This window comes from Nocardioides luteus (assembly GCF_000960475.2).
GTDB lineage: Bacteria > Actinomycetota > Actinomycetes > Propionibacteriales > Nocardioidaceae > Nocardioides > Nocardioides luteus_A.
In genome coordinates this window covers 55,293-111,967 of record NZ_JZDQ02000006.1, presented here as the reverse complement: position 1 = coordinate 111,967, position 56,675 = coordinate 55,293, and the positions used below count along the sequence as shown (strand labels likewise).

Annotated in this window: 52 protein-coding genes and 4 tRNA genes (2 of these 56 cut by a window edge); 18 read left to right on the top strand and 38 right to left on the bottom strand. The window is 69.3% G+C overall.

The features are described from left to right. The 3 genes from UG56_RS05620 to UG56_RS05610 form a co-directional block, all read left to right on the top strand. Positions 1 to 688: the 3' portion of an RNA degradosome polyphosphate kinase gene (locus UG56_RS05620; protein WP_045548879.1), read on the top strand. The gene continues 1,508 nt to the left of window position 1, outside the view; only the last 688 of its 2,196 coding nucleotides appear in the window; its start codon lies off the left edge, out of view; its stop codon occupies positions 686 to 688. An 81-nt stretch (positions 689 to 769) separates the two neighbouring features. Continuing rightward, a complete protein-coding gene (locus UG56_RS05615) occupies positions 770 to 1,387 on the top strand; it encodes a DUF47 domain-containing protein (protein ID WP_045548878.1) in 618 nt (205 codons plus the stop codon). A 9-nt stretch (positions 1,388 to 1,396) separates the two neighbouring features. Further along, positions 1,397 to 2,398 carry an inorganic phosphate transporter gene (locus tag UG56_RS05610; RefSeq protein WP_045548877.1) on the top strand — a complete coding sequence of 334 codons (1,002 nt, stop codon included), beginning with the start codon at positions 1,397 to 1,399 and terminating at the stop codon, positions 2,396 to 2,398. Between the two features lie 92 nt (positions 2,399 to 2,490). Here UG56_RS05610 and pstB read toward each other — a convergent pair whose 3' ends face one another. The 5 genes from pstB to UG56_RS05585 form a co-directional block, all read right to left on the bottom strand. Continuing rightward, a complete protein-coding gene (gene pstB / locus UG56_RS05605) occupies positions 2,491 to 3,264 on the bottom strand; it encodes a phosphate ABC transporter ATP-binding protein PstB (RefSeq protein WP_045548876.1) in 774 nt (257 codons plus the stop codon). A gap of 9 nt (positions 3,265 to 3,273) precedes the next feature. Next, on the bottom strand, positions 3,274 to 4,329 hold the full coding sequence (pstA, locus tag UG56_RS05600; RefSeq protein WP_045548875.1) for a phosphate ABC transporter permease PstA: 1,056 nt from the start codon (positions 4,327 to 4,329) through the stop codon (positions 3,274 to 3,276). Further along, a complete protein-coding gene (pstC, locus tag UG56_RS05595; RefSeq protein WP_218145142.1) occupies positions 4,326 to 5,282 on the bottom strand; it encodes a phosphate ABC transporter permease subunit PstC in 957 nt (318 codons plus the stop codon). The genes pstA and pstC overlap by 4 nt, the downstream gene beginning before the upstream one ends. A 100-nt stretch (positions 5,283 to 5,382) precedes the next feature. Further along, positions 5,383 to 6,480, bottom strand: coding sequence for a phosphate ABC transporter substrate-binding protein PstS (locus tag UG56_RS05590; RefSeq protein WP_045548874.1), 1,098 nt, complete (start codon positions 6,478 to 6,480; stop codon positions 5,383 to 5,385). 176 nt (positions 6,481 to 6,656) lie between these two features. Then, positions 6,657 to 7,523 carry an NUDIX hydrolase gene (locus UG56_RS05585; RefSeq protein ID WP_045548873.1) on the bottom strand — a complete coding sequence of 289 codons (867 nt, stop codon included), beginning with the start codon at positions 7,521 to 7,523 and terminating at the stop codon, positions 6,657 to 6,659. A gap of 50 nt (positions 7,524 to 7,573) precedes the next feature. Between UG56_RS05585 and UG56_RS05580 the strand changes: the two genes are divergently transcribed. Further along, positions 7,574 to 8,707 carry a hypothetical protein gene (locus tag UG56_RS05580; protein WP_045548872.1) on the top strand — a complete coding sequence of 378 codons (1,134 nt, stop codon included), beginning with the start codon at positions 7,574 to 7,576 and terminating at the stop codon, positions 8,705 to 8,707. Between the two features lie 7 nt (positions 8,708 to 8,714). Here UG56_RS05580 and UG56_RS28245 read toward each other — a convergent pair whose 3' ends face one another. The 4 genes from UG56_RS28245 to UG56_RS05565 form a co-directional block, all read right to left on the bottom strand. Further along, on the bottom strand, positions 8,715 to 8,861 hold the full coding sequence (locus tag UG56_RS28245) for a hypothetical protein (protein WP_165111317.1): 147 nt from the start codon (positions 8,859 to 8,861) through the stop codon (positions 8,715 to 8,717). Between the two features lie 224 nt (positions 8,862 to 9,085). After that, on the bottom strand, positions 9,086 to 9,289 hold the full coding sequence (locus UG56_RS05575; RefSeq protein ID WP_045548871.1) for a cold-shock protein: 204 nt from the start codon (positions 9,287 to 9,289) through the stop codon (positions 9,086 to 9,088). Positions 9,290 to 9,668: 379 nt separating this feature from the next. Further along, positions 9,669 to 9,744: transfer RNA gene (locus UG56_RS05570), tRNA-Lys, on the bottom strand. A 31-nt stretch (positions 9,745 to 9,775) separates the two neighbouring features. Next, positions 9,776 to 10,645: a helix-turn-helix domain-containing protein gene (locus tag UG56_RS05565; RefSeq protein WP_177191426.1), complete on the bottom strand. Its 870-nt coding sequence runs from the start codon at positions 10,643 to 10,645 to the stop codon at positions 9,776 to 9,778. Positions 10,646 to 10,790: 145 nt separating this feature from the next. Here UG56_RS05565 and UG56_RS05560 point away from each other — a divergent pair, with 145 nt between their 5' ends. Beyond that, positions 10,791 to 11,489 carry a TetR/AcrR family transcriptional regulator gene (locus tag UG56_RS05560; protein WP_045548869.1) on the top strand — a complete coding sequence of 233 codons (699 nt, stop codon included), beginning with the start codon at positions 10,791 to 10,793 and terminating at the stop codon, positions 11,487 to 11,489. 67 nt (positions 11,490 to 11,556) lie between these two features. On the opposite strand, the gene UG56_RS05555 is transcribed toward UG56_RS05560, so the two are convergent. The 4 genes from UG56_RS05555 to UG56_RS05540 form a co-directional block, all read right to left on the bottom strand. Further along, entirely contained in the window at positions 11,557 to 13,389 is a 1,833-nt protein-coding gene (locus UG56_RS05555) for a bifunctional metallophosphatase/5'-nucleotidase (protein WP_045548868.1), read from the bottom strand. Positions 13,390 to 13,496: 107 nt separating this feature from the next. Next, entirely contained in the window at positions 13,497 to 14,816 is a 1,320-nt protein-coding gene (locus UG56_RS05550; protein WP_045548867.1) for a M20 family metallopeptidase, read from the bottom strand. Between the two features lie 93 nt (positions 14,817 to 14,909). Beyond that, positions 14,910 to 16,385 carry an amidase gene (locus UG56_RS05545; protein ID WP_045548866.1) on the bottom strand — a complete coding sequence of 492 codons (1,476 nt, stop codon included), beginning with the start codon at positions 16,383 to 16,385 and terminating at the stop codon, positions 14,910 to 14,912. A gap of 19 nt (positions 16,386 to 16,404) precedes the next feature. Continuing rightward, the gene (locus tag UG56_RS05540; RefSeq protein ID WP_045548865.1) at positions 16,405 to 18,015 is read right to left on the bottom strand and encodes an AbgT family transporter; all 1,611 of its coding nucleotides are present in this window, start codon (positions 18,013 to 18,015) and stop codon (positions 16,405 to 16,407) included. Positions 18,016 to 18,192: 177 nt separating this feature from the next. On the opposite strand from UG56_RS05540, the gene UG56_RS05535 reads away from it, so the two are divergent. Continuing rightward, complete coding sequence (locus UG56_RS05535; protein WP_045548864.1) at positions 18,193 to 18,627, top strand: hypothetical protein; 435 nt, start codon at positions 18,193 to 18,195, stop codon at positions 18,625 to 18,627. Here the strand turns inward: UG56_RS05535 and mgrA are convergent. The 7 genes from mgrA to UG56_RS05500 all read right to left on the bottom strand — a co-directional run bounded on the left by mgrA (position 18,624) and on the right by UG56_RS05500 (position 24,531). After that, a complete protein-coding gene (mgrA, locus tag UG56_RS05530; RefSeq protein ID WP_045548863.1) occupies positions 18,624 to 19,685 on the bottom strand; it encodes an L-glyceraldehyde 3-phosphate reductase in 1,062 nt (353 codons plus the stop codon). The genes UG56_RS05535 and mgrA overlap by 4 nt on opposite strands. Continuing rightward, entirely contained in the window at positions 19,682 to 20,092 is a 411-nt protein-coding gene (locus tag UG56_RS05525) for a DoxX family protein (protein ID WP_045548862.1), read from the bottom strand. The genes mgrA and UG56_RS05525 overlap by 4 nt, the downstream gene beginning before the upstream one ends. A 43-nt stretch (positions 20,093 to 20,135) precedes the next feature. Continuing rightward, positions 20,136 to 21,398: a type II toxin-antitoxin system HipA family toxin gene (locus tag UG56_RS05520; protein ID WP_045548861.1), complete on the bottom strand. Its 1,263-nt coding sequence runs from the start codon at positions 21,396 to 21,398 to the stop codon at positions 20,136 to 20,138. Further along, positions 21,391 to 21,630, bottom strand: a complete 240-nt coding sequence (locus UG56_RS05515) for a helix-turn-helix domain-containing protein (protein ID WP_045548860.1) — start codon at positions 21,628 to 21,630, stop codon at positions 21,391 to 21,393. The genes UG56_RS05520 and UG56_RS05515 overlap by 8 nt, the downstream gene beginning before the upstream one ends. 95 nt (positions 21,631 to 21,725) lie before the next feature. After that, a complete protein-coding gene (gene dmpG, locus UG56_RS05510) occupies positions 21,726 to 22,754 on the bottom strand; it encodes a 4-hydroxy-2-oxovalerate aldolase (RefSeq protein WP_045548859.1) in 1,029 nt (342 codons plus the stop codon). After that, entirely contained in the window at positions 22,751 to 23,710 is a 960-nt protein-coding gene (locus tag UG56_RS05505) for an acetaldehyde dehydrogenase (acetylating) (RefSeq protein WP_045548858.1), read from the bottom strand. Before UG56_RS05505 ends, dmpG begins: the two co-directional genes overlap by 4 nt. Before the next feature lie 5 nt (positions 23,711 to 23,715). Beyond that, positions 23,716 to 24,531 carry a 2-keto-4-pentenoate hydratase gene (locus UG56_RS05500; protein WP_045548857.1) on the bottom strand — a complete coding sequence of 272 codons (816 nt, stop codon included), beginning with the start codon at positions 24,529 to 24,531 and terminating at the stop codon, positions 23,716 to 23,718. A 69-nt stretch (positions 24,532 to 24,600) separates the two neighbouring features. On the opposite strand from UG56_RS05500, the gene UG56_RS05495 reads away from it, so the two are divergent. Beyond that, positions 24,601 to 25,371: an IclR family transcriptional regulator gene (locus UG56_RS05495; protein WP_071326888.1), complete on the top strand. Its 771-nt coding sequence runs from the start codon at positions 24,601 to 24,603 to the stop codon at positions 25,369 to 25,371. Between the two features lie 4 nt (positions 25,372 to 25,375). Here UG56_RS05495 and UG56_RS05490 read toward each other — a convergent pair whose 3' ends face one another. The 6 genes from UG56_RS05490 to UG56_RS05465 all read right to left on the bottom strand — a co-directional run bounded on the left by UG56_RS05490 (position 25,376) and on the right by UG56_RS05465 (position 30,751). After that, entirely contained in the window at positions 25,376 to 25,654 is a 279-nt protein-coding gene (locus UG56_RS05490; protein ID WP_045550531.1) for a hypothetical protein, read from the bottom strand. 79 nt (positions 25,655 to 25,733) lie between these two features. Continuing rightward, the gene (locus tag UG56_RS05485) at positions 25,734 to 26,267 is read right to left on the bottom strand and encodes a GNAT family N-acetyltransferase (protein WP_045550532.1); all 534 of its coding nucleotides are present in this window, start codon (positions 26,265 to 26,267) and stop codon (positions 25,734 to 25,736) included. Positions 26,268 to 26,326: 59 nt separating this feature from the next. Further along, positions 26,327 to 27,412, bottom strand: a complete 1,086-nt coding sequence (locus tag UG56_RS05480) for a PDR/VanB family oxidoreductase (RefSeq protein WP_052693933.1) — start codon at positions 27,410 to 27,412, stop codon at positions 26,327 to 26,329. After that, entirely contained in the window at positions 27,409 to 28,329 is a 921-nt protein-coding gene (locus UG56_RS05475; protein ID WP_045550533.1) for a metal-dependent hydrolase, read from the bottom strand. The genes UG56_RS05480 and UG56_RS05475 overlap by 4 nt, the downstream gene beginning before the upstream one ends. Then, a complete protein-coding gene (locus tag UG56_RS05470) occupies positions 28,326 to 29,162 on the bottom strand; it encodes an alpha/beta fold hydrolase (RefSeq protein WP_045550534.1) in 837 nt (278 codons plus the stop codon). Before UG56_RS05470 ends, UG56_RS05475 begins: the two co-directional genes overlap by 4 nt. A 146-nt stretch (positions 29,163 to 29,308) precedes the next feature. Beyond that, positions 29,309 to 30,751: an NAD(P)/FAD-dependent oxidoreductase gene (locus tag UG56_RS05465; RefSeq protein WP_045550535.1), complete on the bottom strand. Its 1,443-nt coding sequence runs from the start codon at positions 30,749 to 30,751 to the stop codon at positions 29,309 to 29,311. A gap of 315 nt (positions 30,752 to 31,066) precedes the next feature. On the opposite strand from UG56_RS05465, the gene UG56_RS05460 reads away from it, so the two are divergent. From UG56_RS05460 to crcB, 3 genes are read left to right on the top strand one after another with little or no spacing between them, the layout of a single operon-like run. Then, the gene (locus UG56_RS05460) at positions 31,067 to 32,011 is read left to right on the top strand and encodes an ATP-binding protein (protein ID WP_045550536.1); all 945 of its coding nucleotides are present in this window, start codon (positions 31,067 to 31,069) and stop codon (positions 32,009 to 32,011) included. Between the two features lie 18 nt (positions 32,012 to 32,029). Beyond that, positions 32,030 to 32,494: a fluoride efflux transporter FluC gene (locus UG56_RS05455; RefSeq protein WP_045550537.1), complete on the top strand. Its 465-nt coding sequence runs from the start codon at positions 32,030 to 32,032 to the stop codon at positions 32,492 to 32,494. Next, a complete protein-coding gene (gene crcB, locus UG56_RS05450) occupies positions 32,491 to 32,859 on the top strand; it encodes a fluoride efflux transporter CrcB (protein WP_045550538.1) in 369 nt (122 codons plus the stop codon). The genes UG56_RS05455 and crcB overlap by 4 nt, the downstream gene beginning before the upstream one ends. Here crcB and UG56_RS05445 read toward each other — a convergent pair. Together UG56_RS05445 and UG56_RS05440 are read right to left on the bottom strand one after the other, a co-directional pair. Beyond that, complete coding sequence (locus tag UG56_RS05445; RefSeq protein ID WP_045550539.1) at positions 32,856 to 33,212, bottom strand: metallopeptidase family protein; 357 nt, start codon at positions 33,210 to 33,212, stop codon at positions 32,856 to 32,858. The genes crcB and UG56_RS05445 overlap by 4 nt on opposite strands. 30 nt (positions 33,213 to 33,242) lie before the next feature. Beyond that, positions 33,243 to 33,590 carry a WhiB family transcriptional regulator gene (locus UG56_RS05440; protein WP_084100592.1) on the bottom strand — a complete coding sequence of 116 codons (348 nt, stop codon included), beginning with the start codon at positions 33,588 to 33,590 and terminating at the stop codon, positions 33,243 to 33,245. A gap of 282 nt (positions 33,591 to 33,872) precedes the next feature. Here UG56_RS05440 and UG56_RS05435 point away from each other — a divergent pair, with 282 nt between their 5' ends. Next, positions 33,873 to 34,919, top strand: a complete 1,047-nt coding sequence (locus UG56_RS05435) for a hypothetical protein (RefSeq protein WP_045550540.1) — start codon at positions 33,873 to 33,875, stop codon at positions 34,917 to 34,919. Between the two features lie 75 nt (positions 34,920 to 34,994). On the opposite strand, the gene UG56_RS05430 is transcribed toward UG56_RS05435, so the two are convergent. From UG56_RS05430 to UG56_RS05405, 6 genes are all read right to left on the bottom strand, one after another. After that, positions 34,995 to 35,666, bottom strand: coding sequence for a hypothetical protein (locus tag UG56_RS05430; RefSeq protein WP_045550541.1), 672 nt, complete (start codon positions 35,664 to 35,666; stop codon positions 34,995 to 34,997). 619 nt (positions 35,667 to 36,285) lie between these two features. Beyond that, positions 36,286 to 36,359: transfer RNA gene (locus UG56_RS05425), tRNA-Asp, on the bottom strand. Positions 36,360 to 36,435: 76 nt separating this feature from the next. Further along, a complete protein-coding gene (locus UG56_RS05420) occupies positions 36,436 to 38,229 on the bottom strand; it encodes a PGAP1-like alpha/beta domain-containing protein (RefSeq protein ID WP_052693934.1) in 1,794 nt (597 codons plus the stop codon). Between the two features lie 35 nt (positions 38,230 to 38,264). Continuing rightward, positions 38,265 to 38,906: a response regulator gene (locus UG56_RS05415; protein WP_045550543.1), complete on the bottom strand. Its 642-nt coding sequence runs from the start codon at positions 38,904 to 38,906 to the stop codon at positions 38,265 to 38,267. A 76-nt stretch (positions 38,907 to 38,982) separates the two neighbouring features. Continuing rightward, positions 38,983 to 40,128 carry a MacS family sensor histidine kinase gene (gene macS / locus UG56_RS05410; protein WP_256206450.1) on the bottom strand — a complete coding sequence of 382 codons (1,146 nt, stop codon included), beginning with the start codon at positions 40,126 to 40,128 and terminating at the stop codon, positions 38,983 to 38,985. A gap of 108 nt (positions 40,129 to 40,236) precedes the next feature. Further along, positions 40,237 to 40,309: transfer RNA gene (locus UG56_RS05405), tRNA-Glu, on the bottom strand. A 115-nt stretch (positions 40,310 to 40,424) separates the two neighbouring features. Here UG56_RS05405 and UG56_RS05400 point away from each other — a divergent pair. The 3 genes from UG56_RS05400 to UG56_RS05390 all read left to right on the top strand — a co-directional run bounded on the left by UG56_RS05400 (position 40,425) and on the right by UG56_RS05390 (position 45,414). After that, positions 40,425 to 40,498: transfer RNA gene (locus UG56_RS05400), tRNA-Phe, on the top strand. Between the two features lie 122 nt (positions 40,499 to 40,620). Then, the gene (locus UG56_RS28240) at positions 40,621 to 44,073 is read left to right on the top strand and encodes an SCO7613 C-terminal domain-containing membrane protein (protein ID WP_071326886.1); all 3,453 of its coding nucleotides are present in this window, start codon (positions 40,621 to 40,623) and stop codon (positions 44,071 to 44,073) included. 33 nt (positions 44,074 to 44,106) lie between these two features. Further along, the gene (locus tag UG56_RS05390; protein ID WP_045551787.1) at positions 44,107 to 45,414 is read left to right on the top strand and encodes a hypothetical protein; all 1,308 of its coding nucleotides are present in this window, start codon (positions 44,107 to 44,109) and stop codon (positions 45,412 to 45,414) included. Positions 45,415 to 45,463: 49 nt separating this feature from the next. Here the strand turns inward: UG56_RS05390 and UG56_RS05385 are convergent, their stop codons facing one another. Further along, positions 45,464 to 45,655 (bottom strand): DUF3073 domain-containing protein, encoded by a 192-nt coding sequence (locus UG56_RS05385; protein WP_045551786.1) that lies wholly within the window; start codon positions 45,653 to 45,655, stop codon positions 45,464 to 45,466. Between the two features lie 380 nt (positions 45,656 to 46,035). On the opposite strand from UG56_RS05385, the gene UG56_RS05380 reads away from it, so the two are divergent. Continuing rightward, positions 46,036 to 48,060: a PhoX family protein gene (locus tag UG56_RS05380; RefSeq protein ID WP_071326894.1), complete on the top strand. Its 2,025-nt coding sequence runs from the start codon at positions 46,036 to 46,038 to the stop codon at positions 48,058 to 48,060. Positions 48,061 to 48,165: 105 nt separating this feature from the next. On the opposite strand, the gene purM is transcribed toward UG56_RS05380, so the two are convergent. Next, positions 48,166 to 49,233, bottom strand: coding sequence for a phosphoribosylformylglycinamidine cyclo-ligase (gene purM / locus UG56_RS05375; RefSeq protein ID WP_256206449.1), 1,068 nt, complete (start codon positions 49,231 to 49,233; stop codon positions 48,166 to 48,168). A 14-nt stretch (positions 49,234 to 49,247) separates the two neighbouring features. Beyond that, complete coding sequence (gene purF, locus UG56_RS05370; RefSeq protein ID WP_045549892.1) at positions 49,248 to 50,765, bottom strand: amidophosphoribosyltransferase; 1,518 nt, start codon at positions 50,763 to 50,765, stop codon at positions 49,248 to 49,250. 293 nt (positions 50,766 to 51,058) lie between these two features. Here purF and UG56_RS05365 point away from each other — a divergent pair, with 293 nt between their 5' ends. From UG56_RS05365 to UG56_RS05355, 3 genes are all read left to right on the top strand, one after another. Then, positions 51,059 to 52,837 carry a sensor histidine kinase gene (locus UG56_RS05365; protein ID WP_045549893.1) on the top strand — a complete coding sequence of 593 codons (1,779 nt, stop codon included), beginning with the start codon at positions 51,059 to 51,061 and terminating at the stop codon, positions 52,835 to 52,837. A gap of 77 nt (positions 52,838 to 52,914) precedes the next feature. Next, the gene (locus UG56_RS05360; RefSeq protein ID WP_045549894.1) at positions 52,915 to 54,729 is read left to right on the top strand and encodes a sensor histidine kinase; all 1,815 of its coding nucleotides are present in this window, start codon (positions 52,915 to 52,917) and stop codon (positions 54,727 to 54,729) included. A 209-nt stretch (positions 54,730 to 54,938) separates the two neighbouring features. Beyond that, positions 54,939 to 56,672, top strand: a complete 1,734-nt coding sequence (locus tag UG56_RS05355; protein WP_045549895.1) for a sensor histidine kinase — start codon at positions 54,939 to 54,941, stop codon at positions 56,670 to 56,672. On the opposite strand, the gene UG56_RS05350 is transcribed toward UG56_RS05355, so the two are convergent. Further along, positions 56,669 to 56,675 carry the 3' portion of a dipeptidase gene (locus UG56_RS05350; RefSeq protein ID WP_045549896.1) on the bottom strand. It continues 1,340 nt past the right edge of the window, so 7 of the gene's 1,347 nt are visible here — the last part of the coding sequence; its start codon lies off the right edge, out of view; its stop codon occupies positions 56,669 to 56,671. The genes UG56_RS05355 and UG56_RS05350 overlap by 4 nt on opposite strands.

Genomic DNA, 56,675 nt, shown 5'->3' with positions numbered 1-56,675 from the left:
GACCTCCAGGCTCTACGAGGACATGGGGCTGATCACCACCAACGAGGCGATCGGCGAGGATGTCGCCCACCTGTTCAACAACCTCTCCGGCTGGAGCCGGGAGGCGACGTACGAACAGCTCCTGGTCGCCCCCGGCAACGTACGCAGCGGCCTGATCGAGCAGATCCACGCCGAGATCGCCCACCATCTGGCGGGGCGGCCGGCCAGGATCCGGCTCAAGGCCAACTCGGTGGTCGACGAGGCGATCATCGACGCGCTCTACCTGGCCTCCCAGGCCGGCGTGCCCGTCCAGCTGCTCGTCCGCGGCATCTGCGCCCTCCGTCCGGGCGTGGAGGGGCTCAGCGAGACGATCGAGGTGCGCTCGATCCTGGGCCGGTTCCTCGAGCACTCCCGGATCTTCTGGTTCGAGAACGGCGCCGCCGACGACGGGGAGGGACCGAACGCCTGGATCGGCTCGGCCGACATGATGCACCGCAACCTCGACCGGCGGGTCGAGGCCCTCGTACGTCTCCCCACCCCGGAGCTCGTGGCCGAGGTCGGCGCACTGTTCGACCTGGCATTCGAACCGACCACGGACGCCTGGATCCTCGGCCCCGACGGGACCTGGACCCGGAACCACGCTCCCGACCACCTCCAGGCGATGTTGATCACACGGCAGCGCCAGCGAAGGCGCGCCGCGACAGGCTGAACACGCCCTGGCATTCGGCGTGTCAAGCGGACTCGCCTAACATGAGCCCGCAGGTCTGCCTCATGAAGCCAGGAGCCCCCCGTGCGTTTCCGAATCCGACCGGTCGACACGTCGTTCTACGACCTGTTCGCCGAGTCTGCCAACCACCTCGTAGGCGGTGTGTCGCTGCTCGCCGAGATGCTCAGCGACAGCGCCGACCGTGAGGACGTCGCGCGCCGCATGCGCGACGCGGAGCATGCCGCCGACGAGACCACCCACGAGCTGGTCAAGAAGGTGAACTCGACCTTCGTCACGCCGTTCGACCGCGAGGACATCTACGCCCTCGGCTCCGGTCTCGACGACGTGATGGACTCGATGGACGAGGTCGTCGACCAGATCTTCGTCTACGGCGTCAACATCCTGCCGCCCGAGCTCTCCGACCAGGTCACCGTGCTCCAGCGCTGCGCCGAGCTGACCGCGTCCGCGATGCCGAACCTGCGCTCGATGACCGAGCTCTCGGAGTACTGGATCGAGATCAACCGTCTCGAGAACCAGGGCGACAAGAACCACCGCCGCATCCTCGCCAAGCTCTTCTCCGGAGAGTACGAGGCGCTCGAGGTCCTGAAGCTCAAGGACATCGTCGAGTCTCTCGAGGACGCGATCGACGGCTTCGAGAAGGTCGCGAACACCGTCGAGCAGATCGCCGTCAAGGAATCCTGAGCCTGCTCAATGGAACTCGCCATTGTCATCGCGGTGGTCGTCGTCGCCCTGGTCTTCGACTACACCAACGGCTTCCACGACGCCGCCAACGCCATCGCGACCTCCGTGTCCACGCGAGCGCTCACCCCGCGCATCGCCCTCCTGCTCGCGGCGGTGATGAACTTCGTCGGCGCCTTCCTGGGCCAGAAGGTCGCCCACACCGTCTCCGACACCATCACCCCACCATCAGGGGCACATGGTCTGACCGTCGTGATGGCCGGCCTGCTCGGCGCCATCGCATGGAACCTGATCACCTGGTACTTCGGTCTGCCCTCGTCCTCCTCGCACGCCCTCATCGGCGGTCTGGCCGGCTCGGCGATCGCCGCCGGTGCGTTCGTCAACTGGATGACGGTCCTGGAGAAGGTCGTCATCCCGATGTTCGTGTCGCCGGTGGTCGCCTTCGGCCTCGGGTTCGGCGTGATGCTCGCGATCATGTGGATCTTCCGCCGCCTCAACCAGCACAAGGCCCAGAAGGGCTTCCGGATCGCCCAGACCATCTCCGCCGCCGCGATGGCACTCGGTCACGGCCTCCAGGACGCCCAGAAGACGATGGGCGTCATCTTCCTCGCCCTCGTCACCGGCGGCTTCCTCTCCGAGGGTGACGACCTGCCGTTCTGGGTCATCGCCGCGGCCGCCACGGCCATCTCGCTCGGCACCATGTCCGGCGGCTGGCGCATCATGCGCACCCTCGGCCGTCGCATCATCCACCTGGACCCGTCCCGCGGCTTCGCCGCCGAGTCGGTCGCCGCCTCGGTGCTCTACACCACGGCGTACGTCTGGGAGGCCCCGATCTCGACCACCCACACGATCACCTCGGCGATCATGGGGGTCGGCGCGACCAAGCGGTTCTCCGCGGTCCGCTGGGGTGTCGCGAAGTCGATCGTCGCCGCCTGGGTCTTCACCTTCCCGGCGGCCGGTGGTGTCGCAGCTGTGACCTACCTGATCTGCCACTTCATCTTCCAACTCCCGTAAAACCCAGCCGAGTCGGCGCATCCTGACCCGTGTCTCGCGAAGCGAAGCGAGCGAGAGGGTCAGGATGCGCCGACTCGGCGTTTGGTCCGGGTCTACCCGAAGCGACCGGAGATGTAGGCCTCGGTGTCCGGGTTGTCCGGCTTGGTGAACATCTGCTTGGTCGGGTTGAACTCCACCAGGTGACCCGGCTGACCGGCGGCCTTCAGGTTGAAGAAGCCGGTGTCGTCGGAGACACGAGCGGCCTGCTGCATGTTGTGGGTGACGATCACGATCGTGTAGTCGGACTTCAGCTCGTGGATGAGGTCCTCGATCGCGGCGGTCGAGATCGGGTCGAGCGCGGAGCACGGCTCGTCCATGAGCAGCACCTCGGGCTGGACCGCGATCGCGCGGGCGATGCAGAGCCGCTGCTGCTGACCACCGGAGAGCCCCATGCCGGGCTTGCCGAGACGGTCCTTGACCTCGTTCCACAGGTTGGCGCCGCGCAGCGCCTTCTCCACGATCGAGTCCGCCTCGGACTTCTTGATCCGCTTGGAGTTGAGCTTGTTGCCGGCGAGCACGTTGTCGTAGATCGACATCGTCGGGAACGGGTTGGGCCGCTGGAAGACCATGCCGACCTTGCGGCGGACGGCCACCGGGTCGACGTTCGGGCCGTAGATGTCCTGGCCGGCGATCTGGATCTTCCCCTCGACGTACGCACCAGGGATGACCTCGTGCATCCGGTTGAGCGTGCGCAGGAAGGTCGACTTGCCGCAGCCGGACGGCCCGATGAAGGCTGTCACCGACTTCGGCTTGATGGACATGGAGACGTCCTCGACGGCCTTGAAGTCGCCGTAGAAGATGCTGGCGTCCTTGACTTGAATGGACATGTGTTTCTCCTAGCGCCCGGTCTTGGGGGCGAAGATCGTGCCGACGATACGGGCGATGAGGTTGAGGACCATGACGAGGACGAAGAGCACCAGTGCTCCACCCCAGGCGTACGAGACGCCCTTCGCCGTGGCCTCCGACAGCTGGGTGAAGATGAAGACCGGCACGGTCATCATCGGGCTGTCATCGAAGGCGTTGCTGTTCATGTTGGGGTTGAACCCGGAGGCGACCAGCAGCGGCGCGGTCTCGCCGATCACGCGCGAGATCGCGAGCACGACGCCGGTGACGATGCCGCCGATGGCGGTCGGGAGCACCATCCGGGTGATGGTGCGCCACTTCGGCACCCCGAGGGCGTACGCAGCCTCCCGCAGGTCGTCGGGGACCAGCTTGAGCATCTCCTCGGTCGAGCGGACGACGGTCGGGATCATCAGCAGCGAGAGCGCGACACCGCCGCCGAAGCCGAAGCGCGTGCCCGGCCCGACGAGCAGGGTGAAGAGCGCGAACGCGAACAGACCCGCGACGATCGAGGGGATGCCGGTCATGACGTCGACCAGGAAGGTGATCGCCTTGGCGAGGCGGTTGCCCTTGCCGTACTCGATCAGGTAGATCGCGGTCATGATGCCGATCGGGATCGAGATCAGCGCGGCGATGCCCGTGACGATCAGGGTGCCCATCAGCGCGTGGTAGAGACCGCCCTGCTCGTCGCCGGTGACCGAGCGCATCGAGTAGGTGAGGAACTCCGGGCTGATGACCGAGGCGCCGCGGGCGACGACCATGTAGACCAGCCAGATCAGCGGGATGACCGCGATGCCGAAGGCCGTCCACACGAGCCCGGTGATCAGCTTGTCGGTGGCCGAGCGCCGGTTCTCCACCAGCAGCGCCCAGAGCGGGTAGCCGATCAGGAACGCGAGCACGCCGATGACGACGGCGCCGACGATGCCCATGCCGAGCACGAGGGCCAGACCACCGAGGGCGATCGCGGCGACGCCGACCAGCCACTGGGCGCCTCGCGGGAGCGTGGCGTGGGAGAGCGTCGTCTCCTCGTTGGAGAGATCGATGTTGCTCACTTGGCCCTCCCTCGGGCGACGATCCAGCGGGCGAAGGCATTGACCAGGAAGGTGAAGGCGAACAGCACGAGACCGGTCGCGATCAGCACGGAGAGCCGGTCGGGCGTGCTCTCCTTGTAGCCCTGGGCGATGTGCGCCGCGATGGTCTGCGGGTTCTGGGTGCCGACGATGAACAGCGAGATGACGACCTTCGGCGAGGCGATCATCGCGATCGCCATCGTCTCGCCGAGCGCACGGCCGAGGCCGAGCATGACCGCGGAGACCATGCCGGAGCGGGCGTAGGGGAAGACCGCGTAGCGGACCATCTCCCAGCGGGTGGCACCGAGCGCCAGCGCCGCCTCCTCGTGCAGTCGCGGCGTCTGTGCGAAGACCTCGCGGCAGATCGAGGTGATGATCGGCAGGATCATCACGGCAAGCACGATCGAGGCCGTGAACAGCGTGCGACCGTTGCCCGAGGGCTGACCGTCGAAGAACGGCAGCCAGCCGAGGTGCTCGGCGAGCCAGGCGTGGGCCGGCACCAGGTAGGGGCCGAGCGCTACCGCGCCCCACAGGCCGAAGACGACCGACGGCACCGCGGCCAGCAGGTCGATGACGTACGCCACCGGGACCGCGACCCGGCGCGGCGCGTAGTGGCTGATGAACAGGGCGATCGCCACGGAGAACGGCACCGCGATGATCAGGGCCAGGACGGCGGCGTACATGGTGGCGAACAGCAGCGGGACCACCAGGCCCAGGAACGAGCCCTGGCCGGCGTAGTGCTGTGCGTCCACGTTGAAGCCCGGGATGCCCTCGATCCCCAGGAAGATGAAGACGGCTGCCAGCGCGACCAGGATCAGGGAGGCAGCGGCCACGGCGAGGCCTCGGAAGACGACATCACCCACCGAGCCACGGCCGGACAGGTCCGACTTCGGGTCAACGCCAGGGTCGGCGCCGGGGTCAGCGGCGACAGTCACAAGGCTTTCCTCGACTTTCTAGTTTCGGTTCTCAAGACAGCCGTACGGGCGGCGGCCGCAGCCACCGCCCGAACGGCGATCACGTCAAACGTATCGGCAACTACTTGATCGCACCGACGAGGTCGAGCGCCTTGTCGGCGGTCTCGCGGTCGAGCGGCGCGGAGCCGGCCTCCTCGGCGGAGACCTTCTGGCCCTCCTCGGAGAGGATGTACTCGAGGTAGCCCTTCACGTTGGCGGCGTCCTCGGCGTTCTCGTAGGTCGGGCAGGCCAGCAGGTAGGAGACCAGCACGACCGGGTAGACGCCGGCCTCGGTGGTCGTCCGGGCGACCTCGACGGCCATGTCGTTGTCGCTCAGGCCCGCCGGCTTCGAGGCGGCCAGGATCTTGGCGGCGGCCTCGGGGGTCGGCTCGACGAAGTCCTCGCCGACCTTGATGCTGGCCACGGTGAGGTCGTTCTCACGCGCGGCGGACTCGTCCATGAAGCCGATGTAGCCGGCACCCTGCATCGCGGTCACGACACCGGAGGTGCCGTCGGCACCCTCGCCGACCTTGATGCTGGCGGGCCACTCACCGTCGGGCTCCTCGGCCCAGCCACCGGCCTTGGAGAGGTAGTCGGTGAAGTTCTCCTGGGTGCCGGAGTCGTCGGAGCGGTGGACCGGGGTGATCGCGGCGTCCGGGAGCTTGGCGTCCGGGTTGAGCGCGGTGATCGCCTTGTCGTTCCACTTGGTGATCTTGCCCGAGAAGATCCCGGTGAGGGTCGCGGCGTCGAGGTCCAGCTTGTCGACGCCCTCGACGTTGAACGCCACAGCGATCGGGGAGACGTACGCCGGGACCTGGATCGGGTCCGCGCCGCACTTCTCCTTGGCCTTGGTCAGCTCGCCCTCGTCGTCGTTGAGAGCGGAGTCGGTGCCGGCGAAGAGGTAGCCGCCGGAGATGAAACCCTCACGACCCGAGCCCGAGCCGACCGGCTCGTAGACCACGCTGAGGTCGGGGTTCGCGTCCTGGATGCCGGCGACCCACGCCGCCTGGCCCTTCTCCTGCGAGGAGGCGCCGCCACCCTTGATGGTGCCCGAGAGGGTGCCTTCGCCTTCGCTGCCGCTGTCCTTCTCGTTGGCAGCGCCGCAGGCGCTGATCGTGAGAGCGAGGGCCGCAGCCGTGATGCCCGGGACGAGTGCCCGGCGCAGCGAGGTGGTGTTCACGCAATTCTCCTGATGATGATGCAGTCGATTCGGAGTTGTCGCGACGACCGTAAGGAGCCGAGGTGGACGGGAAACTCGGCGAAGGTGAACACAGGCTGAACGAGGAACACAGAGTCGGTGGCAAATCAGTGTCAGTTCCGGGCACAGGAGATGAACAGGCCGGCCTCAAGCCCCTGTTAGGCCTGAAATGCCTCAACAGCCCGCACTTCGCCTGCGCGCACGTGCAGCACCATCAGCTCGCCCTTCGCCAGCTTCGGGTCCCGCACACCCAGCCCGTCGAAGATCCACGGCAGCACCGGCCGGTGCGTGCAGATCACCGTCGGAACCGCCAGGTCACGCACAGTGTCCGCGGCCAGGGCGGACACGCTACCTGCCTCCGCGCCCTCCTCGCTGAGCAGTCTCATCTGCTCGGACGCGAGGCCGGCGAGCCCGGCGTAGGGCGCGACGGACTGCACGCAGCGGGTGCTCGTCGAGGTGATCACCCGGCCGACGTCGTAGGCCATCAGCAGACCGGCCAGGGTGACGGCCTGGGCCCGCCCGGTGTCGTCCAGCGGCCGCTCCTCGTCCGCACCGGACCAGGCCGAACGGCCGACAGCCGAGCCGTGGCGGAGGATCACGAGGGGCGTGGTCGGGTGGCGTACGTCCTCGGCCTGGCGCAACGTCTCCCGGTCGTGGGGGTAGGTGAGCCGCTGGTGCGCCTTCTCCAGCGGCAGCCACTCGACGTCGTCGATCTCATCGTTGATCTCGTAGCCGTCGACATCGTCGTCGGCCCCCGCAGCGGTGCGGCCCACCCAGTAGTGGACCACCTTCTGCCCGGCCTCGACGGGATAGCGCTGCGACCTGAGCGGGTGGCCGAGCGCGACGCGTAGGCCGGTCTCCTCCCGCACCTCGCGGATCGCGGCCACCGGTACCGTCTCTCCGGGGTCGACCTTCCCCTTGGGGAAGGACCAGTCGTCGTACTTGGGTCTGTGGATCAGTGCCACCTCGGGCTTGTCGTCGTGCTCGCGAAAAACCACTACGCCGGCGGCCGGGATCTCGGGCATGGGCACAGGGTATGTCGAATGGGCGACCGGGTCGTCTAAGGTTCGTCGGGATGCTCCGCACCCCCCAGCTTCTCGACCACCCCAGGATGTGGGCCGGTCGGTCCTCCAGAGTCGTACGCGCCCACCCCCTGTTGACCATCGTGGTGGGCGTCGTCGTCGTTGCGCTCGTCGTCGTCCTGGCCCGCGCCTGGGCCACCCGTGGGGGCGACCTCGACGAGGCGCTGCGGCTCTCACCCGCCGAGGCGACGCGGGTCTCGTTCACCGACTGGGGCGGCATCCGCGAGCGTGTCGGCGCCGATCTCGATGCCGACTCCACGCCGGAGGAGGTCCACGAGATGATCGACGAGGCCTACACGAAGGACCTCACCTCGACCTCGGTGCTGCCCGACGCCTCGGGCCTGCTGCAGCAGCACTTCGGCTGGTCGCCGGCGACCCTCGACTGGGAGCTCTACACCCAGTCGACCGAGGGCGCCCTGATGATCGGGCACCTCACGGACATGGACGCCGACCATCTCGTCGACCAGCTCACCTCGATGGGGTTCGCCGCCCCCGACGACGATCCCGCCGACGGTGGCGTCTGGGACGGCAGCCTGGTCCCCTTCTCCACCTTCACCGACTCCGGGATCGACTCGACGATCACCCCGCAGCTCACCTATATCGCCTTCCTGCCCGAGCACGACCTGATCCTGGCCTCGGACGGCCGGCGCTACCTGAGCGACCAGGTCAAGGGCCTCGGCGACGGGGACCTGCACGAGCCGATGACGAAGGCGGCGGGCCGGCTCGGCGACCCCCTCTCGGCGTTCATCTACGACGGCGACTTCACCTGCGGCGAGATCGGGCTGAGCGGCGCCTCGGCGGCCGACCAGGACCAGGCCGACGGTCTCGTCGACGCCGCCGGCGACATCAACCCGATCGCGGGCTTCGCCATGGCGGCCGAGCCGAACGGAGACGTACGCGTCGCGATGTCGTTCGAGGACGACGACCAGGCACGTACGAACGCCGACACCCGGGCCAAGCTCGCCGTCGGCCCGGCACCGGGTCAGGGCGGCACGTTCGACGAGCGGTTCAAGCTGGGAAAGGTCGCGGCCGAGGACGAGGTCGTCACCATGCAGCTTCAGCCGAAGAACGGCACGGCCGTGCTCTCCGACCTCGCGAACGGGCCGCTGCTCTTCGCGACCTGCTGAGGGATGCTCAGGGGATGATGCCGAGGATCCGGTCGATCTCCTCCTGGGAGAGGTGATCCTCGGACTCGCTGGCGGCGACGATGAGGTTGGTGGTGAGCTCGACCTCGAGGAGCAGCTCAGGATCTTCCAGCGTCACATCGAACTGGTCAGCCACGCCCGCCGCCTCCTCACGTCACTCAAAGCTCGTCATCACATCATCGCCCAGTCTTGGCGGATCTGGGCGGTGATCCATTAATAACCACCAAAAGTTGTCACATCAAGCGTGACACAGGGGCCCGAAAGGGCCCCCATCAGACCACGAGGCCCCAGCCTTACGGCTGGGGCCTCGTTGCAGATGATCAGTGTCGGCTCACGCCGAACCCGAGATCGTCTTGCTGATCAGAGAGGACGAACGTTCTCCGCCTGCGGGCCCTTCGGACCCTGGGTGACGTCGAACTCGACCTTCTGGTTCTCGTCCAGCGACTTGTAGCCGTTGGTCTGGATCGCAGAGTAGTGCACGAAGACGTCGTCGCCGCCGTCCTCCTGCGCAATGAAGCCGAAACCCTTCTCGGCGTTGAACCACTTAACGGTGCCCTGAGCCATCTGCTCGTTACTCCTTAGTCGGGGCGAGAGGCCACCAGGTTCGGTAGCCCCGCATCAGGGGCGGGTGACACGTCGCTCCGACCTGTGTTTCCCGAACCGGGGTCCGGGCGGGCACAGAGCAGAAACGCCGTTGGATCACAAACTCCGCAGGCGTCAGACCTTCTGGAACTTGCACCTGTTGCGGGAGTGAGACTAGCAACTCACGAGCCTGTGCGAACCCCCCTTGACCGATCGTTTTACGTGCGAAGCGATGAAGGTTGTGCAACGGAGCCGTGAAACTGCCGGTCAGAAGGGGGTATGCCGACCGTTTCCGGACCTGTCTCCGGATCTGATTCCGGACAGCAGAAGACCCCCGCCCGGCTCGGGCGAGGGTCTGAACTGGTAGGCCGTGTCGGTCTCGAACCGACGACCCATGGATTAAAAGTCCACTGCTCTACCAACTGAGCTAACGGCCCGCCGGGAGTCTACCGGAGCAGCCGCCGTCTCCTATTCGTGGTCGCCCGGCGCGGCTGCCGAGCGTCCTCGCTCGCTGATGATCTGTGCGCATCGCTCGGCAGCGGCCGCTCCGGTCAGCGCATCCTCGAGCAGGAGCTGCGTCCAGTGCTCGTAGCGGGCGACCTCGACCGGATCGGCGATCTCGAGGTCACCGGCACTGGTCTCGAGGGTGACGATCCGGTCGCGCTGGTCCCAGCCGTGCTGGACCAGGACGGGGAAGCTCTGGAGCGGGACGATCCCGATCGTCGCCTGGGTGGTGGTCGCCAGCTTGGCGATGTGCTCGATCTGGGCACGCATGATGCCGGGCGAGCCGACCAGGTGATGGAGAGCCGCCTCGCCGACCAGGATGGTGATCGACCGCCCGGCCTCGTAGAGGATCGCCGAGCGGCGCAGCCTCGCCGCGATCACGTGGGAGACCTCGCCGGGATCCTGGTCGCGCGCACCACCCGCCAGCGCCAGCAGCGCTCGCGCGTAGTCGGGCGTCTGCAACAGCTCGGGGACGCTGTGAGGCTGGTAGCTGGTCAGGACCTTCGCTGCCACCTCGGTCGCTGCGTACGCCTCCTGGTGCTGCTCCGCGCCGCCGTCGGCCTGGTGGGCGTCGCGGAACGCGGCCTGCTCGTGGTCGGCCCGGGCGCGCAGCGCGAGCAGCATCTCCTTGTCGGCACCCACCGCGGCCGCCCAGGCCCGGACCTCCGCCTCGGAGACCGACTGCCGGCCGGACTCGATCTTCGACACCTTCGGCTGGGACCAGCCCGAGCCGAGGGCATCCGCCAGTCCGGCCCCCGTCAGGCCCGCGGCGCGGCGGGCGTCGCGGAGCGCCTCGGTCAGTGCTTCACGGGCTCGGCGATCGGGGCGGGGCACGACGACGGTCTCCTTCGAACGGTTCGGCCTCCCATCGTGCCCGATGGGCATACCTCACGTCCAGATGCACATCATGATTGGCAGGATCGAAATATTATGCTCTACTGGGATCCGGGGTCGACGCCGACAGGAAGGCAGGGCTTCGATGAGCATCCGACGAACCCACCCCGGACGACCGCGACTCGTCCCCCCGAAGACAACAGCTCCACCCCGGGAGCAGGTGCTGCATGCCGCGGCGCAGCTGTTCGTGACCAAGGGCTTCGCGGCCACCTCGACCCGCGAGATCGCCGACAAGGTCGGGATCAGGCAGGCGTCGCTCTACTACCACTTCACCGGCAAGGACGAGATCCTCGCCGAGCTCCTGGAGCGATCCGTCCGGCCCACTGTCGACCGGATCGAGCAGATCGAGCGGGTGACGGCGTCCGAGAGCCCGGAGACGGCGCTCTACCTGCTGGCCCTCGTCGACGTCCACACGCTCGCCGAGGCGCCGGACAACATCGGCATGCTGGCCACCCACCCCGACGTCACCAGCAGCGAGGCGTTCGACGCCTTTCGAAGCACGCGCGCCGAGCTGGCGGCGGCCTACGGGCGGATCGCCACCCGGGCCGCTGGGCCCGCCAGCGCCACGGCGGCCGAGCCGGGCCACCTCGGCGAGATGCTGATGCATCTGGTCGAGGTCACCACCAGCCTGCGCAGCAGCGGCGTGCCGATCAGCGCCACGACGGCCGCCACCATCGCCGCGACCTGCCTGCGCGCCTGCGGGATCGCCGAGGATCGCATCGGCCCGGCCGCCTCGTCCGCGGCGTCTCTCGCCGACGCGCTGTCGACGGCAGGCCCGGGTTGACACAGGACAGCGGGCCCGACCGGCTCAGAGCCGGCCGGGCCCGCTGCGTACGAAAGAGAGGCCTCTCTCAGTGGGTTCCGGTGATGCGGTCCAGCGGACCCGGGGTGTAGGGCGAGTTGGCCTCCAGGTAGGCGGCGAAGGCGTCGATGTCGAGGCCGCCGTAGTAGGGGTCGGTGCCCTTGGTGAAGGCCGCGAACGCGTCGCCGCCGCCCTGCAGGAAGTTGTTGGTCACGACCCGGTAGGACGCGGCCTTGTCGATCGGCTGGCCGTTGAGCATGACCGAACCGTCGACCGGACCCGAGGGGCTGATCTGGTAGGAGAAGCCCTTCGAGACCTGCAGGATCTTGTGGGAGGTGGCGTTGGCGCCGGTGACCTGCTGGGTGAGCAGGTCGTAGATGTCCTGGCCGGTCATGGTCAGCGAGACCAGGTAGTTGTTGAACGGCTGGACGTTGAACGCCTCGTCGTAGGTGACGTCACCGACGGCCTCGCCGTAGGGCGAGTTGGCCGCGGTCAGATCCGTGCGGATGCCGCCCGGGTTCATGAACGCGATCACCGGTGTCTGCCCGTTGACGATCGTCGATTGGTCGGCGAGCTGGGCGTCGGCGATCAGGTCGCCGAGCGCGGACTCACCGGCGGCGGTCTGGTCCCGCTTGATGTCGGTCGAGATCGAGCCGAGCACCCGGGAGGCGATCGGGGTGACCAGCTCCTTGTAGGTGTTGATCAGCGCGGTCTGGTCCGGAGCCTTGGCCACGTCGCGGGTGACCAGCAGGTTCGATCCCTTGACCGAGGAGCGGACGATGTCGCCCTTCTTGAGGTCGTACTTCAGGTTGGTCTCGGTGTAGAGACGACCGAAGGACGAGGCCGAGGTGACCAGGCGGGACTTGCCGTCGGGGTCGGGTACGTCGCAGACGTAGGGCTGGTGGGTGTGGCCGGTGACCACCATGTCGATCTCGGGGTCGAGGTTCTGCGCGATCGGCACGATGGGCGAGCCGGCGACGAGCTCGCCGCCACCCTCGCAGGTGTAGTCGTACCTGGCGTTGACGTCGTAGACCGTGCCGGTGGCCGGGTCGGTCCACTTCTCCTTGGGCAGGTTGGCACCCTCGTGGATCAGGGTGACGATCGCCCTGACGCCCTTCTTCTTCAGCTTGGGCACCAGCGCGTTGGCGGTCTCGACCTCGTCCTTGAAGGTGAGGCCCTTGACCCCCTCGGCGGTGACGATGTCCGGAGTGCCCTCCAGGGTCATGCCGATGAAGCCGATCTTGACGCCGTCGACCTCCTTGATGACGTACGCCGGCAGGATCGTCTTGCCGCTCGCGTCCTCGGTCACGTTGGCGGCCAGGATGTCGAAGTCGGCGCCCGCGTACTCGTGGGCGGCGCAGGAGTTCTGGTTGTCCTGACCGTCGCCGTCGTCGATGCAGCCACCGTCGGCGATGCGCTGGAGCTCCTGGTAGCCCTCGTCGAACTCGTGGTTGCCGACCGCGGTCACGTCCAGGCCGAGCTTGTTGAGCGCCTCGATGGACGGCTCGTCGTGGAAGGCGGCCGAGAGGAGCGGCGAGGCGCCGATCAGGTCGCCGGCGGCGACGGTCAGCGACCGGGCGTGGCCCTTCCGAGCCTCCTCCAGGTGGGAGGCGAGGTATTCCACGCCACCCACGTTGACGGTCTCGTCGACCGGCTTCCCGGTGGCCGGGTCGATGTGGTGGCCGGTGACCAGGCGCCCGCTCGAACCCGACGGCGCCTCCAGGTTGCCGTGGAAGTCGTTGAACGAGAGCAGCTGGACATCGACCAGGCTCCCGGGCTTGGCCGAGGCGGAGTTCGCTATCGGGGTGGCGACCGCGACGGCCGCGAGAGCGACGGCGGCGACGGCCACAGCGGGGCGAAGTCTTCGGGTGTTACGAGGCATTGCGGGGCTCCCCATCTCAGTGTTCGACGAAGGGAACGATGCCCCTTCGGGTTCCGATTGTGAAGAGGTAATCGCGTTACCGCTGCAGAATCGTCATCAACCGTTCATCACCCGAAAAATTCGGTAACGTCGACCGCTCCTCCGGCGTCCTCGAACTCGTCACGGACACGCTCGCGAAGGTTCGCGTCGCAGAGATAGTCGGCAGCCACTCCGGCGAGGCCGTAGGCGGCGTCGACGAGCACCTCGTCGGCGTACGGGGTGACCGCGGCAGCGGCGAACTCGCGGCTGTGCAGGGACACGTCGGGCTCGGCGATCTTGACCATGGCGTGCAGCCCCGGGACCCGGAAGGACACGTTGCCGAAGTCGGTGGAACCGGCGAGCAGGTCCGGGACGACGCCGGGCGCGAGGACGGTGTGGTTGCGTTCCTGGTAGCGACGGTTCCAGGCCTGCGCGAGCGCGGAGTTGTTGCGGATCGGCAGGTAGACCGGCGACCCGTCCCAGCCGAACTCGACGCCGCACCCGGTCATCAGCGCAGCGCCCATGGCCATCTCCTCAAGCCGCTGGGAGAGGATCTTGAGCGTCTCGGGGTAGGCGGAGCGTACGTAGAACTCGATCGAGGCGTGCTCCGGGATCACGTTGGGGCGCAGGCCGCCGTCGGTGATGATCGCGTGCACCCGGTCGGTCGGCGGCATCTGCTGCCGGTTGAGCGCGACGCCGGTGTAGAGCAGGTTGGCCGCGTCCAGGGCGTTGCGGCCCATGAACGGCTGGATCGAGGCGTGGGCAGGCACCCCGACGTACGTCACCTTCAGCTGTCTGCGGCCGAGGAAGACCGGCTCGGAGGTGTCGTAGGTGAACGGGTGGACCATGATCGCCGCATCGACCCCGTCGAAGGCGCCCTGCTGCGCCATCAGCTCCTTGCCGCCGCCGCCCTCCTCGGCCGGGGTGCCGAGCCAGATCACGCGGCCGCCGAGCTTGTCGATCACGCTCGCGATGGCCAGGAACGCACCCACGCCGACGGTGGCGATCAGGTTGTGGCCGCAGCCGTGACCGATGCCGGGGAGCGCGTCGTACTCGGAGAGCACGGCGATCGTCGGCCCGTCCTTGGCACCGCCCGCCGAGGCGTAGAGGGCGGTCGGGAGGCCGTAGGCGCCCCGCGCCACCTCGATGCCGTGGGCCTCGACGAACTCGGCCAGCCCGGCCGCGCTGCGGTGCTCCTCGAAGCCGGTCTCCGGGTGCTCGGCGAGGTCGTGGGAGACCGCGACCAGCTCCGGGCCGAGGTCGGCGAGCCGGTCGCGGATCGCGTCGAGGATGCCGCGCGGAGCTCCGGCGGCGTCGGTCTCGACGGCCTTCGTGACCAGGGCCTTGGCGTCCGTCTCGTCGCGAAGCTGGTTGACCAGGAACGGGTTCGGCTGCTGCGGCTGCGTCATGCCGCCAGAGGCTATCGGTGACATGTCACCTGTCGCTGGCGGCCCAGCCCCGGGACGGGCTCCGTACGTGCAGGAAATTTTCTTTCACGAGCCTCAGAGCGTCGGCCGGAGCTCCGCCCACGGCGTGGCCTGCTCCAGCTGGGCGGCGACCTGCAGCAGCAGCCCGTCGTCACCGAGCTGGCCGGAGAGCTGGATGCCCAAGGGCAGTCCGGCCGCGGTCCGGTGGGTCGGCACCGAGATCGCCGGACGTCCGGTGATGTTGGCGAGCTGGGTGTAGGGCACCCAGCCGAGGTTCTCGTCGACCAGCTGGTCGATCATCCCGGTGGCCCGCATGATCCGCCCGCCGTGCACCTTGTGGAGCAGCCGCGCCGCGGTCTGCAGCGCCTTGGGAGTCGTCAGCTGGCCCACCTTCAGCGGCGGCTTCGCCAGCGTCGGGGTGAGCAGCAGGTCGTACGTCTCGTGGAACTCGCTCAGCCGGCGTACGTGGTTGCGGCGGTTGATGTGCGCGAGCTCGACGGCCACCACTCCCCCGGCCCGGCCGAGCTCGGCCACGGCGAGGGTGTCGGCCTCGAAGTCCTTGTTGGTGGCGCCCACCCGGAGCTTGGCCTCGGCGACCTCGGCGGCCGCCGAGGCGAACCAGATGGTGAGGAAGTCGCGACCGAGCTCGGCGGCGTCGTAGGGCGCCTCGACCTCGTCGACCTGGTGGCCGAGGGCTTCGAGGGTCTTGGCCGCGTCCTCGACGGCCGCGATCGCCTCCGGGTCGGGTGCGGTGATCGACGACGTCGAGGTGAACCCGATCCGGAGCTTGCGGGGCGGGTTCGCGATCGCCTCGGAGAAGGCAGCACCGGGGTGCGGCGCGTGGATCATCGCCAGCGGCCGGTCGTCGACGAGCGCGTCGTAGAGCCCCGCGGCGTCACGGACCGTACGCGTCACCACGCCCTGGACGACGAAGCCGTTGGAGGCGTCGAGGCTCTGCGGACCCAGCGGCAGGAGCCCCCGGGTGGTCTTCAGCCCGACCAGGCCGTTGCAGGCCGCCGGGATCCGGATCGACCCGCCGCCGTCGTTGGCACCGGCGGCCGGGACGATCCCGGCGGCCACCGCGGCCCCGGAGCCACCCGAGGACCCGCCGGGCGTGTGGTCGGTGTTCCACGGGTTGCGGGCGGCGCCGAACAGCTCAGGCTCGGTGATCCCCTTCGACCCGAACTCCGGCGTGTTGGTCTTCCCGAAGATCACCAGGCCGGCGTCCAGGGCGCTCTGGGTGAAGTAGGAGTGCTCCTCGGCGACGTCGTCGACGAGGGCACGCGAGCCGTAGGTCGTGGGGTGCCCCTGATACTCCTGGGCGAGGTCCTTCACCAGGAACGGCACCCCGGCGAACGGCCCGGTGGGGCCGTCGCCGGCGACCTGGGCATCGGCCTCCGGGATGTCCGCGACGATCGCGTTGATCCGCGGGTTCACCGCCGCCGCCCGCTCCCGCGCCGCGGCCAGCACCTCGGCCGCGGTCACCTCCTTGTCAGCGACCAGCTGCGCCAGCCCGGTGGCGTCGTACGTCAAATACTCATCGACCCGCATGAGCGCAGGCTAGGGCATTTCAGTCCATCCGTGGGCCGACTCCCGGCCCGACGTCGAGCCCGCCGAAGTAGAAGACGACCAGCACCAGGAACCAGGCGACCCAGAACGGGACCACGAACGGGAGGGTGCGGGAGATCAAGGTGCCGAGGCCTGCTGTGGGTTCGTACTTTCTGATCATCATCAGCACGACGAACATGTAGGGGTTCATCGGGGTGATCACCTGGGTCGCGCTGTCGCCGATGCGGAAGGCGGCCTGGGTGAACCCGGGCTCGAAGCCGACCAGCGCGAACATCGGCACGAAGACCGCGCCCATGATCGTGTACATCGACGATCCGCTGATGATGAACAGGTTCAGGATCGAGCACAGGATGATGAAGCCGACGATCACGGGAAAGCCGGTCAGGCCGGTGGCCTGCAGCCCGTCGGCGCCGACCTTCGCGAGCGCGGGACCGACGTTGGACCAGTTGAACAGCGCGATGAACTGCCCGAGCATGAACGCCAGCACCAGGAACGGTGCCATCTCCTTGATCCCCTCGCCCATCACCTTCGGCACGTCAGCGGCGGTCTTCAGGGTGCCCGCGACGAAGCCGTAGACGATTCCCGGGGCGAGGAAGAGCACGAAGGTGATGAAGACGATCGAGTCCATCAGGGCGGACTCGGGGAGGAAACCTCCGTCATCGTTGCGCCAGGGCGAGCCGTGCGGGATCACGGCCAGGACCATCGCGACCACCAGCACCGTACCCGTCGCCATCGCCGCCCGGAACGCCTTGCGCTCCCGCGGCGTGACCTCCGCCTCGAGCGGCTGGCGGTGGCTCCTCAGGGCCGCGGCGACCTCCTCGTCCCTGCTCTCGAAGCGGTCGTCCGCGTCGTCTTCGACCTCGTCGGTCGGTACGTTCTGGCGGACCATCCTCGGCTCGAGGACCCGGTCGATGACGAAGCCCGCGACCAGGGCGAGCACGATCGCCGAGGCGATGTTGAAGTAGTAGTTGGACACCGGGGTCACCGCGGCGCCGGGGTCGGGCAGCGTCGCGGTCACGGAGTTGGTGATCCCGGAGAAGAGCGCGTCCAGGCTGGTCACGACGAGACTGGTCGAGTAGCCGGCTCCGGTCGCCGCGAACCCGCCGACGAGCCCCGCCATCGGGTGCCTCCCGGCGGCCTTGAACACCGCGGCGGCCAGCGGCGGGATGACGATCATCGACGCGTCCGCCATCACGCTCGCGGTGACCCCGACGACGCCGAGGACGTAGGGCAGCAGCCATCGCGGGGCGGAGGCCAGAGTGAGGCGGATCGCCGCTGCCAGCAGCCCCGTACGCTCCGCGACCGTCACCGCGAGCAGGATCGTCACGACGGTCAGCAGCGGCGGGAACCCGATGAAGTTCGCGCCGATGTTGACCGTGAACCAGGTCATCCCCTCGGCCGTGAAGAGCCCGTTGATCACGAGCGGCTCGTCGGCGCCGGGGAGGGTCACCTGGGCGTCCGTTGCGGCCAGGATCGTCGAGATCACCCCGACGGTCAGGAACAGGATCAGGAACAGGATGAACGGGTCCGGCAACTTGTTGCCGACCCTCTCGACCCAGGCGAGCACCCGGTCGCCTCGCGTCGGTGCGTTCGGTTCGATGGTTGCGGACATGCGGCTCTCCTACCGAGTCGGGAGCATGGGGTCGCCTGCAACGACGAAGGCCCCGCGACGGTAGCAAACCAGCGCCCCTGGCCGGTGCCGATCGGCGCGCTCGTTGGTGAGTTGAAGATCTCGCGGTCGTCCTCCAAATGAGGTGCCCCGTCCGAAGGGTGTGGCTATGTTCCGGCCATGACCCTCATCGGCGGCGAGGCCGCAGCGACGTCGGACGAGACCGCGATCGAGGCACTGGTCGATGCGTTCTTCTCGGCCTTCACCACGGGCCCGGACGCGGCCGCACGCCTGGACGATCTGCGCCGGATCATGCTTCCCGGCGCGACCGTGGTGCGTACGTGCGGCCTGCCGGCCGAGGTCTACGACGTCGAGTCCTTCATCGCCCCGCGCCTCGCGCTCCTGACCAGCGGCGAGATCGCCGAGTTCGAGGAGTGGCCGGAGCCCGGCCGGATCGACGTCTTCGGCGACATCGCCCACTGGTGGGGCGCCTACGGCAAGCGCTGGCTCGCAGGAGGCGAGGTCCACACCGGCGCAGGCATGAAGACGATGTCGTTCGTACGCACCCACGCCGGCTGGCGGATCAGCTCTGCCGCCTGGGACGACGAGCGCTAGTTGAAGATCTCCCGGTAGTCACCCTCGACCCGCGCACGCTTCCACAGGTCGATCGTGTCACCGGTGCCCGCGGCGTACTCGTCGATCCTGGCCAGCTCCTCGGCGGTGAACTCCGGCGCGGCAAGTGCCCCGACACAGTCGGTGACCTGCTCGGGCCGGGAGGCCCCGATGACGACCGAGGTCATCCGTGGGTCACGCAGCGCCCAGGCGAGCGCCATCTGGGCGAGCGTCTGGCCACGGTCGGCCGCGAGAGCGTTGAGCGACTCGATCGCGCTCAGCACCTCGGGGGTGATCGTCGAGGTCGCCAGCGACTTCCCCTGGCTCGCCCGGGAGCCCTCGGGGACGCCACCGAGATACTTGTTCGTCAGCATCCCCTGTGCCAGCGGCGAGAACGAGATGGCACCGGCCCCGACCTCGTCGAGCGTGTCCAGCAGCCCGTCGGTCTCGAGCCAGCGGTTGAGGATCGAGTAGGACGGCTGGTGGATCAGCAACGGGGTGCCGAGGTCACGCAGGATCGCCGCCGCCTCGCGGGTCAGCGCCGAGGAGTAGGAGCTCAGCCCGACGTAGAGCGCCTTGCCGGACCGCACGATCTGGTCCAGCGCGCCCATCGTCTCCTCCAGCGGCGTGCTGGGGTCGGGACGGTGGTGGTAGAAGATGTCGACGTAGTCGAGCCCCATCCGCTTCAAGGACTGGTCGAGGCTCGAGATCAGATACTTCCGCGAGCCGCCGATCTTCCCGTACGGCCCCGGCCACATGTCCCAGCCGGCCTTGGTCGAGATCACCAGCTCGTCGCGCAGCCCGGCGAAGTCGCCGCGCAGGTGGCGACCGAAGTTCTCCTCCGCCGACCCGTAGGGCGGGCCGTAGTTGTTGGCGAGGTCGAAGTGGGTGATGCCGGCGTCGAAGGCCGTACGCAGGATCGCCTGCTGCCGCTCGAACGGCAGGTCGTCACCGAAGTTGTGCCACAGCCCGAGGCTGACCGCCGGCAGGTCCAGGCCGCTGTGCCCGGTCCGCCGGTACTGCATCGAGTCGTAGCGGGACTCGGCAGGAACGTACGTCATGCGACGGTCCCCTTCCCGGCGCGCAGCGCCACCTTGATCATCGGCCACTGCAGCGGCAGCCGCGCCAGCGTACCGGCAAAGAACCCGGCCGACTTGGCGGTCCGCTTCCGGTTCGCCCGCTTCCCCGCGTCGACGCTCATCTGCACGTTGGCCGGGAACACCCCCACCAGCAGCGCAGCGCTCGCCAGCCCCGCGATCCTGCGGGTCTTGGGGTGCAGCAGCCCCAGCGCGCAGACGATCTCCGCCACCCCGGACACCTCGACCACCTTGCGTGCGTCCGGCAGCTGCGGCGGCACGATCGGCTCGAAGACCTGCGGCCTCACCAGATGCAGGGTGCCGGATCCGAGGAACAGCGCGGCCAGCCCGACAAGCGGCAGATCGAGCCGCGAAGAAGATTCAGTGCTCACGGGACGACTCTTCCATAGGCTCCAAGGAGCCACTCCAGGACCGTCAGGCCCCGCCCTGGGATCGACTCAGCTCCGCGCCCACCGAACGCCCGGATCGCAGATTGACGGTGAAGGCTCGGATGTCCTCGACCAAGCCCGGATGAGCCCCGTGAGCGGGAACCTCGTCCTCGACGATCTCGGCGATGTCCGCCAGAGCTTCATCGACCAGTGTCTCCGCCTCGCGAAGGCGCCACGACGCGATCTCGGCGATCAGGTCGGCGCGGGTGAGGGCCGAGTGCTGATAGACCCCGTTGACCGCGAGCGCCAGCTCACCGTCGTTCGGCAGATGCCGCTGCGGAACGACGTCGTACGCCGGGGCGAGCTCCACCGAGCCGTCCGGGTGGTGCAGCAACGAGATGTTCTTCGCATGCATGTCGAGGTTGCCGATCGCGGCCGCCAGCACCGTCATCGTGGCCAGCTTCCGCAGCGAGGCAGAATCGCCCAGCGCACGGAACTCACCGGCGATCCGCTTGAGAGACACCTTGCCGCCGTACTTCTGATATTTCTGGTCGCCGCGGGCGCCCAGCACCTGGTTGAAGTCCTCCTGGTGGACCCTGCCGGGGACTCCGTCGACCTCTTCGCTGCGGTCGTACCGCTCGATCACCAGCGCCGGCACCCCGGCGAACTCCTCGATGAACGTCTCGTACGCCGACAGCCCCAGAGCCCGCGCGAACCGGGCGCCGTACTCCTCGTCGTAGATCATCGACGGGAAGTCGGAGGTGACCGGCTTGAGGATGTGCGTGGACGGATAACCGTCCAGCGCCCGATGCCAGCCGTCGGCGTTGCGCACCAGGACGATCTTGTCCTGGACGCCGGCGAGCGACGTCTTGCCGCCGACAGGCTTGTTGGCGAGCGGGAAGGAGCCGATCTCGCTGAGAAGATCGGCCACCCCCTGTTCTCCAACCGCTTCGAGCTTCGGGGTCCGCGGCTCCCCGGGCACGTCCGGGTCCCAGATCTGCAAGGCACCGGCGACGTCTCGACCGTAGGTCCGCAGCAGCCCGATCACGTCGCGCTCGTTGACGCCGGCCATCGCCGCCAGCCGCGACAACATCCGTCCTTCGGGGAGCATCTCCGCGAAGAAGTTCTGCCGCCGCGGTTTGCGGCCCCGCGGCGCGACCGGGGCCAACGGAATCGCCAGGGACAGGACCGTGCTGTCCAGGCCGTACGTCTCCACAGCCTCGACCGAGGCGACGAAGTCGTACGTAGCGGTCGAACCGGCCAGCCGCCCGATCGGCTCTCCGTAGAGCTCGACGACGAGGTCACTCATCGTCGCTCCTGGCGTCGATGGTCGCGGTCAGCTCCGTCCCGGTCTCCCTCATCAGGGCGAACAGACGCTCGACGAAGATCGATGGCTTCCCCGCTTCGATCTCCCAGATGTAGCGCTGGGTCGTCCCGATCCTCGCCGCCAGCTCACGTTGGCTCCACCCGTTGAGCAGGCGCGCCTGCTGCAGGATCCGCCCCAGCGACTCGGGGCTGGTGACCTTCCCGGTGTACGACATGTACCCACCTCCACGACTACGATATCGTATTCGTGGCGAGCGACTACCAAATCGTAGTCATGACAGGTGACTACGATTTGGTAGTCGCGAAGCGATCAGGCGCCGGCAGCTGCCTCGCGCTCGGCGAGCTTGGTGAGGCAGATGTCGACGATCATGTCCTCCTGGCCGCCGACGAGGCCGCGGCGGCCGCACTCCATGAGGATGTCGCGGGTGTCGACGCCGTAGCGGGCCGAGGCGTTCTCGGCGTGCCGGAGGAAGGACGAGTAGACGCCGGCGTAGCCCATGGTCAGCGTCTCGCGGTCGACGCGGACGGGGCGGTCCTGAAGCGGGCGGATGATGTCGTCGGCGGCGTCCTGGAGCTTGAACAGGTCGCAGTTGTGCTTGAAGTCCGACAGGTTGGCGACCGCGATGAACGCCTCGATCGGGCAGTTGCCGGCGCCGGCGCCGTGACCGGCCAGCGACGCGTCCACCCGGTAGACGCCGTTCTCGACCGCGACGACGGAGTTGGCCACCGACAGCGACAGGTTCTCGTGGGCGTGGATGCCGATCTCGGTCTCGTCGTCGAGTACGTCGCGATAGGCGCGGGCGCGGTCACGGACGTCGTTCATCGTCAGCCGGCCGCCGGAGTCGGTGATGTAGACGCAGTGGGCGCCGTAGGACTCCATCAGCTTGGCCTGCTCGGCGAGGTGCTCGGGCGGAGCCATGTGCGAGAGCATCAGGAAGCCGGAGACGTCCATCCCCATCTCCCGAGCGGCGGCGATGTGCTGAGCACTCACGTCGGCCTCGGTGCAGTGGGTCGCGACCCGTACCGACCGGACGCCGAGGTCGTAGGCCCGCTTCAGGTCGTGGATCGTGCCGACGCCGGGGAGCAGCAGCGTGGTCAGCCGGGCGTTCTTGATCACCGAGGCGGCCGCCTCGATCCACTCCCAGTCGGAGTTGGACCCGGGGCCGTAGTTGACCGAGCCGCCGGTCAGGCCGTCGCCATGGGCGACCTCGATGGCGTCGACACCGGCCTCATCGGCAGCGATCACGATCCGCTTGACGTCCTCCGGCGTGATCCGGTGGCGGACGGCGTGCATGCCGTCACGCAGCGAGACCTCTTGGACATAGATGGGCGTGCTCATCGCGCGGCCTCCTTGGACGAAGCGATCCGGTCGGCCATCTGCAGCGCGGCCGAGGTCATGATGTCGAGGTTCCCCGCGTACGCCGGGAGGTAGTGCGCGGCGCCCTCGACCTCGAGGAACACCGAGACCTGGTGCGTGGGTCGGGTCTCGTCGGCCGAGGCGAGCAGCGTCTCCACCGGCTGGTCGTCGGGGATCTCCTGCACCTGGACCTTCTGCTTGAGGCGGTAGCCGGGGACGTACGCAGCGACGTCGCCGACCATCTTCTCGACCGACTCGGTGATCTCCGCGGTCAGGTCCGCCAGCGTCCGCGACCCGCCCTCGACCAGCGCATACACCGTGTCGCGCATGATCAGCGGCGGCTCGGCCGGGTTGAGGATGATGATCGCCTTGCCGCGCTTGGCGCCGCCGACCTGCACGATCGCGCCCGAGGTGGTCTCGGTGAACTCGTCGATGTTGGCCCGGGTGCCGGGGCCGGCCGACTTCGACGAGATCGAGGCCACGATCTCGCCGTAGGCGACCGGCACGACCCGCGCGACCGCGGCCACGATCGGGATCGTCGCCTGCCCGCCGCAGGTCACCATGTTCACGTTCGGGGCGTCGATGTGCTCGTCGATGTTGACGGCCGGGATGACGTACGGACCGATCGCGGCGGGGGTGAGGTCGATCAGCCGCTTGCCATACGGCTCCAGAGCGGCCGCGTTGGCGACGTGCGCCTTGGCCGAGGTCGCGTCGAAGACGATCTCGATGTCCTCGAAACCGGGCAGCCCGATCAGCCCCTCGACGCCGTCCGACGTCGTCGCGAACCCGAACTTGGCCGCGCGCGCCAGACCGTCGGAGGCCGGGTCGATCCCGACCATCGCGCCCATCTCCAGATGCTGGGACGTACGCATCACCTTGATCATCAGGTCGGTGCCGATGTTGCCGGACCCGATGATCGCCACTTTCGCCTTGCCCATGCTGGTCACTTCCCTACGCTGAAGGCCACCGAGCCGAGGCCCGACACGGTGGAACGAACGGTGTTGCCGGCGGCGATCGGCCGCATCGGGCCGAGCGCGCCGGAGAGGATGAGCTGGCCGGCACGCAGCGGCTCGCCGAAGTCGCGGGCATAGCGGGCAAGCCACTGGACCGCGTTGACCGGGTCGCCCAGGCACGCGGCCCCGGTCCCGGTGGAGACCTCCACGTCGTCGATCGACATCGACATGGTCACCTCGCGGGGCTCGAACTCGTCCAGCCGCCTGCGCTCGCTCCCGAGGACGTACGCACCCGCGGAGGCGTTGTCCGCGACGGTGTCGCCGAAGGCGATCTTCCAGTCCGCGATCCGGCTGCCGCAGATCTCGATCGCCGTGACGGCGTAGTCGATGGCCTCCCTGACCTGGTCATAGGAGAGCTCACCCTCGGCCAGGTCGCCCGCGAGGACGAAGGCGATCTCGGCCTCGGCCCGCGGCTGCAGGATGGCGTCAGCGGGCAGCACGTCCCCGTCGGCGTACGCCATGTCGTCGAAGAGCACACCGAAGTCAGGCGTGTCCACACCGATCTGCTCCTGCACCGCCTTCGACGTGAGCCCGATCTTGCGGCCGACGATCGTCGCACCGCCCGCGAGCCGGGCGGCGGTGAGGCGCTCCTGGATCGCGTACGCAGTCTTCAGGTCGGTCGCGTCCAGCAGGTCCCGCATCGGCGGCACGGGGATGCCCGTGGCGGCGGCGGTCAGCAGCCGGTCGGCGGCGGCCGCAATGGCAGCGTCGCCGGCGACATCGGGCGGGGAGGTCACTTCGTTCATGCGACCACGGTCTCAGCAGATGGGCCGAAGCAGCGGGCCCAGCGTCCCGCTGACCGGTACGGTGATCCCATGCCACACGAGCCTGCCGATCTCGACACCGTGCTCGGCAAGGCGGTGACCATCCTGCGTGCCTTCACCGTCGACGACCAGGTGCTCTCGCTCGCCGAGCTCGTCCGCCGCACCGGGCTCCCGAAGGCGACCGTCCATCGTGTCGCCGGCGACCTGGTCACCAACCGGCTCCTGGACCGCACCAACCTCGGCTACCGCCTCTCCGGCGGCCTCTTCGAGCTCGGCATGCGCGCCTCGGTCGAGCGCTCGCTCCTGGAGCTGGCGATGCCGTTCCTCCAGGACCTCTACGAGCGCACCCACGAGACCGTCCACCTGGGCGTACGTGAGGGCCACGACGTCGTCTACGTCGCCAAGATCGGCGGCCACCGCCAGGCCAAGACCCCCTCCCGGCCGGGCGGGCGGATGCCCGTCCACTGCACCGCGATCGGCAAGATCCTGCTGGCCTTCTCCGACCCGGAGGTGCAGCAGGAGGTCCTCAGCAGCCCCCTCGAGCGGCGTACGCCCCACACGATCGTCGCGGCCGGCCTGCTGGAGCGGCAGCTGAACGCCGCGCTCGAGAACGGCGTCGCCTTCGAGCGCGAGGAGTCCGCCGTCGGCCTCCAGTGTGTCGCGGCCCCGGTCCTCGCCGAGGGCGGCGACCGGGCCCTGGCCGCGATCAGCGTCACCGGCCCCGTCGGCCGCTTCCGGCCCGAGGCTCACGTGACGCTCGTCCGCGCGGCCGCCCAGGGCCTCTCCAGCCTGGCGAGCCGCCGCCGCTCCCTGTCGAGCTGAGACGTCAGTCGGTGCGCGCCGGCGGCAGGTCTGCCAGCCGGGCGTCCGGATGCGCCCGGACCGCGTCGAGGAGCTCCAGCCAGCCCCGGCCGACCTCGTCGAGCCGGTCCTCGGACACCAGCCGGAAGGCCGCGGCCCGGAGCACGTCGACGCCCACCTTCGGCGTACGCCCGGTGGTGCGCAGACCGGTCAGCACCTCCTCGACCAGCTCGGTGGGCGCCGCGGAGTCACCGGCCAGCGCCCACTCCACCTCGACCTCGGTGGCGACGCCCTCCTCATTCACGCGGCCACCTCCGTAGCGCACGCGCCAGGATACGAAGGCGGCCGCGTGATGGACTCGATGGTCGCTCGCTGACGCTCGCTCACAGCTTGATCCAGTAGCGCCGGGTGAGCCCGTAGCCGTAGTCAGCCGCGTCGATGACGTCCTGGAGCTCCCCGCCCTGGGACTCGATCGTCCGTGCGGAGGCCGTGTTGTCGTCGTCGCAGGTCAGCAGCACCCGCTCCAGGCCGAGCGCGCGAGCCTCGTCGAGGACCAGCCCGAGAGCCCGCGCGGCGTGACCCCGCCGGCGGGCCGAGGAGCGCACCGAGTAGCCGATGTGGCCACCGACGTTCTCGAGGAACTCGTTGAGCGCGTGCCGCAGCTGGATGAACCCGACCACCTCGGCGCCCTCGGTGATCCAGAACGACGAGGCGTGCACCCGCCCGGCGGGCGGCGGGATCGTCAGGTCACGGTCCCGGGCCGTCTTCGCGACCAGCCGCTCGCAGGCCTCGCGGGTCACGTCGGCTGCCTCCTCGTCGGGGATGGACGCGCCGTCCACGTGCGCCCCACCGAACTCCGCGACGCACGCAGCCCAGGAGTCGTAGAGATCGATGGTGGGAACGGTGAGCGCAGTCATGCGGCACAGGACATCAGCCTCGTGCCCGGTGGGGCAAACCGTTATCGACCAACCGGCGCTCAGCCGTCGATCACCACGGTCCCCTTGGCGCGCGAGACGCACAGGATCATGTGGCCATCACGCTCGTACTCGGCCAGCGCGTGGTCCCGGTGCTCGACCTCTCCCTCCAGCACCCGGACCCGGCAGGTGCCGCAGAATCCCTGCTGGCACGAGTACGCCTGGGCCGGCCGCACCCGGCGGACGGCGGTCAGCGCCGACTCCTCGGCACCCACCTCCACCTCGACGTCGGAGTCGCCGAGGCGTACCCGGAACGGGCGGCCGCCGAGCACCGGCGGCGGTGAGAACCGCTCGTAGTGGAGCGTGTCGATCAGCGGGTCGGGGATCTGTGCGCGGATCGCCTCGATCATCGGCATCGGCCCGCAGCAGTAGAGCGCGGCACCCGCGGGCGCCATCGAGATGATCTTCGCCGCGTCAGGGATGCCCATCTCGTCGTCGGGCCACAGCTGGATCTCGTGGTCGCCGACGATCTCCCGGATCTCCTCCAGGAACGGCATCGTCTCGCGCGAGCGCCCGGTGTAGACGAACTCGTACGGCACACCCCGCCGCACCACGTCACGCAGCATCGGCAGGATCGGGGTGATCCCGATGCCACCGGCGACGAAGAGGTAGCCGGCGGGTGAGTCGACGAACGGGAAGGCGTTGCGCGGCCCCTTCAGGACGAGCCGGTCACCGACCGAGAGGAAGTGGGCCTCGACCGACCCACCGCCTCCGCCCGCGGTCGGCTCGATCCGCCGCACGCTGATCCGGTAGGCCGAGAGGTCGTCGGGGTCGGAGTTGAGCGAGTACTGCCGCAGCCGCCCGCTGGGCAGCACCACGTCGACGTGCGCACCCGGGTCCCAGGCCGGCAGGTCGCCGCCGTCCTCCCGCTCGAACCAGATCGCCTTGACGTCGAGGCCCTCCTCGTCGATCCGGCTGACGCGTACGTGCAGGTCCCGGTCGATCCGCCCGAGCGGCCGGCGGCGTCGCCAGGAGCGGTAGGCGGCCTTGGTCCAATAGCCCCCGACGATCGCCTCGAAGCCCCGGTAGAGCTTCGAGTCCGGGATGTCGGGGACGCTGTAGTGCGCGGGCCCGCTGGTGTCGTTCACTGGCCCTCCGCGATGGCGTCGGCGCGCAGGGCCGCCGGCGACTTGGCCAGGTAGCTCACCGCCTGAGCGGTCGAGCCCTCCTTGGACGGGTCGTAGTCGGGCAGGAAGAACTTCCAGGTCGCCCACCCGATCCGTACGATCCCGGGCGCCAGCCCACGACGCTCGGCGTCGATCAGCTTGAACAGGCTCGCCCTCGGCCGCTTGGCCGGGTCGGGCTCGGTCGGGTCGTTCCTCATCAGGTAGCTGGCCCCGCGCCACCACAGCACGAGCAGCGCGGTGCCGCCGAGCAGGTAGGAGCGGGCGCGACGCAGGTAGCGCCCGTCGACGTGCTGGAAGACGTCGTAGGCCACGTTGCGGTGCTCGACCTCCTCGGCGCCGTGCCAGCGCAGCAGATCGAGCATCGTCTCGTCGGCACCGGCCGCGTCGAGGGCAGGCGAGTTGAGCACCCAGTTGCCGAGCACGGCGGTGAGGTGCTCGAGCCCCGCGATGATCGCGGCACGCTCGATCAGCCACTCCTCCTTGGCACGGCCGGTCAGGTCGCGATCGCCCAGGATCTTGCGGAACAGCGCCTCGATCTCGGCCGCGAACGGACGTACGTCGAGGCCGTTGTCGTTGAAGTAGTCCTGCACCTCCTGGTGGGCGGCGGCGTGCACGCCCTCCTGGCCGATGAAGCCGATCACGTCCTCGCGCAGCTGGTCGTCCTCGATCAGCGGCAGGATCTCGGAGAACACCTTGACGAACCACCGCTCGCCCTCGGGCAGGAGCAGGTGCAGCACGCTGATGTAGTGGGAGGCGAAGACCTCGCCCGGGATCCACACCAGCGGCAGCCGGCTCCAGTCGAACTTCACGTTCCGCGGGTGGAGAGCCACCTTGGCCGGCTCGTGCCCGCGCTTGGCTTCCTTCGTCTCCTTGCTCATCGGTCCTCCTTCTCGATGAACGCCACGATCTCGCCGGCGACCAGCTCGGGTTCGGTCGCCACCACCCAGTGTCCGCCCTCGATGACCTGGGTGACCAGGGACGACGCGTACGCCCGGGGCGCCTCGGTCTGCAGCGGCACGGTCACGTAGTCGTCGCCGCGCGGTGCGATCACCAGCACCGGCACCTTCGTCGGCCGCGGCTCCGGACGGAGCAGCTTGCCGAGGAAGTTGGCGCGGTAGAGCTCGACCCCGTTGACCTGGTCCTTCGTCGGCCGCGACCCGCCGCCGACGAACCGGGCGAGCAGCCCCGAGCGCACCATCGCCTCAGGCAGCAGCGGCAGCTGGAACGCGAAGACGTACCAGGAGTGGGCCAGCTGTCGCAGCGTGCTCCCCAGGTGGGTCCGCTCCCGCAGCCACGTGGTCGCCATCCCGAGGTCGGGCCCCGAGATCGAGACGTACGTCGCGATCCGGCTGCCCAGGGCCGGGTCGGTCACCGACTCCCAGGTCTGGATGGAGCCCCAGTCGTGCGCGGCGACGTGCACCGGCGCATCCGGGGAGACGGCGTCGATGACCGCCTTGAAGTCCGCGGAGAGCTGCGCCAGGCGGTAGCCGGCGGTCGAGTCGGGAACCCCCGACTCCCCCGTGCCCCGTACGTCGTAGGCGACGACGTGGAAGCGCTCGGCGAGCACCTTCGCGACGCCGTCCCACACGGAGTGGTTGTCGGGGTAGCCGTGCACCAGCACCACCGTCGGCGCGTCGCTCGGCCCCTGCTCGTAGACCGCGAGCTCCAGCCCGTCGGTGGTCTCGACCAGCCGCTTGGTCACCTCGGTCACCACATCCTCCTCGATCGCAGACGTCTCAACAGATTAATGAGACACCGTGTCCGCAAACAATAGCAAGCGCGGGTCTTGGATCGCGGAAATGAGACCGGCCCGCCGCGGACATGGTCTGCGGCGGGCCGGTCGGGAAGGCGGTGAACCTAGGAGGCGCTGTGGGAGTCGGCCAGGCGCGACTCCTCGGCAGCCTGGTCCTCGAGCTCCTTGCGGCGGCGCTCGACCTGCAGAGCGACCTCGGCCGGGTCGTCGATCAGAGCGGCCATACCGCCCGGCACACGTTCCAGTGCCTCACGCGCGAAGATCTGCTGCATGGTGGTGGTGCGCTCCGAGCGGTCCTTGCCGATGAAGGACATCATCCAGTGCAGCGTCGCGGTGAGCCGGTTGCGGAACCCGGTCATGTAGGCGAGGTGGACCAGCAGCCAGCCGAACCAGGCGAGGACGCCGGAGAGCTTGAAGCTGCCCATCATCAGGACCGCGTTGAAGCGGGAGATGGTGGCCATCGAGCCCTTGTCGAAGTACTTGAAGTCGCCCGGCTCCGGCCTGTCCTTCAGCCGGGCCTTGATCGTCTTGGCGGCGTGCTTGCCACCCTGGATCGCGACCTGGGCGACGCCGGGCAGGTGGTTGAGGTTGATCATGTCGCCGACCACGAAGATCTCGGGGTGGCCCGGCAGGGTCAGATCGGGGTTGACCGCGATCCGGCCGGCGCGGTCGAGCTCGGCACCGGTCTGCTCGGAGAGGGTCTTGCCGAGGGACGAGGCCTGCACGCCGGCGGCCCAGATCTTCGCGATCGAGCCGATCCGCTGGGTCTTGCCGTCCTTGAACTTCATCTCGATGCCGAACTCGTCGACGTGGGTGACCATCGCGCCGAGGACGACCTCGACACCGGCCTTCTCCAGCGCCTTCTCCGCCTTGGCGCCGAGCTTCTCGCCGAACGGCGGGAGCACCTGCGGCGCGGCGTCGACCAGGACCACCCGGGCCTTCTCGGACTGGATGTGGGTGAAGTCCTTCTTGAGCACCCGGCGGGACAGCTCGGCGATCTGGCCGGCCATCTCCACACCGGTCGGACCGGCACCGACGACGACGAAGGTGAGCAGGTCGCCGATCGGCTCACCGCGCGAGGCGGTCAGCTCGGCGATCTCGAAGGCGCCGAAGATGCGGCCGCGCAGCTCGAGCGCGTCGTCGATCGACTTCATGCCGGGCGCGAACTCGGCGAAGTGGTCGTTGCCGAAGTAGGACTGCCCGGCGCCGGCGGCGACGATCAGGGAGTCGTAGGGAACGTCGATCTCCTGGTTGAGGATGCTCGCCTTGACCGTCTTGGCCTCGGTGTCGATCTCGTTGACCTCGCCGAGGAGCACCGTTGCGTTCTTCTGCCGGTGCAGGATGTCGCGGGTCGGCGGGGCGATCTCGCCCTGCGACAGGATCCCGGTCGCCACCTGGTAGAGCAGCGGCTGGAACAGGTGGTGGGTCGTCTTCGCGATCAAGGTCACCTCGACGTCGTCGCGGCCCTTGAACGCCTTCGCGGAGAAGAGCCCCCCGAAACCGGAACCGATGATGACGACCCGGTGCTTTGCCTGGTCCGCTGACATTGCCTAATCCCCTACCTCAAAACGAGACCTTTTTGAACGTTCCACCTCATATTCTGAACCATCCGGGCGGATCTGTTCATTCCCGGGCGCGACTACTTCGTCACAGTTGCCGGACAGCGCCCGCGCATGCGTCCCGCCCGCGTGTCCGTTACCGAGTCGAAACCCGCTGACTTCAATCTGTGAGGGTCACCGGGACCTTGTGCCCTAGTCGTCCATGGCCCGCATCAGACACCTTCAAGTGCGGAAAATCCTTGCAACGAACAACACACAACGAGATCGTGTGTACGCCGACCCGCGAGATCGGAGGAGGAGACCATGCCGTTGAGCCGGCCGGCTCTCCTGCTCCGCACCGGATCCCGTGCTGTCCAGGACGCCCGCGCCTGGGTCCGAGCAGCCTGCAGGGAGATCGACCGCACCGACCTCCTCGAGTGCGCTGAGTTCGGTGTCTCCGAGCTCGTCTCCAACGCCCTCTTCCACGGCACCGCCCCGGTCACGATCCGGATGCGCGGCACCGTCGACCACCCGCGCATCGAGATCCGAGACGCCTCGACCGAGCCGCCCCTCCTGCCGGTTCCTCTCGCCCTCGACGACGAGGACGAGGTGCTGCTGACGGTCGGCCGCGGTCTGTCCATCGTGGCCAGCGTCTCGGACGCCTGGGGCGCCGACATCGACGCGTCCGGCAAGACCGTCTGGTTCACCCCGGCGTCCGAGATCGACGAGGGCGACGGCGTCGAGGGCGTGATCACCGGACCTTCGGGCGCGCCACCGAAGCCCGAGCGTCTCGGCTCCGAGACCGTCGAGGTCAGCATCCTCGGCGTACCGCTCGCCCTCTACCGCGGCTTCCAGCACCACTTCCGGGAGCTGCGCCGGGAGGTACGCCTCCTCTCGCTCGCCCACGCCGACGACTATCCGCTCGCCGCCAGCCTCTCGGCCCTCTTCGGCTCGCTCGAGCGCCAGCTCCTCGACGGTCTCGGCCACGGCCAGCTCTCCGGCGTGATCGGGTCGGGCCCGGACCACGACCGGGAGACCGCTGACCTGCACGTACGCATGCCGCGGTCGGCGGCCGACACGGTGCGCCGCTTCCTCGACATGCTCGACCTGATCGACGAGTTCTGCCGCCAGGAGCGCCTGCTCGTCCTGGCCCGTCCTCCCGAGCAGGTCACCTTCCAGCGCTGGTTCCTCGGCGAATACCTGACCCAGGCCGCCGGCGGCCGCCCCACCCGATGGAGCGCTGCCCAGATGGCCGGCCCCCGTTTCTAGAAGCCGTACGCTGTCCGCGTGCTGCGTGACCATGGCGACCTGCTCGCCCCCATCGCCGCCGGCGGAGCGCTCGGTTCGCTCGCCCGCTGGGGCCTCGCGACCGCACTCCCCCACGGCGACGGCGCCTGGCCGTGGGCGACGTTCCTCACCAACGTCACGGGCTGCCTGCTGCTGGGCCTGCTGATGGCGTTCGTCCTCGGGCCGTGGTCACACACCCGCTACCTGCGCCCCTTCCTCGGCGTCGGCGTCCTCGGCGGCTACACCACGTTCTCGACCTACGAGCTGGAGACGTACGTCCTGGGCGGGCCCGCCCCGGTGCTCGCGCTGCTCTACCTGCTCGGCTCGGTGATCGCCGGGATCACCGCCGCCTGGCTCGGGCTGACGCTCGGCCGGGTCGTCGTGCTCGACAGCGGTCGCGAGGTGGTGGTCGACGGCGTCGACCCCGACCTCTATCCGGACCCGGCCCGGGGAGAGGACCGATGACGGCCCTCCTGGTCCTGCTCGGCGGTGCGATCGGCGCGCCGGTGCGCTACCTGACGGACCTCTACGTCCGGCAGTGGACCGCCACCGACTTCCCCTGGGGGACGATGGCGGTCAACGCCGTCGGCTCGCTCGTGCTCGGTCTGCTCGCCGGGGCGGCCGCGGGCGGCGTACTTCCCGCGTGGGTGCTCACCCTGGCCGGCACCGGGTTCTGCGGAGCGCTGACGACGTTCTCGACCTTCTCGTTCGAGACGGTCCGCCTGGCCGAGAACGGGCAGTGGCGATCGGCCGCCCTGAACGTCCTCGGCTCGCTCGCGGTCGGCACCGCTGCGGTCAGCCTCGGCTGGGTGGCCGGGTCAGCCTTCTAGGCCCAGCCCAGCTCGTGGAGCTTGTCGTCGTCGATGCCGAAGTGGTGGGCGATCTCGTGGATGACGGTGATGCGGATCTCGGCGGCCAGATCGGACTCGTCCACACACATCTGCTGGAGCGGCTGGCGGAAGATGAAGATCCGGTCCGGCAGCGTCAGGCCGTAGAGGTCGTTGCGGTCGGTGAGCGCCACGCCGTCGTAGAGACCGAGGGTGTCCTGAGGCTCGCTCTCGGGCGGCCACTCCTCGACGAGCACGACGAGGTTGTGCACCTGGGCGGCCAGCTCGTCCGGGATGGCGTCGAGCGCCTGGTCCACGAGTGCGTCGAAGCGCTCTGGGCTTATCTCAATCCCCACAGAAGCTATTCTGCCGGGTGACAGATACAGCTACGCAACTGCTTCCGAGGTATTTTTCCGCAGGTTTGCACGAGCCTGGCGCTCCAGGTCGCGCTGGTGGAGCTCTCCGTTGCGTGGGCGGCCGCGGGTGCGCTTGCGCGCGACCACGATTCCCTCGTAGAAGACCTCGCCGCCCCACACCCCGTGGGGCTCCTGGCGGGCGATCGCGCCCTGCAGACAGGAGTGCTGCAGCGGACACGTACGGCACAGCTCCTTGGCCCGGTCCGCATCAGCACTGGTCGCGGCGAACCACAGGTCGCCGTCCTCGATCGCGCACGGCAGCTCGCTCCAGTGCACGCCGGTCGTCTCTCTTGCCGTCGCCACAGGCGAACCAGTCATCACAGCCCCATCCCCTCGCTGATCCCCGTCGTCAGGGATACCCACCCAAGAGGGTGGCCGGATGGCCTGTCAGTTTTCTGTCAATAGCTAGGTGCTTGGAGTGATCCCGCAGAGTTGAGGTGTCATCTACATCAGGGGATTCCACAACTTCGCGACCCTGCTGGTACAAACTGTCCACACTCAGGGGAGGAAGGGCTAGGGTTTGCGACCATGCGCTCAATGAAAAGGGCCTCGGCGTCCATCACCGTGGGCCACCGACCGGTGGAGGATTTCCACCGACGGATGGCGCATGATCCCAACAGCCGAGCCACCGCCTCGGAGACCCGCGACTGGTTGCTGGTGAAGTCGCTGCTCCAGCCCGGTGAGGTCCAGTGGGCCCGCGTGGCGGTCAAGTTTCCCCACGAGGGAAATGCCTCCGGTCACGCCTTCCTGACCGACCGCCGGGTGATGTTCGAGTTCCACGAGCGCGTGTTCTCCGTCAACCTCGCTGTGCTCACCTTCATCGGCGTTCCTCCGCCGCCCAGTCTGGGCGACTTCATCATCGAGGCGCTGGTCCCCGGATCGTCCTACTCCACGACGATGAAGATCCGGGACAAGGACGCCTTCCACGACTTCTTCCCGACCCTCGACTACGCCGCCCGCGCCGCCGGCGCGCAGGTGAACGTCGACGCCAGCTGGGGTGGTGAGTACGGCGCCCCGAACCACTACGGTGCGCCCGCCCCCACCAACTACGGTGTCGCTCCGGCCCCGGGGTCCTACCCGCCGCCCGGCTCCGCCTACCCGAACACCGGCTCCTACTACCCCAACCAGGGCCCGTACGGCACCAACACCGGTGCCTACGGCCAGGCTCCGAACACCGGCGCCCAGCGCGCCGTCGGCAGCGCCTACGCCGGTCAGGCGGGAGCCCAGCAGCGGGCGCGCGAGGAGGCCGCGCTGGTCGAGGCCAACCTCGCGCATGCGCTCCCCGCGTTCCTGCACGAGGGCGAGTCGATCGTCGCGGGCGCCGACATGATCCAGAACATGACCGACGTCGAGATGAAGGTGATGGCCACCGAGTCACGCCTGATCGTCGTCGAGGGCAACATCCTGTGGGCCTCCCCGCTGGAGCACACCCACGTCATCTACGCCGGTGGCGAGCGCAGCCACCTGCGTCTGCTGGCCGAGCGGGTCACCGAGACGATGGCGCTCACCCCCGGACCTCCGACGGCGAACCCGTCCGACCGGCGCCGTCTGGTGCTGCGTACGCTGCGCGACGCCGCCGCCGGCGAGCAGCTGCACAACCACCTGACCACCAACGGTGGCCAGGTCTTCGACGCTTGGCCGGAGTAGCAGGGCGCTGCGTACGGCCTTCGGATACGACAAGAGCCCCAGCCGATCGGCTGGGGCTCTCGCGTTGGTCGTGGATCAGTCCTGCGGGTTGAAGAACAGGCCGAGGGCGACGGCCCAGACGACGTGCCACAGGTAGACACCCAGGACGGTGCCCCAACCGAGGTTGATCGAGAAGAAGCCCGGGTCGATGCCGATGACGTCCTCCGGGTGCAGGGCGGGGATCCACCAGCCGCAGGAGGCGGTGGCGAGGAACATGCCCATGCCGAGCGAACGCGCGAGGTTGCTCGAGGTGGTGTGGGTCTTGCCGAGCCACGGGAAGATCACCAGCGCGTAGGCGAGCGCGAAGACCATGCCGTTGAAGTAGTGGAAGCCCATGCCGGCGAACCACTGCGAGACGGCGAAGCCGGCGTCGTTGGCGGTGGCGTTCGGGGTCAGGATGACGCCGTTGAAGAACGCGAAGTCCAGCGGGCCTTCCATGATGCCGAGGCCGTAGATCCAGTAGCCGAACATCGTGGCGAGCTGGGTGGCACCGAAACCGGCCACCAGCGCACCGACGAGGCGGTTGTTGTTCACGAACTGCGGCCAGTGCGTACCGGTGGTCTGTGCCATCACGGCCGGCTGCTGGATCGCCGGCTCCTGGTACTGCGGCTGGGCCTGGGACTGCTGCGGACGCTGGTCCCACCCGAGGGCGGAGGGCTGCTGCTGCGCGGGGGCGGCCGGGGTGCGGTAGGCACCGTTCGTCTGCATCCGCGACGCAAGCTCGTCCGCACTCGCCGCATGGGGCGGCCGATGCGGGTAGTACGACGACATGGTGGTGTTGCCTCCTGAATACCGAACGTCTTAGTCGTTCCCCCGTGCCATGCCGAGCTGCGACGTCGACACAAGCGGCAGAATCCTCTCACGAGAGGACAGCAGCCCGCACGTTACCGCTAAATCGGCTTATATCCCACAGGGTCGAACGGCCCGAACCGGGGGTGAGATCGAGGGGACCTCTGGCCCGAGACTCCTACCGAAGCAGGACGACCACCCTCCCACGCACAAGGCCCCTCGCGCTCGCCACAGCCCGGCGTGTCACGCCCTCCCGGAACAACACCCGACACACAAGTCACACCAACGGAAACAAGACCCTCCAGCCACACCAAACGGGCGCAAATGCGGGCCCATCGAGCGCGCAAGAAACTGTGTCGGTCTCGACACGCCTCCGCCCAACGGCTCGACCAGCGGATGACCGAACACCCCGCGCGACACATCACCCCGCGAAACTAAGGGGGTGCGGGGGATATCCCCCGCCGCGGCCGGAGGCCGCCATGAAATGCAAGAAGCGACGTGGACTTCCCTCGGAAGTCACACGCCGCCTCGACTCTTGCGACCCTGACGAGACTTGAACTCGCGACCTCCGCCGTGACAGGGCGGCGCGCTAACCAACTGCGCTACAGGGCCTTGTTGTTTCCGCTCTCTGCGGCAACGGGAAAAACATAGCCCATGGTTGCGGGGGATTCACAATCGGGGACGCGTCCTACTCCTCGAAGGGCTCCTCGCCCTTGGGTTCCTCGTCGGTGAGACCCTCCACGAGGCGGTTCTTGACCATGTAGGCCATGGCCCGTTCGGCGGCGCGGGCCTTGCGCCGGAGGGCCTCGACACCGGGGGCCTTGTCGTCGCTGTAGGCCGCGAGCCGGGCGACCTCACGGCCGGTCTGCCGCTGGATCTCGGACATCGCGAGCCACACCCCGAGGTCCTGTTCGAGGCCTTCGCGGGAGCGCAGGATCGCGGCGGTGAGGAGCTGGATGACGGTGACCTCGACGTCCTCGGCGGTGGACGAGCTGGAGACGAGGGTCGCGGCGATGGTGCCGGCACCGGTGGTCGTGATCGCGCCGGCGGTGACGAGCCCGCCGACCATCCCGCCGGGCCCGAAGGCGGAGAGCGCGCCGATGATCGCCGCTCCCCCAGCCAGCCCGGCGGGGGCGGCGAGGGCGAGTCCGATGGGTCCGGCGACCAGCACCGCGGCGCCGATCCCGATGCCGACCCACAGCTTCCACTGGTCGACCGGGTAGACGGCCTTCGACGCCGACTGCATCGCGATGTGCAGGTTCTCGCCGAGCCCTCCGCCGAGCCCCATCCAGACCGTCAGGTCGTGGAATGCCTGGCGGCGTACGTCATCGGGCACGTCGATCTCGTAGGGCCGGACCGGGTTGGCGGTCGCCAGCGCCACCAGGGCGAGGACGGCCTCCTCCTTGGAGAGCTGGGTCAGCGGCTTGGGCCGGGGCAGGGCCTGGTCACCGGGAGTGTCGGGTGAGACACGCAGGTCGAGGAGCTGTTGCGGGATGCGTACGCCGTCGGCCTGGTAGTTCTCGATCACCCGCTCCAGGACCTCGTGCTGGACGACACGGAGGGCGGCGCCGAAGCGCTCCTGGGTGGCGCCCTTGAGGTGGTCGCGCAGGAACTGGGCGTAGGCGAGCCACAGCGCCAGGCGCACCTCGAGGGAGTTGAGGGCGACGTCGGGGGTGCCCTCGACGACGGCGAGCTCCTTGCTGAGGGACCCGAACAGGCCGCGGCCGATCGCGGTGGCGACCGGCTTGGAACGCAGGTAGGTCGTGGTGCGGTGGTCGAGGCCGAGCCCGACCTGCAGGTCGAGCGCCCAGGGGAAGTGGCGCCAGATGCCGCGCAGACCGGTCACCGCGTCGCCGTTGCTCCAGACATTGACCCACCAGCCGACGTGGTCGACGGGCGCCTTCATCTCCAGCCGGTCGGAGTCCTCGTGGAGGTTCGGGTGGGCAGCGGGGCTGCCGATCGTCACGAGCCCGGTGACCGTCAGCTTCGGCGGGAGCCGGCGCAGCAGGTCGATCGCGATGATCGAGCCGAGACTGTGGCCGACGATGACGATCTCCCCCTCCTCGGGAAGCTCGTCGAGGACCATGCGGAGCGTCCGTGCCCGGATGCCGGGCTTGGTCACGTAGTTGTGGGCCTGGCGGAGCACGCGCAGCACGATCGGCGCCAGCGAGTCGGTGACCCCGACCGGCGAGGCGGGCACGGGTTCGCCGAGGATCGTCTCCAGCTCGGCGGTCGCGCGCTCGACGCGGCGGCGTACGTTCCGCTGCTCCTCGGCGCTGAGCCGCGGAGCCGTGATCGGCGGGATCTTGATGGTCTTGTCACCGTCGTCGGTGCGGAGCACGTCGGGATACTTCGGGGCGATCACCTCGACCTCGTCGAGCCCGGGGTAGCCGGCGTCCTGCAGCGCCTTGTCCAGCGCGCGGCGCCAGGCGTCGCGGGGGTCGCCGTTGCCGACGCCGTGAAGGTAGAGAAGCGAGACCACCCCTGGATTCTCCCCCATGGCGGGCGGCGGACCGGTCAGTCGCCGTCGAGTCCCTGCTCGATGGCGTAGCGGGTGAGCTCGACGCGGTTGTGCATCTGCAGCTTGCGCAGGGTGTTCTGGACGTGGTTCTGGACCGTGCGGTGGGAGAGCACGAGGCGCTCGGCGATCTGGCGGTAGCTCAGGCCCTTGGCGACGAGCTTGAGGATCTCGGTCTCGCGGTCGGTGAGGGTGGGCTTGTCGCCACGCACCTCGGTGGCGGCGCTGTGCTGGAACTCGCCCAGGACCAGGCCGGCGAGGCCGGGGGTGAAGACCGGGTCGCCGGCGGCGACGCGCTCCACCGCCTCCAGGAGCTCGTCGCGCGAGGCCGACTTGACCAGATAGCCCGTGGCTCCGGCCTTGACCGCGGCGAGCACGTCGTTCTGCTCGCCCGAGGCGGAGAGGATCAGCACCTTGGTCGTCGGACGCAGCGAGACGATCTCCGTGGTCACCTGGACGCCGTCGGGCTCGGGGATCTGCAGGTCGAGCACCACGACGTCCGGCCGGGTCGCGGCGAACCTGGTGATCGCCTCCCGGCCGGTGCTGGCGGCGGCGACGACGTCGTAGCCCGCGCCGGCCAGGTCACGCTCCACCGCGTCGCGCCACATCGGGTGGTCGTCGACGACCATCACTGTGCTCATGCCGCCGCCTCCGTTACGGAAAGCGGAGAATACGGACGCGGCGGCCTGAGGCCGATCGTCGCTCGCTGTCGCTCGCTCATCCATCCACTCCTGTTCGCGGGACCGTGAGCTCCCACTCGGTCCCGGTTGCTCCGGTGATCAGCTCTGCCTTGCCGCCGAGATCCTCGATCCGTCCCCGGATCGAGCCGGCGATGCCCAGCCTGCCGTCGCGCTCCGCCTCCGCGATGCGACCGTCGGGAATCCCTGGGCCCTCGTCGCGCACCGAGATCTCGACACGGTCGGGGAAGGCCTGCAGGAGCACCCAGGCGCGGGCGTCCTCACCGACATGACGGCGTACGTTGTCCAGCGCCGCGCGGGTCGCGGCGACGATCTCCTCGGCCGGGTGGGCCGGCATCTCGACGGTGGCCGCAGGCCCGGACACGGTCACGGAGCCGGTCTCCAGCGCGGCGAGATCGGCGGCGAGATCGGCCATCCCGTGGGCCGGCCCGCGAGACGATCCTCGGCCGGGCTGCTCGCCACGGATCAACGACCGCAGCTCCCGCTCCTGCTCCCCCGCCAGCCTGCCGAGCTCGGCGGCATCGCCACCCAGCTCACCGCCGCGGCGCTGGACGAGGGCGAGAACCTGGAGCACCCCGTCGTGGACGGCCCGGGCGAGCCGCGCCCGCTCCTCCGCCCGCGCGGCCGCGCGCTGTGCCTCGTCGCGCTCGAGCGCCATCCGCTGCACCGACTCGCACATGTAGCCGACCACCGGGCCCCCGATGACCAGCAGGAATGCGTTGCCGTAGATGGACTGGTCGATCTCCTGCCGCAGCCCGAGGTCGACGGCGGCCAGTGCCACACCGGCCAGCAGGCCTCCGATCCAGCGGTAGTGGATCGCGCACGCGAGCAGCGCGCCGCTCACCCAGAACCCCGGCACGCTCGCGTGGAACCCAGGCCCCTTCACCAGCGGGGTGACCAGCAGGAGCCCGAGCGCGATCGCCAGGTCGGCGCCGACGAGCACGGCCGTGCGGCGGCTGGGCGCCGCGTACGCCCAGAGGACGAAGGCGGTCCAGCCGATCATGACGAGCGCGCAGACCAGCGCGGCCACGGGCGGGTCGAAGTTGGCGGCCCGGTAGATCGTCAGCCCGATGGCGTTGACGAGCACCACCACGCGCAGCACCGCGAGAGCACGGAAGAGCCGGCTCTCGACCTCGATCGCCGCAGGCGACGTCCACGCGCTCACAGTCCGAAGTGTCGCACCAACCTCGCGGCGTACGCCTTCGATATGAGTATCCGTGCGGATACCGGCGGCGCAGCGCGAGATCCAGACTCGAACCGTGGAAAGACTGTGTACCCCCTACCGGATTCGAACCGGCGCTACCGCCGTGAAAGGGCGGGGTCCTGGGCCGCTAGACGAAGGGGGCCTGCCGGGACATCCTAGAGGCCTGCGTCCGAGGCGACCAAAGCGAGGCCGTACGTCCGTGTGCGGGTCCCGATTCGGAACGTCGCGGTCGCTTCCGGTAATGTTTCACCTCGCTTGGGCAGGTAGCTCAGTTGGTACGAGCGATCGCCTGAAAAGTGATAGGTCGGCGGTTCGACCCCGCCCCTGCCCACAAGCAACAACCGGCTTCGACCTGCAGCGATGGGTCGAAGCCGGTTGTCATTTCGCGACTCCATCTCAGGGCTCTGCGTTTCCCGCACACGCTTCGGCGGAACTACGCAAGGATGGTTGGCTGTGAAGTACGCCGATCCTGGTCGCTGCCCCGACTGCCGGGAGGCCTTCGAGCCCGGCACCAGCCCGTGCCCGCACTGTGGGCTGCCGCTGGAGAACGCCGTCGCCCAAGAGCTCTACGGGACGCTGCTGCGGGCCGACGTACTCATGACCCGGTTGCGCTCGATCCGCGAGGAGGCCAACCGAGCCGCTCGACGGACGCCGCCGCCGGCCCCGGCACCGCTGCCGGTCGCGCCGCCTCCGGCGCCGCCGCAGATCCAGCCCGAGCCGGTCGCCGCACCGCTCGCGGCGCCCGCCGCTCCGCCCGCTCCCGCCGCTCCGGCGGCGACGGCCGTCGCGGGACCTGCGGCGTTCCCGGGTGCTCCGCTGGCCCGGCGGGCGCCGATCACGGTGCCGCTGATCCTGGTCGGCGTCGGCGTGCTCTTCCTGCTGGTCGCGGGCGTCATCTTCCTCGCCGTCGCCTGGGCGGCGATGGGCCTCGGCGGCCGCACCACGATGCTGCTGATCTTCACCGCGCTCTTCACGGTCGGCGGCGCGCTGCTGATGCATCTCGAGCTGCGCGCCGGCACCGAAGGCGTGTGGACCCTGGCGCTGGGACTCCTCGCCCTGGACATAGCCGGGATGAAGTACGCCGGTTGGCTCGGTGGCGCCGACTGGGACCGTGGCTTCCTGGTCATCGTCGGCATCGCGGTCTTCCTGGCGGGCACCGCGATGTCCCTGGTCGGCGCGCGCACCGAGAAGCTCGACTCGGTGATCGGGCCACAGGTGGCGGCCGCCGCCGGCGTACTCACCGCCCTGATAGGCCTCGAGCTCATCTCCGACCTCATCTGGTTCCCGCTGATCGCCGCGGTCATCGCGCTCGTCGTGGTGATCGTCGCCAGCAAGACCGACCTCCAGGCGCTGACCCTCGGCTCGATGGTCGTGATGGCGGGCTTCTGGCTGTTGCTGATCGCCCGCGGCCTGGCCGACCCGGCGCTGACCGGCTCCGAGCTGCTGCGCGGCGGCACCCTGCCGCTGCTGCTCGGGGCCGCCGCGGTGCTGACGGTCGTGGCGCTGCTGTTCCCGCTGCCCAAGGACGCGAAGGTCGCGATGGTCGGGGTCTCGCTCCTGATCGCCGCCTACACCTTCACCCAGCCGGCCCTCGACGACGGCGCGGTGACCCTGACCGTCGTGGCCGTGATCGTCACCCTGATCGCCGCCGGCGCCCTCATGACCCTCCCCCGCCCCTGGCGCTGGGCCGCCGGCGCGCTGACCCCGTACGCCGCCGGCCTGGGCATCACCGTGCTCGTCCTGACGGCCTCGGCCGCCGTCCGGCTCGCGGCCGTGCCCTGGACCGAGTCCGCCTTCACCGCGGTCACGGGTCCTGATCCGTTGCTCCCGGGCTGGCTGACGCTGCCGGCGCTGCTCGCGATCCTCGCCCTCGGCACCGCCTGGTTCTACCGGGCCAACCCGCCCGCGTTCCGCACCTACCGACCCACGATCCGCTGGATCATCTTCTCCGGCGGTCTCTCCGGGTTCGCGGTCACGGCCGCCTGCTACGGCGCCCCGCTGCTGGTCCCGGCGCTGCTGCTGCTCGGCGTCGCCGTCGCGCTCGCCTGGTGGGCGGAGCGGCGGCCACGGCTCATCGCCGCCGGCATCTTCGGCGTGGTCGCGCTGGCCTCCGCCCTGCCAAGCGACCTACTCACCGTGGTCGTCGCGCTCGCGCTGGCGGGGGTGGCTGCGTACGCGGGGCAGGGTCTGGTCGGTGCCGACCGCGAGGTCACCGCCAGCTACTCGGTCGCGACGCTCACCCTCGGCCTGTGGTCGCTCGCGCCACTGATCGACGTGGAGCGGCAGTGGGCCGCGTGCGTGATCGTCACGGTGCTCGGCCTGATCACGTTCTTCCGCTTCCGGGCGTCGGGCTGGTGGGCGACCGTGGCCTGCGCCGCGATCTCGATCGGGATCGGCGCGGTCGACGTCACCTGGGCAGCGGTCATGCTGACCCTCGCCACCATCCTCGCCGCGGCGATCGGCCTGCACCACCGCCAGCCTCCCGCGCTGGCCGTGGCCGGCACCGTCGGCATCGGCGCGGCCACGGCCGCGGTCCTCTCCGGAGACGTGCCGGCCCTGGTCGTGACCGTCATCCTCACCGCACTCGCCGTCATCGTCGACCGGATGCAGTCCGGGACGACCAGGGAGGTGGCGACCGCCTACTGGATCCTCGCCCTGACCGCAGCAGTCTGGCAGGCGGCGCGGCTGGCCGACGTCGATCGCCCCTACACCGCGGTGGTGGTCGTCGTCGCGATGGGCGTCATCGTGCTCGTCCGCCGCAGCCCGGCCATCGAGGCCGCGGCCGCCGCCGGTGCCGCGGTGTCGATCGGCCTGGGTGCCGTCGCCGACGGCTGGAGGGTGGACACCGACTGGCTGGCGATCCTGCTGCTGATCGCCGGGGTCATGTGCATCGCGACGATCCTGCGTCACGAGCCGCAGCAGTCCGGACCGCGGCTCACGATCGCCGGCCTGCTCGGCCTGGGCTCGCTCGGCGCGGCCTTCACCAACGAGCTGCTGGCGCTGGTGGTGGCCGGCGTGCTCACCGCCGCGGCGATCGCTGTCGATCGCCTCACCCAGGAGCCGCAGGCCAAGGCCGTCACCGCGCCCTACTGGATCATCACGCTGACGGCCTTCTGCTGGATGTTCGCGAACCTCAACGACATCGCGAAACCGCACGCCGCAGCCGGGATCATCGTCATCCTGACCCTCGTCACGATCTTCCGGCTGCTGCCCTCGGCCGAGATCACCGCCGCGGTGGCCGCGGTCGTCACGATCGTCGTCGGCACGGTCAGCCTCGGCCCGACGATCGTGCTGACCCCGGACGGACCGGTCGCGGTCGGGTCGCGCGGCGTCGACCTCCCCTGGCTGAGCATCCTCCTCTTCCTGGCCGCTGCCGGTGTCTCGGCGCACGCGATCGCCCGTCCCGAGCGCCGTTGGCTCGGCTGGGTCGGCCTCTCGCTGGCCACCATCGCGCTGTGGATCCGGCTGGTCGACACCTCGGTGGCGACCTGGGAGTCCTACACCCTGCCGCCCGCGATCGCGCTGATCGTCTTCGGCGTGGTCAGGCTCCGCCTCGACCGGGAGGTCGCCTCGCTGCCGGTCCTCGGACCCGGTGTCTTCCTGGCGCTCGTCCCGTCCGTCCCGGCAGCCCTCCAGGATCCCGTCTCGATGCGGACCGCCGTGCTCGGCATCGCCTGCCTCGCCTTCATCATCGGCGGCGCCCTGCTGCGCTGGGCCGCACCACTGGTCGGTGGCGCCCTGGTCGCCTCCGTCCTGGCCCTGGCGCAGATGCCGTCGGCGGAGTCGTTGCAGCAGTGGTGGGTGCTCGGTGCGGCCGGGCTCCTGCTGCTCTTCCTCGGCATCACCTGGGAGGCGCGGCTCCACGATCTGCGGCGGGCGACGGCCTATGTCCGGGGGTTGCGTTAGGACGCTGTCCACGCGCCCGGAAGACTGGAGCCGATGTTTCCCGAATTCGAGATCGTACGTCGCCAGCGCCCCGTCACGATCGCGGTCGAGTCCACCAGCCCCTCCCGGCCCGCGGCCAACGCCGCGATCGAGGCGGCCTGTGACGGCCCGGCCTCGCTGACCTTCGCCTCAGGTGGGGACGTGCTCACCGCGAGCTACGACGGTCGGCGGGTCTGGCTCACGGTGACGACCGGGTCGCGGCGTACGTCCCACGCGAGCCGGCGGCACGGCCGGGCCGGTCGTGGGGTCGCCCGGTTCGCGCTGACGCTGACCGGGACGATGCTGACCGCACTGACCTTCGCGGGCGGCGAGTGGGTCGCGCGGGCACGGGTCGACCTCGCCGAGCTCGGGATCGAGCCGCGTGCGGAATCCTGGCTCGCCGGTCTGACCACGAGCCACGAGGGCTCGGCGGTGGACGTGCGCACCGGTGCGTTCGGACAGCTCGGACTGCGCGACATCCGGGTCGTGACGTACGCCGACGGCTCGCCGTTCCGCGACGACGACGGCAGCCTGCTGCTCACCGCCACCAGCGCCGGGCCAGGCTTCTTCCCCACGGCGCACACCTCGGTGTGGACCCTCGACCCGGTGACGTACGACCTCGTCCATCGTGGCGCGCTCTACTTCCGCCGCGACGGGCTGGTCCACGGCGACCACGCGACCCATCTGGTGCGCGACGGCGACGAGTGGCTGGTCGCGACGAGCACGTGGGCCTCGTTCAAGGCGCCGGACAAGACGGACCCGAGCAAGCCCTGGAACCCGGTCGGCGTCATCGTCGCCCGCTCGCGCGAGGACCTGACCAGGGGCGAGCACGTGCTCGACGCGAGCCCGCTCACGCTGCCCACGGACGGGTTCACCTCGGTCGGGGTCTGGGACCCTCACCTCGTCCGCCATGACGGCGAATGGCTGGTCGGCTACGTGAGCGCGGAGAGGTACTTCGAGTTCCACCCCGTGCTCGCCGGCGGACCGAGCCTGGACGCGCTCGCCCTGAGGGCAGCACGAACCGACCGGAGAGCCACCGAGGGCACCACGCTCGTCCCGCTGGGCGGCACGTTCGTGGTCGGCGCCAGCGACGGACGCGACAACCCGCGTCGCGTCCGTGCTCGCTACCCGATCTTCGACCTGGACCTCAACGAGGTCGCAGAGCTCAGCTCGGCGTACGTGTCGAACCTTCCGTGGCCCACGCTGATCCCGGTGGGGAACGAGTGGTTGCACGTCGCCTTCGACGGCACGCCTCACGGCGGCCGGCTACCCGGCTACGGCACTCACGGGGAGGTTGTCCTGAGCCGATCAACCAGGGGCTGATCAGTCTGAGGGATGTCGACCAAGACGTTGCCGCCGTGGCCGACAGACCCTAGTCGCGCGAGGATCCCGCGTCGTAGTCCGACCAGTCGTCGTAGTCGTCCGGCTTCTGATCGGACTTCTGACTGGTGTCTTCATCACCGTGAAGTTCGCGCGCAAGGGCCCCGAAGTCCGTCTCATAGGTCCGGTACTTCAGGTCGCGTGCGACCTTCGTCTGCTTGGCTTTCGCTCGGCCGCGCCCCATAGGGTCCAGCCCCCTCGTCGCACTTGGCCGGGATAGTCCCGGGCTGTTCACAGGTTTCTCGTAGGGATAACGCTACCGGTTCATCCCAAGAATCCGCACGCCGGGGTGTCGAAAATCCGTTCGCTGGCAGCGAATGTTACTGACGTCACACGATTCTGGGCCTGATGAGTCGTCATTCGCCGTTCACCTCGGCGACAGATTGCGGGGCCGGGCGGTTGACCCGCCGCACATAGCCTCCCTTCCGATTCTTGGGAGATCTGACAAAACCCCGCGTCTTGAACGGAACTGCAGTGACCGAACTGAGCGACATCCAGACCGACACCGCCTGCCCATCGTGCAGCGACGCGCACGGAGCACCCGCCCCCCGCGCTCTGCTGCCCATGAGCGGCCACACGCGCGGCAAGCGCAGCGCCGTGACCTGCGCCCTCAAGTGCGACAGCGCGTGCGCCAAGCCCGCACCCAACACCTCCGACAACGGCTACTTCCGTGACATCGCCGGCAAGGCGCTCAGCCGCCGCCACGCGCTGGGTCTCGCCGGTGCGGGCGCCGTCGCCCTCGCCGTCGGCAGCAGCGGCCTCGCGGCCGCCGCCGGCCCCGTCCAGGCGGGTCTCGCCGCCGGCCGCGGCACGGCCGGACGTACGATCCTTCCGTTCAAGGCGATCACCCCCGTCGCGTCCACCGAGGACACCTTCGTGGTCCCGCAGGGCTACACCTGGGACCCGATCATCCGCTGGGGCGACCCGATCCTGCCCGGCGGCGTTCCCTTCGACGTCAACAGCCAGACGGCCGAGAAGCAGGCGCTCGCCTGGGGCTACAACAACGACTACACCGACGTCATCGTGACCAACAAGGCCGGCACCAAGGCCCTGCTGTGCTGCAACAACGAGTACGTCAACCCCAACATCATGTTCCCGCCGGGCCTCGACGCCACCGAGCAGCTGAAGATCGCGATGGCCGCCCACGGCTTCGGGATCGTCGAGCTCGAGCGCTCCGCGCCGGGCGAGAAGTGGACGTACGTCCCCTCGGCTCCGAAGAACCGCCGCATCACCGCCTCCACCCCGTTCAAGCTCACCGGCCCGGCTGCCGGCAGCGACCTGCTCAAGACCGCCGCCGACCCGACCGGCACCGTGGCGCTGGGCACGATCGGCAACTGCTCCGGCGGCACCACGCCGTGGGGCACGATCCTGTCGGGCGAGGAGAACTTCAACGGCTACTTCCACGCCACCGGCACCTCGGCGGAGGAGAAGCGCTACGGCCTGGCCGACAAGCCGTCGACGTACGGCTGGGAGGCCATCGAGCCCCGCTTCGACGCGCGCTCGGCCGACTACGCCAACGAGCCGAACCGCTTCGGCTACATCGTCGAGATCGACCCGACCGACCCGACCTCGATGCCGAAGAAGCACACCTCGATGGGCCGCCTCAAGCACGAGGGCGCGAACGTCATCGTCGCCGACAACGGCCACGTGGTGGCCTACATGGGCGACGACGAGCGCTTCGACTACCTCTACAAGTTCGTCTCCAAGGGCCGCTACAACCCCACCGACCGCCGCCGGAACCTCACCCTGCTCGACGAGGGCGACCTCTACGTCGCGCGCTTCCACGGCGACTCGCCGGCGAGCGAGATCGACGGCACCGGCACCCTGCCGAGCGACGGTCAGTTCGACGGCTACGGCCAGTGGATCCCGCTGGTGAAGAACGGTCGCAGCCAGATCGCCGGGATGAGCGTCGAGCAGGTGCTCGTCTACACCCGCCTCGCCGCCGACAAGGCCGGCGCCACCAAGATGGACCGCTGCGAGGACGTCCAGCCCTCGCCGAAGACCGGCAAGGTGTACGTCGCCTGCACCAACAACTCCCAGCGCGGCACCACGGGCAAGGCCCCGGCCGACGAGCCCAACCCGCGCAACACCAACCGCGACGGTCACATCGTCGAGATCACCGAGGACGACGGCGACCACACCTCGCGCGTCTTCCGCTGGAACCTCGTCATCGTCGCCGGCGACCCGGCGGTGAACGGCGCGACCTACTTCGCGGGCTACCCGAAGGACAAGGTCTCGCCGATCTCCTGCCCGGACAACCTCGCCTTCGACTCCGAGGGCAACCTGTGGATCTCCACCGACGGCGCGCCGAGCTCGATCCAGAAGCTCGACGGGCTCTTCAAGGTCCCGCTCGCCGGCCCCGAGCGCGGCCACGTCCAGCAGTTCCTCGCCGTCCCCCGCGACGCCGAGACCTGCGGTCCGGTCATCCACGACCGCGACGGCTCGGTCTTCGTCGCGGTCCAGCACCCGGGCGAGGAGGGGACCTGGGAGGCACCGAACTCCTACTTCCCCGACTACGTCGAGGGCACCGCCGCCGAGGGCGACTTCCGCGGCCCGCGGCCTGCGGTCGTGCAGGTGCGCAAGGCCTGATCGGGCGGGCGGGATACCCGGTCAACCGGTGAAGCCTGCACTTCTCAGGTGTTGCAATGCCTGAGAAGTGCAGGAATACCCGGTTAACCGGGTATTCCTACGAGCTCACCAGCCCGCGTACGCCCCGGTGAGCTCGACCTTGCCACCCGGCGTGTCGGTGACCTCACCGGCGGCCCAGGCGCGGATGTCGTGGCCGGCGAGGATGCGGACGGCCTCGTCGACGTCCTCGGGGTCGATCAGGGCGACCATGCCGACGCCGCAGTTGAGGGTCATCTCCAGGTCCTGCAGGGCCACGGAGCCGGTGCGGCGGACGAGGTCGAAGACGGGTGCCGGGGTCCAGGTGGCGCGGTCGATGCGCGCGGAGAGCTCCGCGGGCATGACCCGCTCCAGGTTGGCGGCCAGGCCGCCGCCGGTGATGTGGGACATCGCGTGGGTCCGGGTGCCACGGGCCAGCTCGAGGCAGGCCTTGGCGTAGACGCGGGTCGGGGTGAGGAGCTCCTCACCGAGCGTACGGCCGAACTCGGCGATCTGCGCGTCCAGCGTGTAGGCGCCGGAGTTGAGCAGCACGTGGCGGACCAGGGAGAAGCCGTTGGAGTGCAGGCCGGAGGCCTCCATGGCGAGGACGACGTCGCCCGCCTTCACCAGGTCGGCGCCGAGCAGGCCGGAGGCCTCGACGACGCCCGTGGCCGCACCGGCCACGTCGTACTCGTCGGCCGCCAGCAGACCCGGGTGCTCGGCGGTCTCGCCGCCGACCAGCGCACAGCCGGCCTCGACACAGGCCTCCGCGATGCCCTTGACGATCGCCGCGACCCGCTCGGGGACGACCTTGCCGGTGGCGATGTAGTCGGTCATGAACAGCGGCTCCGCGCCGCAGACGACGAGGTCGTCGACGACCATGCCGACCAGGTCGAACCCGATGGTGTCGTGCTTGTCCAGGGCCTGCGCGATCGCGACCTTGGTGCCGACGCCGTCGGTCGAGGTGGCCAGCAGCGGCCGCTCGTACGCCTTCAGGGCACTCGCGTCGAAGAGGCCGGCGAAGCCGCCGACCCCGCCGAGCACCTCGGGGCGCCGGGACTTCTCGATCCAGACCTTCATCAGATCCACGGCGCGGTCACCGGCGTGGATGTCGACACCTGCTGCGGCGTACGCGTTGGTCGGCTCGGTCTGGCTCACTGATGGATCTCCGATCACGGGTTGTTCAGGACCGGAAGGGCCTTGCCCTCGGTCGGGGACTGCAGCGAGACCTCGAGGAGGTGCTTGCCGAGCATGCTCTCGTCGGGCAGCTCTACGGGGTATTCGCCGGTGAAGCAGGCCGTGCAGAGCGCGCTGCGCTCCTGGCGGGTCGCCGAGATCATCCCGTCGAGGGAGATGTATCCGAGCGAGTCCGCGCCGACCGAGGCGGCGATCTCGTCGACGGAGAGACCGTTGGCGATCAGCTCGGCGCGGGTGGCGAAGTCGATGCCGTAGAAGCAGGGCCACTTGACCGGCGGCGACGAGATCCGCACGTGGACCTCCAGGGCGCCGGCCTCACGCAGCATCCGCACCTGGGCGCGCTGGGTGTTGCCGCGGACGATCGAGTCGTCGACGACGACGACCTTCTTGCCGCGCACCATGTGCTCGAGCACGTTCAGCTTGAGCCGGATGCCGAGCTGGCGCAGGGTCTGGGAGGGCTGGATGAAGGTGCGCCCCACGTAGCCGTTCTTCACGAACGCCTGGCCGAAGGGCAGGCCGCTCTCCAGGGCGTAGCCGGTGGCCGCGGGGATGCCCGACTCGGGCACCGGGATGACCAGGTCGGCGTCGACCGGGAACTCGCGAGCCAGCTCGCGGCCCATCTCGACGCGGGACTCGTGGACGTTGCGGCCGGCGATGTTGGCGTCCGGGCGGGCCAGGTAGACGTACTCGAAGACGCAGCCCTTGCGGTCGGCCTCGGCGAACCGCACCGAACGGAGACCGGACTCGTCGATGATGATCATCTCGCCGGGCTCGACCTCGCGGACCACGCTCGCGCCGACGGTGGCCAGCGCGGCGTCCTCGGAGGCGACCACCCAGCCGCGGTCGAGGCGGCCGAGCACCAGCGGGCGGATCCCCTGCGGGTCACGCGCGGCGAAGAGGGTGTCCTCGTTCATCCACACCAGCGAGAAGGCGCCGCGGATCGTCGGCAGCACCTCCAGCGCACGCGCCTCCAGCGAGGAGTCGGGGTGGTAGGCGAGCAGCTCGGTCAGCAGCGAGGTGTCGTTGGTCGACACCGGTGCGTGGCGGCCCTCGGAGTGCTCGGGCAGCACCTCGACCGCGGCGCGCATGTCGGCGACGTTGATCAGGTTGCCGTTGTGGCCGAGGGCGACCGAGCCGTCCGGCGTCGGCTTGAAGATCGGCTGCGCGTTCTCCCACACCGAGGCACCGGTGGTGGAGTAGCGGGCGTGGCCGATGGCGACGTGGCCCTTGAGCGACTCGAGGGTCGGCTCGTCGAAGACCTGGCTGACCAGGCCCATGTCCTTGTAGACGAGGATCTGGCGTCCGTTGCTGACCGCGATACCCGCCGACTCCTGGCCACGGTGCTGCAGGGCGTACAGGCCGAAGTACGTCAGCTTCGCGACGTCCTCGCCCGGCGCCCACACACCGAAGACTCCGCAGTGGTCCTGAGGACCCTGGTCGTGGGGGTCGAGGGCGGCGGTGAGCCGGCCGTCGCCACCCTTACGTCGGGACACGTGCCTACCTGAGCTGGTGAGGTTGACCACGGCATCGAGTGTAAGGCCGCCCTCGGGTGATCACCGAACCCTTGACCGTGCTGTAAGAGTGGTCACATGAACGTCTCGGGATCATGATGGCAAAGAACTATCCACGTCTGCCCTACCGCCCGGGACGCTCTTCCCGGATAATCGCCCCGATGACTTCTTCAGCGCCCCCACCCGCCGGTGGTCACCGACTCACGGTGCCGCCGGGATTCGCCCCACCACCGTTGGGCGGCGGAAAACGGGCGAGAAGCGACCTCACCACGACCATGACGACGATCACCACCGATCTGGCGGAGATCGGCGGTCTGCTCACCCCTGGCGAGGACCTCTCCGACCTCCAGCTGATCGCCGACAGCCTGACCGCGCTGGCGGGCTTCGAGATGGCCACGATCAGCGTGGCCCGGGCCGACGGCCACCTCCACATGGCGGTGGTCTCGGGCCAGGACTCCGCCCGCGCCGACCTGCTCGGCACCGCCACCCCGATCGAGCAGCTCGAGGCCGAGCTCGCCCGCGCCGACGACTGGGGCATCTTCAAGTTCGTCCCGGCGGAGCGGCTGGACCCGAACGCCGATGTGTACGGCTGGATCCCGAAGATGACGACGATCGACGCCGTCGGCGCCTGGAACCCGCTCGACCTGCTGGTCGCGCCGCTGCGCGACGACGCCGGCAGGCTCCGCGGGACCCTGATCGTCGACGTACCGACCGACGGGCTCCGGCCCAACCCGGAGAAGCGGGCCGTGCTCGGCCGCCACGCGATGCAGGCCCAGCGCGCGATCCTGCTCGCCCTCGAGCGTGAGGAGCTCTCCGAGCAGGTACGCCTCGCCGAGGCCGCCCGCGACGTGATCCGCCGCGCGGGGCGCGAGCTGGACCCCGACGAGATCCTCAACTCGCTGAGCACCGGGCTGGTCGACGTGCTCGACCTGACCGACTTCTGGCTGCACATGTCCAAGCCGGGCGGCCGGGGCATCCGCACCAAGGTCTACCGGGAGGACTTCAAGCTCCCGATCGACGACCTGACCAGCCCGTTCATGGTCGAGTACGGGCAATACCTGTGGGACCAGCGCAGCATCACCGTCCAGACCCCTGAGGGCGCCGAGCGGCTGCCTCACCCCGACCCGGCGGCGCAGCAGCAGATCACCGACTGGGTCCGCCGCTACAAGGTCGGCTCGATCGTCGGGGTGCCGATCGGCTCCGGCCAGACGTGGTACGGAGCGATGCTCCTCTGCCGCGGTCCCGACAAGCCGCACTGGAGCGAGCTCGAGCTGATCACCGCCGCCGACCTCGGTCGCGACTTCGGCCGCGTGGTCCACAACTCCAGGGCCTACCTGCGGCAGAAGGCGGCGGTCGACTCCCTGCGCGAGCTCGAGGCCCACAAGAGCCGGCTGATCGCGACGGTCGCCCACGAGCTGAAGAACCCGCTCTCCGCGTTCCGGTGGAACATCGAGTCGCTGCCCTACGCGGAGTCCGAGGAGGAGTACGCCGAGGTGCTGACCGCGCTCACGCGCAACCGGGACCGCACCGAGAAGATCGTGGCCGACCTGGCGATGCTGTCGAAGGTCTCCGACCCCGACCACCTGCCGACCACGGTGCCGATCCAGGTCGCGCGCGTGCTCGAGGAGGTCTACACCGAGCTCAGCGCCGAGATGCCTCCCAACGACGCCCACGAGCTGGTCTTCGAGATGCCGGCCGACGACGTCTACGTGACCCTGGCTCCCGGCGACCTGGACCGGGTGGTGATCAACCTGGTCACCAACGCGGTCAAGTACAGCCCCGAGGGCGGTCAGGTCATCGTGAGCACGCGGACCAGCCCGGGCTGGTTCGAGCTCCGGGTGACCGACCACGGGCTCGGGATCTCGCCGGAGGACCAGGACCGGCTCTTCACCGAATTCTTCCGTTCGACCAACCCGAAAGCGCTCAAGCAGCCAGGCACCGGCCTCGGTCTGACCATCGTGTCTCGGATCGTCAGCCGCCGCGGCGGACTGATATCGGTCGACTCCACCCCTGGCGTGGGAAGCACATTCCGTGTGACGCTGCCCATTGTTTAACCTTACGCCCCGGGAACGGGTTGCATTTTCATCTCGGCGGAGAACTCATGACCAGTACGCCCCCAGAGGGTCCGGACGTGCCAGACGGTGCCTCCGAGGCGTACCCGACCCCGGACCCCGGTCTGCAGCTGATCGCCGAGGGCGTCACCGAGCTCGTCGGCTTCGGCGCCGCCGTCATCAACATCCGGCGAGGTGACGAGTTCGAGATCGTCGCCGCCTACGGGGACGAGACCGGTCACACCGTCGACGGCGACATGACCGTGGCCGAGATGCTCGGCACCCGGTTCCCGGTCTCGGTCGTCACCGACCTGCTGGACATGTCCGAGGACTGGGGCGACATCAAGTTCGTCCCCCACGAGAAGAACACCATCGGTGAGGCGGAGGGCTACTGGGTCCCCGACACCGACGAGGACATCCTGAAGGACCCGCAGGACTGGCATCAGCTCGACGAGCTCCTGGCTCCCTTCTACGACGAGAACGGCGAGCTCGTCGGCGTACTCTCGATCGACCGGCCGACCAACGGTCGCCGGCCCGGCCGGCGGCAGCAGCGGATCCTCAACCGGTTCGCCCGCCAGGCGAGGCGAGCGGTGCTGCTGACCCTGCAGCGCGAATACCTCGAGGAGCGGGCCAACAACCTGCTCGAGGCCCAGAGCTTCCTGCGCGAGGCCAACTCCCAGCTCGGCCTCACCGGGGTGCTCGAGGCGACCCAGGAGGCGATGAGCCGAGGTCTCGACGCCGACGGTCTCTACGTGCAGGCCCAGGACGGCGAGGGTGGGTCGGTGGTCTACGCCTCGCCCGGCCTCGGCTGGAACGCCACCGACAGCAACAACATCGCCGCCGGCCAGGCCTATCAGGCCACTCGGCTGTGGAACGACGGCCAGCACGCCATCGTCAACCGCGAGCTGCTCCGCCACGCGCTGCATCACGGCGACGCGGAGCAGAGGAAGTACGCGCGGCTCGGGCTCGAGTTCCTCGACGCGGTCGAGGCCGACTCGCTGCTGGTCGTGCCGATCGGCGTCGAGACCACGGCGCTCGGCCATCTCGTGCTGCTGCGCGGCTCGGGCCGGCCACGCTGGACCGACGCCGAGGGGCGGCTCGCGATGGAGTTCGGTCGCGACTTCGGTCGCATCGTGCTCACCTCCAACGCCTACACCCAGGAGCGCGACCTCGCCCAGCGGCTCGCCACCGCCGACAAGGTGCACAGCCGGCTCATCGAGTCCGTCGCCCAGGAGCTGCACAACCCGCTCACGGCCCTCACCACCGGCATCGACGCGATGCGCCACGAGGACCGCGGGTCCACGACCTGGTTCCAGCAGGTCGGCAACCTGATCAGCCGGTCCGACCAGCTGGTCGCGATGGTCGACGACCTGCTGCTGTTCTCCCGCTTCTCCGACCCCTCGTCGCGGCCGGCCCTGGCCCACGTCGACCTGACCTCGCTCCTGCAGGAGATCTACGAGCAGAGGACGTACGAGTCCGAGAAGCGTGGCATCGAGATGAGCATCGACGTGCCCTCTCGCAGCGTCTACGTGCTGGGCGACCGCAGCGAGATCAAGGCGGCGATCCTCCGCCTGGTCGACAACGCGCTCGTCTACACACACCGCGGCGGCCACGTCCGGCTCTACATCGTCGAGAGCGCCAGCGAGGCGGCGATCTCGGTGACCGACAACGGGGTCGGCATCCCCGCGGCCGAGCAGATGCAGGTGTTCACCGAGTTCTACCGCGGGACCAGCCAGGCGATCGGCGGCCGGAAGGGCGTCGGCCTCGGGCTGAGCATCGTCGACCGGGTCGCGCGTCGCCACGACGGCCGCGTCACGCTCCGCTCGGAGCCCGGCACCGGCACTCGCGTCTCATTGGTCCTTCCGCTCGCCAACGACGCGACCTCGCTTGGTTAACCGAACGTCACAATCTGGTCGAGACATCGACCGACGGCTGCGCAGCACCGGTGATTCGTGCAACACTCCGTGGTGCCCAGGTCCTCAGGACTGCCACGCCGTTGCAACACCCGCCCTGACCGACCTCACTGAGAGCAAGGATGCCCCCACCACAGTCAGTTGATGCCCTCGACGTGCCATCGAGCACGCCGAGCGGAACTACGCTGCCGGTGGTCGACCCTGCCCTGCAGATGATCGCCGAGGGCATCTGCGAGCTGCTCGGCTTCGGCATCGCGGCGATCAACGTGGTCCGCGGCGACGAGCTCGAGGTGGTGGCGGTCCACGGGTTCATCAGCGGTCTGAACGCACACGGCCAACGCGAGACGGCCGAGGAGATCCTCGGCACCCGATGGGCCCTCTCCGACCTGCGCGACAACCTCTCCCGCGGCGAGAACTGGGGCGCCTGGCGGTTCATCCCGCAGGAGCGGGTGAACCTTCACGAGGGCAGCTGGGTCTCCACCACCAACATGATCGATGCGGCCGACGCCTGGCACCCGCACGACATGCTGATCGCGCCGATCCTCGGCGACGACGGCTCCATCCAGGGGTGCCTCTCGGTCGACATGCCGGTCAGCGGTCGCCGGCCCGACGTCACCCAGCAACGCGTGCTCAACCGGTTCGCGAAGCGCGCCCAGCGGGTCATCCGCGGCTACCTCGAGCGCGAGCGGCTCTACGAGCGCGCCGCGAACCTCGAGACCGCCAAGGAGTTCCTCCGCGACGCCAGCTCGAAGCTCAGTCTCGCCGACGTGCTCGACACCAGCCACGACGCACTCATCCGCGGCCTCGGCGCCGACGGCATCTGGATGGCGACCAAAGGCCCCCACAACGAGATGATCGTGCACTCGACCCCGGGCCTCGACTGGGATCCCGACCCGGGTCTGGCGTCCCTCACCTCGAGGAACACGTCCCGCTACTGGGCCGAGGGCACCTACTCCATCCTGTGCCGCGAGCGGATCCCGAGCTCCCCGGAGTGGGCCGAGCAGGCCGCCGTCGCCGACAGGTTCTTCGAGACCCTGGGCGCGGAGAGCGTCCTGGTCGTCCCCGTCGGCGCCGACCACGAGTGGCTGGGCCACATCGTCCTCCTCCGCGCCCCCGGGCGGCCGATCTGGACCGACGCGGAGGGCCGGCTGGCGATGGAGCTGGGCCGCGACTTCGGCCGCATCGTGCTCACCGCCAACGCCTACACCCAGGAGCGCGACCTGGCCCACCAGCTGGCCGACGCCGACCGCGAGCGCAACCAGCTGATCGAGGCGGTCGCCCGCGAGCTCAGGATCCCGGTGAACGCGCTCGGCACGTCGCTGAACGCGCTGAGCGGCGAGCAGCCGAACACCCTGCCGTGGATCGTGCAGGTGGAGACGCTCACCGTACGCAGCGCCCAGATCGAGGGCATCGTCAGCGACCTGCTGCTCCTGTCCCGGATCCGCGACCCAGCCAACGCCCCCGGCGAGACCACCATCGAGATCTCCGAGATGCTCGACGACGTCCTCGACGAGCTCGATCCCGACGCCGCTCAGAAGGACATCGAGTGTGTCCTGACGACACCGACGGGCCCGGCGTACGTCGTCGGCGACCCCCGCGAGCTGCGTGCTGCCTTCCTGCACCTGGTGAAGAACGCGCTCACCTACAGCTACCGGGGCTCGCGGGTTCAGGTGATGCTCTACAGCGCGGGCAGCGAGGTCACGATCATCGTCACCGACACCGGGGTCGGCATCGACTACGAGGAGCAGTCGGAGGTCTACAAGCCGTTCTACCGAGGCTCCAACTCCGCGCTCGGTGGTTCGCGCGGAGCTGGGCTCGGTCTGACGTTGGTCGATCAGATCACCAGCCGCCACCACGGGTTGGTCGAGCTCGACTCCCGCCCCGGTGAGGGCACCCGGGTGGCGCTGACGCTGCCTGGTGCCTAGGCC

Excerpts from the sequence above, each read along its gene's own strand:
- UG56_RS05610 (WP_045548877.1), top strand. The coding sequence starts at position 1,397 with ATGGAACTCGCCATTGTCATCGCGGTGGTCGTCGTCGCCCTGGTCTTC.
- pstB (WP_045548876.1), bottom strand. The coding sequence starts at position 3,264 with ATGTCCATTCAAGTCAAGGACGCCAGCATCTTCTACGGCGACTTCAAG.
- UG56_RS05585 (WP_045548873.1), bottom strand. The coding sequence starts at position 7,523 with ATGCCCGAGATCCCGGCCGCCGGCGTAGTGGTTTTTCGCGAGCACGAC.
- UG56_RS05580 (WP_045548872.1), top strand. The coding sequence starts at position 7,574 with ATGCTCCGCACCCCCCAGCTTCTCGACCACCCCAGGATGTGGGCCGGT.
- UG56_RS05575 (WP_045548871.1), bottom strand. The coding sequence starts at position 9,289 with ATGGCTCAGGGCACCGTTAAGTGGTTCAACGCCGAGAAGGGTTTCGGC.
- UG56_RS05560 (WP_045548869.1), top strand. The coding sequence starts at position 10,791 with ATGAGCATCCGACGAACCCACCCCGGACGACCGCGACTCGTCCCCCCG.
- UG56_RS05555 (WP_045548868.1), bottom strand. The coding sequence starts at position 13,389 with ATGCCTCGTAACACCCGAAGACTTCGCCCCGCTGTGGCCGTCGCCGCC.
- UG56_RS05550 (WP_045548867.1), bottom strand. The coding sequence starts at position 14,816 with ATGACGCAGCCGCAGCAGCCGAACCCGTTCCTGGTCAACCAGCTTCGC.
- UG56_RS05545 (WP_045548866.1), bottom strand. The coding sequence starts at position 16,385 with ATGCGGGTCGATGAGTATTTGACGTACGACGCCACCGGGCTGGCGCAG.
- UG56_RS05540 (WP_045548865.1), bottom strand. The coding sequence starts at position 18,015 with ATGTCCGCAACCATCGAACCGAACGCACCGACGCGAGGCGACCGGGTG.
- UG56_RS05535 (WP_045548864.1), top strand. The coding sequence starts at position 18,193 with ATGACCCTCATCGGCGGCGAGGCCGCAGCGACGTCGGACGAGACCGCG.
- mgrA (WP_045548863.1), bottom strand. The coding sequence starts at position 19,685 with ATGACGTACGTTCCTGCCGAGTCCCGCTACGACTCGATGCAGTACCGG.
- UG56_RS05520 (WP_045548861.1), bottom strand. The coding sequence starts at position 21,398 with ATGAGTGACCTCGTCGTCGAGCTCTACGGAGAGCCGATCGGGCGGCTG.
- UG56_RS05515 (WP_045548860.1), bottom strand. The coding sequence starts at position 21,630 with ATGTCGTACACCGGGAAGGTCACCAGCCCCGAGTCGCTGGGGCGGATC.
- dmpG (WP_045548859.1), bottom strand. The coding sequence starts at position 22,754 with ATGAGCACGCCCATCTATGTCCAAGAGGTCTCGCTGCGTGACGGCATG.
- UG56_RS05505 (WP_045548858.1), bottom strand. The coding sequence starts at position 23,710 with ATGGGCAAGGCGAAAGTGGCGATCATCGGGTCCGGCAACATCGGCACC.
- UG56_RS05500 (WP_045548857.1), bottom strand. The coding sequence starts at position 24,531 with ATGAACGAAGTGACCTCCCCGCCCGATGTCGCCGGCGACGCTGCCATT.
- UG56_RS05495 (WP_071326888.1), top strand. The coding sequence starts at position 24,601 with ATGCCACACGAGCCTGCCGATCTCGACACCGTGCTCGGCAAGGCGGTG.
- UG56_RS05485 (WP_045550532.1), bottom strand. The coding sequence starts at position 26,267 with ATGACTGCGCTCACCGTTCCCACCATCGATCTCTACGACTCCTGGGCT.
- UG56_RS05475 (WP_045550533.1), bottom strand. The coding sequence starts at position 28,329 with ATGAGCAAGGAGACGAAGGAAGCCAAGCGCGGGCACGAGCCGGCCAAG.
- UG56_RS05465 (WP_045550535.1), bottom strand. The coding sequence starts at position 30,751 with ATGTCAGCGGACCAGGCAAAGCACCGGGTCGTCATCATCGGTTCCGGT.
- UG56_RS05460 (WP_045550536.1), top strand. The coding sequence starts at position 31,067 with ATGCCGTTGAGCCGGCCGGCTCTCCTGCTCCGCACCGGATCCCGTGCT.
- crcB (WP_045550538.1), top strand. The coding sequence starts at position 32,491 with ATGACGGCCCTCCTGGTCCTGCTCGGCGGTGCGATCGGCGCGCCGGTG.
- UG56_RS05440 (WP_084100592.1), bottom strand. The coding sequence starts at position 33,590 with ATGACTGGTTCGCCTGTGGCGACGGCAAGAGAGACGACCGGCGTGCAC.
- UG56_RS05435 (WP_045550540.1), top strand. The coding sequence starts at position 33,873 with ATGGCGCATGATCCCAACAGCCGAGCCACCGCCTCGGAGACCCGCGAC.
- UG56_RS05430 (WP_045550541.1), bottom strand. The coding sequence starts at position 35,666 with ATGCAGACGAACGGTGCCTACCGCACCCCGGCCGCCCCCGCGCAGCAG.
- UG56_RS05415 (WP_045550543.1), bottom strand. The coding sequence starts at position 38,906 with ATGAGCACAGTGATGGTCGTCGACGACCACCCGATGTGGCGCGACGCG.
- UG56_RS05390 (WP_045551787.1), top strand. The coding sequence starts at position 44,107 with ATGTTTCCCGAATTCGAGATCGTACGTCGCCAGCGCCCCGTCACGATC.
- UG56_RS05385 (WP_045551786.1), bottom strand. The coding sequence starts at position 45,655 with ATGGGGCGCGGCCGAGCGAAAGCCAAGCAGACGAAGGTCGCACGCGAC.
- UG56_RS05380 (WP_071326894.1), top strand. The coding sequence starts at position 46,036 with ATGAGCGGCCACACGCGCGGCAAGCGCAGCGCCGTGACCTGCGCCCTC.
- UG56_RS05365 (WP_045549893.1), top strand. The coding sequence starts at position 51,059 with ATGACGACGATCACCACCGATCTGGCGGAGATCGGCGGTCTGCTCACC.